The sequence below is a fragment of the Paenibacillus xylanexedens genome (assembly GCF_007676705.1).
Lineage (GTDB): Bacteria > Bacillota > Bacilli > Paenibacillales > Paenibacillaceae > Paenibacillus > Paenibacillus xylanexedens_C.
Genome location: NZ_VEBF01000008.1, coordinates 115,343 through 166,254 on the forward strand (window position 1 = coordinate 115,343; position 50,912 = coordinate 166,254).

Here is a 50,912-nt window from a genome sequence, read left to right on the forward strand (position 1 = left end):
TGATCAGATCGTGAATTCAATTGACCTTATTACAAAAAACAGTGCAAGAACGTTACACATCGAGGATGTATACGGTATTGAAGAGGGTAAGCCTGCCAACTTTATCGTTCTTGAAGCAGAGAATGAATATGAGGCCGTACGCAAACAATCCGGAGTGCTGTATTCCTACAGAGGCGGTCGTAAAATCGCGGAATCCAAGCCGCGGGACACATCCATCATTTTTGAGGGTGGTTCAGAGAAGGTTACTTTCAATAAATAATGAAGAAGAACTAATCCCATTAAAAGTCGCTATTTAAGCGGCTTTTTTTGCTTTTTCACCTTTTTCACCTTTTATACTGCCTGGCCTTTACGATGAATTTTATAAGGAACATGAAAGGTATCAACAGACAAATTGAAAAACCTCCCTATGTTAATAGAGGAGGTCTTTGTGTACTCATATTTTTGCCACAGAGAGTAGAGTACTGCTTCTTGTTTTTTTTACAACAATCCAGCCCATTTCAGACCATGCCAGATCCCATCCTGCTCTGCCCTTGCTGTAACATGAGACGCCAGTTGTTGTAGAGAATGCGGGGCGTTGCCCATGGCAATGCTGCAGCCTGCATAACGGAACATCTCCAGATCATTGAAGTTATCGCCAAAAGCATACACATCTTCAGGGGAAAACCCCGTTCGGTCTGCAAGTCGGGAAACACCTTCGGCTTTGGAACCTCCGGCGGGCAGAACGTCCATGGACAACGGATGCCAGCGTACAAAGTGGAGATCACGAAACCTTTCACGGTATACCGTTTCCTCATCTGAGGAGCAGAATAACATCGTCTGATAGATGAGTCTATTTGTACAAAAGCTTTTGCTAAACCCAGGATGCGTGACACCAAGCGAAGTTAGACAAAGGTCTACATGCGGATGATATTCCTGACTGCAGCTCATCTGTGAATGATCCAGATAAACGAGTGGATGTTCCGACAACTCAGCGAATGCAGACAATTGCTCCAAAGCTTCCGAACGGATGGGATTACTGTGAATGAGTTCTCCTTGATGCATCACATATTGTCCATTGAAACTAACATAAGACTCCAGCTCCAGTTCAAGCCGCACTTGTTCCAACATAAACGGAGATCGTCCTGAAGCTAAAGCGACCACATGTCCGGCTTCCTTTAATGCAAGAACAGCTTGCTTGGCGGAAGCGGGAATTCGATTATGGCGGTCCAGCAACGTACCATCAATGTCAAAGAAAATCAGTTTCTGGTTTTGAGTCATAACGTCACACTCCTTCACCGCTGACGGAAGAAAGACTCAGACTGACTTGTTCATTCAGGGCGAAAGGAAGAGGGGAGATGACTTCCCAACGTTTGGTATCACTGCGAATATCATAGTGAAATTCTTTCCCTTGAAACTGAACATTGGCGATCTCTCCCATTATTCCAGCTTCACTGGAAGGTTGCAAATGGAACTCATCAGGCCTAACGGGATACAACCCGTTGGATTTAAAATAGTTCGCAACATGTTTGCCAGGCCAAGCAATATTTGTACCGCCCTCAGGGATGAACATATCTGCATCCCAGTGACCTTTGACCAAATTCGACTTCGATACAAACCTCGCCACGAATTCGGTCTCTGGCCGCAAATAAATCTCCTGGGGCGTGCCAGCCTGTTCAATCCGACCATCCTTCATCACGATAATTCGATCAGCCATGGCAAGGGCTTCGCCCTGATCATGCGTAACATAAACTACGGCTGATTTCGTATTCCGATGTACTTGTTGAATCTCACGCCGCATATCCATGCGAAGCATGGCATCCAGACTGCTGAGGGGTTCATCCATCAGCAGTAATGAGGGCTGGGGAGCGATGGCGCGTGCAATAGCGACGCGTTGTTTTTGTCCTCCGGATAACTCATGCGGCATACGTTCGGCCAGATGAGACAGTCCCGACATATTCAGGACTTCCTGAATGCGGTTCTGCTCGTTATTTTTAATATGAGGAGGTGTTGATTTATGTGTTCGGATGGGAAAACGGACATGTTCGGAAACATTCATATGCGGCCAAAGTGCGAAGGACTGGAACACCATGCCGATTCTGCGTTTCTCCGGAGGTAGCAATGTCCCTGAACCTGCAACTACCTTGCCATCCATTAGAACATTACCGCTGCTTGGCTGCTCAAATCCGGCAAGAATGCGCAGCAATGTGGTTTTTCCACAGCCTGACGGTCCAAGGATCGCGACGAATTCGCCATCCTTAATCGTTAAATCAATGGAATGAAGTGCCTGGTAACTTCCGAAGGATTTGCTGACCTGTTGAATCTGGATACTCATGACTTCACTCCCTTACGAGTTGCCCAACGTTGAGCGATGAGCAAAATAACTCCGCCTGCCGCAATAAGTGCGACAATCAGACTGGACAATGCAGTTGAATAGAGGGTATCTCCTGCCTGTTCAAAACTAAATATGGTAACACCAATGGTCTGTGAACCTGATGAATATAACAATGCCGATACAGTAAGCTCTGTCAGGGCAGTCAGGAAGACCAACATACCTCCGGTCAGAATACCCGGCAGCAGTAAGGGCAGCAGAACAGCAGTCCATTTACGCCAGAAACCGGCTCCGGATATCCGCGCGGCTTCTTCCATGGATGCATCCAACTGCATGAATGAAGTGACACTTGAACGGATCTGAAGAATAAGGAATCGGCAGATGTAGGCAATAAACAAAATGGTCATGGTACCATAGATGCCAGGGTTCCAACCGGGAATCGGCTCCATCCATACCAGAATCATGGACAGTGCGAACACAATGCCGGGTAGTGTATAGGGAACAGCAGTGGCCAGTTCGGCCATTTTATTGAATTGATTAGGCTTTCGAACTCGTATATAAGCAAATCCTGAACCAATAATCAGACAAGCCAGCATTGTGACAAGAGAGAGGACCAAGCTGTTCTGGATCGCCTGCCATACACGCTCATTCTCGAAGAGAATATATCTATAATTGTCCAGGGTCATATTGGCACGAGTCAGCCCGAGACCATACGCTCTTTTTAAAGACATCGAGATCATTGAAGACAACGGAATAATTGTAATCAGTGCGAGACCTGCCCATATGGAGAAGGTCAGCGGCTTGCGCATGCGACCCAAATTATACCTTGGGGTAAGATCGGGTTGCATCGTATCCGAAGCATGACTTTTACGTAAAAGAATCCATTGCAACAGACTGCCGACTACCGCAGCAGCACCGAGTAGTACAGATAACGATGCACCACGGGCAAATGCCGAAGGCCCGAATCCGATAATCTCTTCATATATAAGTGTACTGAGAACGGAAATATTCACAGGTGTGCCCAGGAAGGCAGGTATTCCGAAATTGTCCAGCGAAGCCAGAAAAACCAGCAATCCGCCCGCCGTGAGACCCGGAAGAGCAAGAGGCAATGTAATACGACGGAAGACCTCGATCCTGCTGGCACCACCGGCTCTAGCCGCCCACTCCAGATCACGCGGGATTTTGCGGAGTACATCCAAAGTGAACATATACACCAACGGAAAATGATGAATACCCATCACAAACACGATGCCGCCCATACTGTACATGCTCCAAGGAGCCAGATCGGGATGAATCCATTGCAGCAGATGTGCGAGCCAGCTCTGTGACCCGGTAAATGAAGACCAAGATAATGTGAGAACATAAGAGGGAAGAATAAAACAAAGCATGATCCCCATATGAAGGGCCGATTTGTGTCGTATATCCGTATAGGCGACGACCCAGGCCAGTGCAGTTCCAATCACGAGCGAGAACACGGTTGAACCGATGACGATATATACAGTATTGCGTAATGTGGACCAGAAGCGCTCCTGCTGAAGCAATTCGTTATAATGTGATAACGTTAACCCTTGCTCACCCTGAAAGCTGAGAAGAACCAGCTTCAGGATGGGGTATACAAAGAATAATAGAACAGCTATAGCACCCAACAGGGCGATCAATCGATTCCAACGAAACAGGCCGGGGAGGGAGAAGATGGACTTGCGCCCGTTATCTTGCCCCCTAAGAATGATCATGTTTCTCTTCAATTTCTCCATTCAGACAGCTCCAATCCTTACTCGCCAAACACATTAATGAATTGCTGTTTATCTGTTTCACGATCCGCTGCAAGTTTGGCCGCATCGCCAGGCAAAATCTTCATTTCTGATACACCTTTCAATCCTTCAGGTGGGGCAATACCTTCACGAATAGGGGAGTAACCGATCTCGGCAGACAACTTCTGGCCCTCTTCAGAGAGAATGAAATCTACAAAGGCTTGAGAAGCCGGTACGTTGGCAGCTTCTTTCATAATCCCGATCGGTTCTGTAATGATGGGAACACCTTCTTCTGGATAGATCAGTTCAACTGGAGAACCTTTGGCTTTTTCGCGTGCTACGAGGTAATCAACAACGACGCCATATGATTTTTCACCGCTGGCTACAGCTTTCATAACGGCACCATTTCCTTTAATTACAGCCATGCCATTCATCTTGGTTTCCTGTAGAAAATCCCATCCAAACCCATCTGTTCGACTAAACACACCGATGTTATATGCTGCTGCACCCGAGTATAAGGGACTCGGCATAATACTTGCGTCCTTACTGTCCGGCAGGGTCAACACTTGCCAAGATGTCGGTTGAGTAGTGATTTTTTGGGTGTTGGTAGCGAGTACCGTTGCCATAACCTTCGTACCGGCGTACATACCGTCCGGATCAACCAGATCTGTCGGGATTTCACTTAGCTCTGGGGACTTGTACGATTGTAGAAGGTCATCTTTTTTCAGATTTTCAAAGGTAACTGCATCGGCCAGCAGGAGTACATCCGCCTGAGTTTTACCCGCTTGGCGTTCTGCCTGAAGCTTGGCAGTGACTTCTTCGGTCCCGGAACGGAAGATGCTGACTTGAACATCAGGATATTTATCGTTAAACGCCTTTACCAGTTTGCCTGCATCTTCTTCTGGTTGGGATGTATAGAATGCAAGCTTACCTGAGACTGTGCTCGAAGCTGCGCCTGAACTATCTTGATCTGTCGTGGCTTGTCCCTGTGAAGAACAACCGCTGAATACAATCATGCCTGCCAAAAGGGGCAGTAATAACGACTTTTTGAATGGAATCACAGATAATCTCTCCTTTGGTGTCTAGCTGATAGATTAGAGTAAGAACGTATGGATTGCCTGTGCAACACCATCTTCAGCGTTGCTGGCAGTGACAACATTAGCGATTTCCTTCACATGAAGCTCTGCATTTCCCATGGCGATTCCTAATCCTGCCCATTGCAGCATGTCCAGATCATTATCATAGTCTCCGGCTGCAGCTACCTGCTCGCGTTCGATCTGATGTGCATGACATAAACGTTCCAGTGCGCCTCGTTTACTGACTCCGGCTGAATTAACATCAAACCGCAAACTTCCTGTTCGTGTACATTGGAATAACCCTGATTCTTCAAGGGTACGAAATAGGTTTTCGCGTGAGTCGTGGTCTGTACAGATCACGGCTGCTTTGAACAGCATGCCTGGCATCTGGTTTACAAAGGTTCTGAAATCCTTTCCGACTTCAACGAAGCGAATAAGATCAGCCTCTATAGCATCAAGTTCATCACGTTCTTCGAAAGAATCCAATTCCGGTCTGTTGACCCTATTGTTGATGGCCCAGTTCCTATTGATATCATTAATCTCTTGAACATAGAGGACATTGTATCCATAGAAATGGATGTAGGCTCCTTCTTGCTGGATGACATCCAACATGAACAGCATATCTTCTATTTTCAACGCAACGCCATCAAGCAGTTGTCCAGTCAAGGGATCTACCGTCACGGCACCGTTTAGTGCAACCAGTGGAAAATTCATGGAGACTTCCCTAGCATGTGACCATACGGAAGCGGGAAATCGTCCAGATGCAATCGTGACATTTACTTCCGCTGAGATTAATTGTTGAATGGAACTTCGTGTCATAGGTGTTATCATTTTATCTGGATTGAGCATCGTACCGTCCAGATCAAGGGCTAACAATCTGTACATGAACATATTCCTCCCGGATCGATTAACTTACACAACATACATACGAAGTGGTTCCGGTATATCCACAGGCCCTTGGAAAGAGCGACTTGCTTCATCCCGCATGAACTCCAGATCGCCATCTCCGGGAAGATGGACAAGGACGAGCTGCTTGACGTTAGCCTGACCAGCAATCATGCCTGCCTGAAGTGCATTCATATGTCCTTGGCCAGTTGTGTGTACACTGCCTTCACAGATGGTAGCCTCACATAGAAAGATGTCTGCATCACGAGCAAGTTCGATAAGAGAATCACAGTACGAGGTATCACCGGAATACACCAGCACCTTGCCTTGATATGTGATCTTAACGGCATAGCATGTAATGGTATGCTGCACCTGTACAAATTCGATTTCTGCGCCAGCAAGCTGAATTTTGGATGAAGGATCAATCGAGATGACCTCGGTATGTTCACCATATAGACCATTCAGAATATCCACTGGATTATCCGGTGCATACAGCTTCAGTTTATTCAACATGCGACCATTGCGGATCGCACCCGCTGCAGCATATTGAAGAACTCCCAGATCGGCGATATGATCATGGTGCAAGTGAGACAAAATAACACCTGATAGATCTTCCACGCATGTCTCGCTGGGGAGTTTACTCATAACGCCGCTGCCACAGTCCAACAAAATCTGCCCTTCATCTGTGGTTACAAGGTATCCCGCAGTTGCTCCGCCAGCGGCGGGATAACCACCCCAGTAACCTAATATCTTCACATTCATCTTTGCACCTCTGTCTGTCTTGATCTGCATTCTTTACAAATGTTCCGTACAGTTACAATTGTAAAAAGGGTTTGTTTCTCTCGTGTCAACCGAAAGTCAATCTTTTGTAAAACTGCTTTTGGCAAAGTTATCCTGGCTTGACTCCGCCGCGAATCCCATTTTATAGTGGGAAATGTGTAAGAAGGGAAATTTAAACGTCAAAGGCGGACTTATATGTGAATATAGACGAACGCAAAAATATGATAAGAGTCTGTAAGATGTATTATTATGAATCCTGGACACAAGAGAAGATTGCGGAGAAGTTAGGTGTATCCAGGCCAGTCATCTCCAAGATGCTGCAACGTGCGAAGGAAGAGGGCATTATTGAGATTGTCATTCATGATGATGATTACGAAACGTCCAAGTTGGAGAAAAAACTGGAAGACTTATTTAACCTCAAACAGGTGTTGGTCGTTCCAACCAAGGATCTGAATAAAGAGTTGTTGTCGAGTGCTGTAGGCAAGGCTGCCGCTCAATTTGTCCAAAAATTGATTAAAAACGGTGACCGTGTGGGTGTCTCATGGGGCAATACGCTCTATCATATGGTGCGAGAGTTCCCTTTGGAGAAAAAAGAGAATGTCAAAATTATTCCACTGGTGGGTGGAACAGGGAATTCGCGCAATGAAATGCACTCTAATCAGATCGCCTATGAGTTATCCAAAAAAATGGGCGTAACCTGTGATACGTTATATGCTCCGGCCGTTGTGGAAACAGAAGAGTTAAGGGAGCAGATTGTTGGCATGCCTAATATTTCGGCCGTTCTTAAAGAGGGGGAGAATATCAATCTCGCTCTGGTGGGGATCGGAAATCCGTATTCCATGTCAACGATGGAACGATCAGGTTATCTGAATGAGCAAGTGTTAACTGAATTAGAAGCACTTCACACGGTAGCGGATATTAATTCTGTGTTTATTACTCGTGAAGGTACAATCACCGAGCATCCCATTAATCATAGAGTCATTGGCCTTGGACTGGAGCAGTTAAAGAAGACTAAAACGGTGGTAGGCATGGCCTTTGGTCTGCACAAAATAGACTGCATCCTGGCTGCTTTGCGGGGAGGATATATTAATATGCTCATTACGGATGAAGCCACGGCAAGTCAAATTACGAAAATTTGATGTTCGAGGATCATCCTTTTGTTTCGCTAATGAAACAAGTTGAAGCCGAGACTAATTGTATATTCATGAAGCCAGGAGAACGACAAGGTTCTCCTGTGCACCTACAAGAAGGACTAACCATTTAGCCTACCTTTAGTGCTTCACTAGAAGCCTGCTTCCCGCCTTTTTTATTAATAAAACTAATGATGAGCAGCAGCAGTGGCAACAGGCCAAATAAGAAAATGGACATATTTCCGAGAAAATCACCCAAAGCTAACGTTTCTTCTAGGTTTTTAGGCAAGTAAGCAATCAAATACAATATAAGCAACATCAATACGATGAACAGCGATTCATAACGCTCAAATAGAAAACCCTCAATTTCAAAACTTCGTACCATGTCAAACGTTGGCCACATCCGCGTCTCAATTCCCGGCAAAGATAAATTCCCTACCACTGTAACAATCGTGATTAAATAGATAATCGTGCAAATAAGGATGCTATATATTGCGGCTTTATTGCTCGCCTTCACGTCTGCCATGTAAGCTGTGATGATGAGCAAACTTTATATCCAGAATAGGAGAGACATGAGGGCTTGAGTCCCTTTATCACAGGCATAAATCCATCGCCCAGAAGGGGCCTGAGATTATCGATTTCAAACATCTTGGTGCTTAAAAGGAACACCAGCGCGAGCAACACCAACGTAACGGGCAACACAATTGAAAAGACTCGGATGATGATTTTAAGACCACCTGTTAACATATAGAAACCAATCCACAAACTAACCATGATGGTAACCCAACTAGGCGTGCGCTCAAGGATGTACATACTTGTTATTTCAGCCATGACTCTGACTTCGAATGAACAAAGAACAACAAAATATACGATAATTAAGAGTCTCAACAGATAAGAAATCCATTGACCTGTGAATCTCAGGTATAAATTCGAATACCGTTTTGCGGGGAATCTGCGACACAAGGTTACAAGAAGCAGGCTGATTGCGGTTACGATCAACCCTGATATAATACACATCTGGTGTTTCTACTGCTTTACTAATTGTCCGAGGGAGTGTTAGAATGCCAGCTCCAAGTATTGAATTGATAACACAATAATGACCTCGGAGGTATTGATATTAGATGTGGATTGCTTCATTGGCCTTCACTCCAAACCGGAGAATATATTTCTATGTAGTATCGCCCAATGAAGTTGTTTTATGTAAGAGTTAGTCAAAATCAAATTAGTCTATATGAAATTTATAAGATGTAATTTTTTACATAAGTTTTACGTCTAGGTAATGGACCCTTGATCTCCTCTTGTTATGCTAGTTCTGTTTGGAGTTATATAAGCCAATCTATCAAACAGATAAGGGAGAGAATTATGATTAGTCACTTCTACAAAAAGATGTTACCCTTCCTGTTATCGCTTTCTTTAGTATTCGGATGGTTCGCGGGATTTGGGGGAGCTAATTCAGCTCAAGCCGCATCGTTATCTGAGCCTGACATTCTGTTAGAACGCAACACCAATTGGAAATACTTCGATCAGGGACAGAATCTGGAATCGCAATGGCTTGTTTCATACGACGATTCATCATGGGAGTTCGGAACCGCACCGTTTGGCTACAAGGACAACGGCAATGGCATAAGCACTTCCTATTTCGGACCTCTCAAAACGGTAGTGAGCTATGGTCTGGACAAAAAATTAAAACACCGTACAACCTATCTAAGAACAAATCTGGCCGTCAACAAGGATGCAATAGATGGTTATGGACAAATTCTCGGCACTTTTGGCATTGATGATGGGGCAGTTATATACGTGAATGGTGTGGAAGTTCGTCGCTTTGGCATGCCTGAAGGAGAGATACAGTACTCAACCAAAGCAACATCAAGTCAGGACTTGCCTGTTATGTATGAGGATATAGATCTGACTGAGCCGCTGAAAGCCTACTTACACGATGGCAACAACGAAATTGCGGTCGAAGTTCACCAACAAAGCGACAGCAGCTCAGATTTGTATTTTGACATGGAACTTAAAGCATTAGCAGAAGCGCCACTACTGGATATCAGTAAAGTAACGGTTACCTTCTATGGTGATGCGACAACGAGCAAGGGCTTCACTTGGTATTCACCTCTTGCATCCACACAAAGCACTGTTCAAGTGGTACCGAACCAAGGAGCGGCTGCTGACTTCAGTCAGGCACAAAGCTTCAACGGACGCACGTCCGTGGCTTCTAATTCCCCGGGAGAAATGGTGCATAAGGCGGAAGCTACAGATCTTATTCCGGATACCTCCTATTATTTTCGCGTTGGCGATCAAGATCTGGATATATGGAGTGAGGTTGGCACATTCAAAACAGCTCCCACTAACGGAGCATTTACGTTTATTGACCTGACGGATACCCAAGCTAAGGAAGAGGATGAGGCTATTCTATCTGGCTCTACGCTCTCCAAAGCGTTAACCCAGGTCCCAGATGCTGCGTTTGTTGTTCATAATGGTGATGTTGTAGAAAATGGAACGTCAGAGCAGGAATGGAACTGGTTGCTTGGTCACTCCCAATCCAGTCTGATGAACACGACCATTGCGCCATCCGCGGGCAATCATGAGAACAAGAATTATGCGTTCTACGAGCACTTTAACCTGAAGCAGCCAGACAATGCCGCAACAGTAACAGGTGCTTACTATTCTTATGATTACAGCAAAGCTCATTTTATCGTACTGAACTCCAACGAAAATTCCTCGGAATACGCCAATTTCTCCAACGAGCAAGTGGCATGGATGAAGCAGGATGTTGAAGAGGCAAAAGCTGCCGGAGCAGAGTGGATCATCGTCAACATCCATAAAGGGCCGTATACGACATCCAATCACGCCACAGACAGCGACATTATCGGCGCAAACGGTGTACGAAATAAAATTGCTCCGTTGATGAATGAATTGGATATCGATTTGGTTCTTCAAGGACATGACCATATCTATGCACGGACAAAGCCAATAAAAAGCGATGGCATGGCTGAAGACGTGTCCAAAATTACGGAGACTCTGAACGGAAAGAGTATCGAATACGCAGTGAAGCCAGATGGAACGATCTATATGATTCCAGCTACCGCAGGGGCAAAAGTATATTTTAAGAACCAAAAACCAGAATTAGGTGAAACGTATTTCAGTTTGTTCGAGCGTGCTGAAGAGAACCACGCAAGACAGTATGGCGATACTACGAGTGCAGCCAGAGGTCAGGTTCAGAACTTCGTGTCATTTACAATCGATGGCAGCAAGCTTACTGCTGTAACGTATGAGATTGACCAACATACCAATAACGGAGAGCCATTCATTGTAGATCAATTCGGAATTCTCAAAGAAACAAATACAGTTCCCGTTCCAGAACAGATCAACAAAATAACGGTAACGTTCCATGGAGATCCGACCAAGAGCAAAGGGTTCACATGGTATACATCGGATAAACTATTGCAAAGCGACCTTCAAGTCGTGGAGAAAACATCAGCAACACCTGATTTCACACAAGCCAAATTATTTCAAGGACGTTCTGCCCAGCCTGCCAATGCTCCAACGGAGCGGATGCACAAAGCAGAAGCGACAGATCTGAAAGCAAATACGACCTATTTCTTCCGTGTAGGCGATGCTACCAAGCAAGTATGGAGTGCAACAGGTACGTTCCGTACAGCACCGGCAAAAGGCAAATTCACCTTCATTGATCTGGCGGATACACAAGCGAAAGAAGAAGATGAGGCTATTCTGTCCTCCGAGACGTTGGCCAAAGCACTGATTACAGTACCCGATGCACAGTTCGTTGTGCATAACGGTGATATTGTTGATAAAGGTGTCAAAGAAGAACAGTGGAACTGGCTGCTCGGACACTCACAGGAAAGCCTGCTGAATACGACCATAGTTCCATCCTCTGGGAACCATGAAGACGAAAATTATGCTTTCATTGATCATTTTAATGTGCAGCCTCCGGCGAATTCCGCAACAGAAACGGGAGCTTATTATTCTTACGACTATAGCAATGCACATTTTGTTGTATTGAATTCCAATGAGAATTCAACGGAGTATGACAACTTTTCGTTAGAACAAGTCAAGTGGCTGAAGGAAGATGTTCAGGCTGCCAAGAAAAAGGGAGCAGAATGGGTCATCGTCAACATTCACAAAGGCCCATACACAACATCGAACCATGCAACAGACTCTGACATTATGGGAGCGAATGGAGTGCGCTCCAAGATTGCTCCGATTATGGCGGAACTTGACATTGATTTTGTTCTTCAGGGGCATGACCATATCTATGCACGTACCAAACCGATTGATCAGAAGGGGAGCGCACGTCAACCAGAAATGATCACGGAAATGCAAAATGGACAGAAGATGGAGTACTCTGTGAATCCCGATGGCACAATCTATCTGATTCCAGCAACAGCAGGTCCAAAAGTATATTACAAAAATCAAAGCACGAGTCTGGGAGAGGCCTACTACAGCCTTTTTGAGCGCGCGGAAGAAAATCATGCGGCACAATACGGCCCGGACCCAAGTGACAACCGCCGTCCAAAACGTAGTCAGGTCCAAAACTTTGTGGGCATTACGATAGACGGCAGCAAACTGACGGCGATAACGTATGAAATTGATCAGAATGTGAGTGGGGCGACTCCATTCATTATCGATCAGTTTGGTATTGTGAAGAAGACAACGACAACGATTCCCGGACCTGGTACATCGAATCCGGGTTCGGATTCAGGCTCAGGTAACGGATTCAACAGCGGAAATGGATCCTCTGAAACCAGTGGAGGTACAGCAACTGATAACCGTCCAGACAATGGTATCGGCAACGGAAGTAATCCCGGGAATGAGACGGGTACAGGATCAAACAATAATGGAAATGGTGAAAATACACCACCAATGAAAGATACGGTCGGGCACTGGGCCAAGTCTGCCATTGATAAGGCGCTTGCAGCTGGATTCGTGAATGGATATGGCGACGATACATTCCGTCCAAATCAGAAGGTTACACGTGCTGAATTCATTACAATGCTGGGTCGTGCATTGAATCTGAATAACGTAACCGACAATGTTCAGTATACAGATGAAAACAAGATTCCCTCCTGGTCTAAGCCTTACATTACAGCAGCTGCATCCCTGGGAATTGTCAATGGGTACGCAAATGGTTCCTTCGGTCCAGGCAAAACATTAACCCGCTCCGAAATGGTCACCATGATCGTGCGCGCAGGCGGAATTCCTGCGGATTCTAATGCAAAACTAAACTTCAAAGATGCCAACGATGTTCCGGCATGGGCAGTTTCGTATGTAGCTTCTGCTGTAGAAGCCGGACTTGTAGGCGGTGTGGGCGGCAATCGTTTCGCACCGATGCAAACAGCTACGCGGGCGGAGGCGATCACACTTATTATCGGGCTTTTGGATAAGGGAGAATGATTTAGAGAAAATAAATAAGAGAAACCAATGGGAGACTTATCTTCTCTCATTGGTTTCTTTTTGAAAGTTTAATCTGTTCTGCATTATTGATACCTTAATCAGAAAAATCAATGCTTTTTATGCAAGTAGGCCCATTGAAACCGTGATAATGTAACAGTAAGTATTACTGCAATAAATGGTATACTGATCGCATTGTACTTGTTATGCTCGCTAAAGGATTCCGCAGCTTTCAGGTAGACCGTATTCTGCGAATGAAGCGTACTAGCTCGAATTTGAGCGTTCAGAAGCTTTTTCAGCCCGTGAATTTTTTATGCAAAATTTGTTACCAGATGTGGTGGGCAAAGAGGGGGTAATTTCTTTAGTTATTGAAGGCAGATCATAGGCATTGGACGACTTAGGGCTGCATTGATTTATGGGACACTATCTGAGAGAGCGGACGCCAAATCGAGCCATCTTTTTATTTGAGGAAAAAGCAATTCATACATATGTCCCCTATTTTCTCCTATCCTACGGGAAATCCATTCAAGTCATCGAACCACAGCGTTTGAAGGATAGACTTGTTGCTGTTGTGTCCGAGTTAATTGAATACTATCAAATTTAATAACTTCACTGACAGTAGATGTCAGTGAAGTTATTTTATAATGATGACAATCTTGGATAACCGATAAGAAGGGCTGAATAGACACATGAGTGAACAGACAAAACACAAGGCAGCATCAGGAAAATATACAAAGAATGGCACACCTAACGGCGTTACATCGATTACCCCATTTATAACAGTAAAGGACCCTTCTGAAGCAATCGATTTTTATAAAGGTGTTTTCAATGCAAGGGTAAAGGATATTACTGAGCATTCGGATGGAAATGGTAATACGATGATTGTTCATGCGGAATTAGATTTTGGAAATGGTTTTTTACAGCTGGGAGCAGCGAACCCGGCATATCAATTGGCTCTGCCGCCAGATCAAGATAATGCATGTTATTCTTTAGGGATTTATGTCGTTAATGTTGATGAAACCATTGAAAACGCTGTATCTAGAGGGGCGAAAGTAAGAGAAGCGATTATAAACTTTGCCTCTGGTGATCGATTCGGGAGTATATTGGACCCTTTTGGCGTGAGGTGGTCTATTCTAACTCGGATTGAAGATTTGTCGGAAGAAGAAAGTAGTCGGAGAGTTGCTGAGTGGGTCAAAAGTGTTAGTGGATGAATAGAGGAGTTTAGAATACCCCCTTGAAGGTAGAAGAAGTCAAATGCACCTTTGGAGGGGGTTTTAAGTCCTAAAGGAAACCCTCTAGGTTGGATGAAATTTTTCGAGATACCGAGATTAACAGCTCACGTTCTTGTTCCGAGAGATCTTGTGATGCAGCTTCCTCTATTTTTGTCCAAACGGCAACAGCCTCGTCAACGAGTTGTCGGCCATTTTCAGTTAGTGTAACTAGCGTAACGCGCCCATCTTTGGGCGATTTAGAGCGAGTGACCAGGCCAGATTCTTCTAATCGCCGAACGGATTTGGCAACCGTTGAATGGTCCAAGCGCATCGTCCGTCCGAGACTCTGCTGCGATTGTCCGTCTTGCTCTCCTAATTGCATTAACATAATTTCTTGACCAGTAAATAGTCCAACTTCACGCAACAAGTGCGCAGCTAAACCACGATGTGATCTCGCCATGGAAAAAATCGCAAAGTTAATGGGGAATTGTTGGATGACATGCATTTCTTTTTCTACATGAGATGTATTGGAGTCTGGTTTGTGTTCTTCTTCAAAGTTGTTCATCACTTTTCACCTTTCCGCTTGTACTTCTATAAGCGTAGTGAATAATTCAACACTTGTAAAGTGAGGGAGTTATGAATGGAAATGCCCTAAAACAGCTTCGCCATATACTTTAGGCCCGTCTGTACCTTCAAATATATCGCCTTAAAGAACCCCGGGAGAGAGTCGACTTGCTGTGCGACTTGCTCCAATTTCCTCAGCTACAGCTTTTACTACCTCGATGGCACAGTAATTTTAATGCCTGCAAATTATAACTTCTGCAATAACTCCAAGAAATCACTCTTGCATATGATAGATTGCATTCAAGATTCAAGTGGACAATATGTAAGAATGTAAATCAACTTTTTAATTGACACCCATATAGCCTAATGTTAGGATATGTTTATCCTAAAGTTAGGATAAATAATTCTAGGGTAAAGAGGAGATTAAATTTATGAGTATTCTATCCATTGTTTTGCAAGTCATATTGGGGTTAGGGTTCCTAATGTTTGGGTTTATGAAGTTTGGGTCCAAGCAGATGGTGGAGGGATTCAAGCATTATGGATATCCCGGAGCGTTTCGAGTGTTTACAGGACTGATCGAAGTCATTGCAGCAGGTTTAGTTATTGGAGGTATTTGGAGTGAGAATTTAGCTGCTTGGGGTGGTTTAGTCATCGTTGTAACGATGATCGGTGCCATTCTTACTCACATTAAAGTTAAGGATCAATTGAAACAAATGCTCATGCCGATCATTCTATTAGTGCTGGGATTAGTTGTATTGTTAATCAATTACGGGTCTTTGTTTGTGTGAGTAGTGAGTTAATCTAAGGAGAGATTATAATGGGAATCCAAATTATTAAACCTGGAGATCAAGCGAGTGGTCAGTTCGATGGCGGTAAAATACAAGAACAAAAACCTATTGGTTTTTCTGGAGAAGGATCCATCATTACTCGTCTAGGTCCCTTATTTTACTGGGCTTGGGCTCACTCTCAGGAGCCTGCAGAAATCGGTTTGCATCCACATAAAGGTTTCGAAATCATCACCTATGTCATTAAAGGTAAGGCATATCATCAGGATACACTGGGTACGGAAAGTGTTGTAGAAGAAGGGGGAACCCAACTGATGCAAACAGGCTCTGGGGTGTACCATGGCGAGGCTTTGAAGGAACCAACAGAGATATTTCAAATCTGGTTTGAACCTCATTTAAGTCAAGCGGTTAAACGTCCCCCTGTTTATGTACAATTCGATTCTAATCAGTTTTCGGTAGTAGATATAGACGATGTGAAGATCAAAAAAGTTTTAGGAAACGATTCTCCCATGCAAATCGTGACAGATGCCCAAATGTGGGATGTATCTATTCCACAAGGGAAGGTATACACGCATAACCTTTCCGTGAACCGTACGTTGGCAGGTTTAGCGATTAGAGGGGATGGAACTTTTGCTTTAGATACAGGGGAACCCACATATTTCTCACATAAGGACTTTATGATCACTCAATCAAAAGAAGAAGAGAGAATCATCATAAAAGCTGTAGATCAAGACCTTAGAATTGTACTCATTGAAGTTCCTACAGAAGTTGCGTATCCTTTATATAATAAACCAAGATAACCAATGGTGACTTTCCTTGCAGTCATCTAATTAGGAGGTTCGCTACATGTTTCAAGGAGATGAACAAAGTCAGATTGATTTAAGACTTTTCCGTGTGTGGATAAAAGCAAGTAAAACGGTCTTTGATGATGTTACAAAAGATATAGAAAGTTACGGCATTAGTAACGAGAACTTTATGGTTTTGGAACTCCTCTATAATAAGGGACCACACACGGTTCAAAATATAAGTGAAAAATTTTCTATCCCTAGTGGGAGTATCACATATGTAGTAGATAAGCTTGAAAAGAAAGAATTAGTAAAACGGGAACCAAGTCCAACAGACCGCCGATCATCAAATGTAGTCATTACGGAACAAGGTCAAGCCTTATTTAAAGAGATCTTTCCGCAACACGTTGAGGTAATTTCCAAGAATCTTTCCTATATTACCAATGAAGAAAAAATACAGTTAACTAATCTTCTCAAGAAAATCGGATTAGGCCCTAGTCATACCCAATCATGAATTGAGCTGAGACCGATTTTGATTTCTAGGCCTCAATGGAACTCATATGGAAGGACAGACAGAGATGGAACAATATCGTATTCAACAAGAAAAAGGTATGGAGATCGGTCTCTATTCCATTGGAGATCATTTAAGTAATCCTTTGACAGGCCGTCGGATCTCTGCCCAGCAGCGGATTAACGAATTAATTGAAACTGCCAAGCTGGCTGAAGAAGCAGGACTTGATATATTCGCAGTAGGGGAGAGTCATCAGCCGTTATTTGCAACCCAGGCACATACCGTGATTCTTGGGGCAATTGCCCAAGCAACCAAAACAATTAAAATTGCGAGTTCGGCAACAGTGCTGAGTACTTCCGACCCGGTCCGTGTATATGAAGATTTTGCAACGCTTGATCTGATATCCAATGGACGTGCAGAAATTGTAGCCGGGCGGGGATCGCGTCTAGGAGCATATGATTTATTAGGTTTTGATGTAAGTAACTATGAAGAATTATTCGAAGAGAAATTGGATTTACTGTTGAAAATTAATGAAGAAGAGCGTATTACATGGCAAGGGGAATTTCGAGCACCACTACATCATGCCGAAATCATTCCTCAACCATTACATGGAAAAATGCCGATATGGCGTGCAGTTGGAGGACCTCCGGCAAGTGCGATTAAAGCAGGTTTAGCAGGCGTACCCATGATGCTAACAACACTAGGTGGACCAGCAAAAGCATTTAAAACTGCTGTGGATCGTTACCGCGAAGCTGCTTCGAGTGCAGGCTATGATCCTGCAAGATTGCCCATTGCCACAACGAGTCTCATGTACGTAGCTGAAGATAGCCAAACAGCCTTACGTGAATACTATCCACATATCAATAACGCTACAATTCAATTAAGAGGTAGTGGTTACCCTGAGCAACAATTCTTGGCTGCTACGGATTATCGAGATGCACTCATGGTCGGTTCTCCTCAACAAATTATTGAAAAAATGTTGTACCAACACGAGTTGTATGGCCAACAACGATTCTTAGCCGAGATCGATGCAGGTGGCGTCAGTATGGAGCAGATTAAGAAGAATATTGAACTTCTGGCCACAACCATTGTACCTGCTATTAAGAAACACACCATGAATAACAAACTAATTTGACCTCATAGGTAGTAAAAAACGAAGGCAGTTACCTTCGTTTTTTCTGTTTCAATGGACCTGTCTAGTTGCCTACGCGCACATCCCCTGATTACCACAATAAATTCAAGGCAGAACTGGAAGATGACTTTAGCATATTAATCCATATGGAATGAGAAATCTCCCGAGGCACATACAACTTGAAAACCACATTTATCCATGTGAAAGGAAATCATTTTTATAAATGTATGAGTGGTTTCCTCACTTGGTTATCCATTTTCACTAAGCGTGAGCAATTGTTTGAGGTTGTCATCAATAAATGTATTATCCGCACTGTTGATTCCACGACCGGCAAAGTGGCCCCAGATCGATTCGATAGGTTTTAGCACCGCGTTAGGCATGTGCTTAACCTCGTATTCGTTATCTTCCGCCGTACAAAAGAGATCCGTACTTCCTGGCATAACGTAGGCAAGGGCTTGAATGCTTTTGAGTGCCTGATCAAAATCCCCGTTATAGGAGGAGTTGGCACTAATGTCTGCATGTTCGCCTGTCCATAACATGGTCAAGACATTGTGTGGATCCATCGTCATAAACACAGCCTCCCAGAAGTCGGCCACAAACGCTGCGACTGAATCAAATCCCAACTCACGATAGAGCTCCTTTCTATAAAATGCTTGCGAAAATCCCCATCCTGCATAAGTACGACCCACAGCGCGCAAGTCTGCAGAAGTCAAATCATTGAGTTTGCTTGGTTCGAACTGAGCGACAGCCATAAGCGGGGCGCTGACTCCATTCAGCACCACTAAGGTCTGAGGCCACGGCTTGGCAATTCCAGCGATCGGCGCAATGCGTTCTACCATGTCTGGATAGGTTGCTCCCCATTGGAATGCTTGAATGCCTCCCATGGACCAACCCACGACGAGAGCAATCTTTTGAATATCGTATTTTTCGGTCACCAGTCGATGTTGCAATGTTACGTTGTCATAGATGGTTACCTGAGGAAAATTAGCCCGATCAAATGGGGGAGGCGTGTTACTAGGGGACGAAGATAACCCGTTGCCTAATAGATTCGGCACGATAATGAAGTATTTCTCCGGATCGAGTGCCATGCCGTTTCCAATTAACCATTCATTCTGCACATGCTGGTCACCAAATGCCGTTGGATAGATGATGACATTATCTTTCTTTTCATTTAATTTTCCATACGTCTTATACGCAAGAAAAGCGTTCGGTAATGTCACTCCGGATTGCAAGGTCACGTCACCCAAATTAAAAATTTCATATTCCATCATTTTGTCTCTCCCTTCAAGATGAAACTACATAAGTAAAATGTAATTTCTTGTTGTCAGTATAAGCCTGTGGTACTCTCAATAAAAGTGAATAGAAATCAATGGAGTATTCAATATTATTGAAAGTAAAGGGGAATTGAATGATGGAATTGCGCCAACTAACGACGTTCCGCACAGTGGCATACACGTTGAATTTCACTCGGGCTGCGGAAGCGTTGAATTATGTCCCTTCAAACGTCACGATGCAAATTAAAGCATTGGAGAATGAGCTTGGCGCTCGTCTCTTTGACCGACTAGGTAAACAACTCGTGCTGACTACTGCGGGTAAACGTTTTCAAACGCATGTGAACAGCGTTCTGGATCAACTCGAGGAAGCTCGCAGTGAGGTTCATGACAATGAACAACTGAGCGGCACCATAACGATAAGTGCCAACGAGGTACTCTGCGCCTATCGCCTTCCAGTTGTCTTTCGTCTGTTTCGTTTGCGTCATCCGGGAGTTCGTCTCATATTCCGCTCCGTTCCCAATCAACAACTCAAGCAAACGCTCTTTGAGGGAACCGCGGATGTTGTCTTTATGTTGGATGAATCCATTCGCTCAACTGGACTTGCCGTGGAACCGCTGATCGAAGAAACATTCCGCTTTTTCGCGGCCCCAGACCATCCACTTGCGAATCAAACTGTACTACAGCTGGAGGATTTCCACGGTGAAGTGTTTCTGACGAATGAAAAGGGCTGTACTTATCGAACCATGTTTGATCGTTCATTTGAGCGAAAAGGCATGGATACTATTACATACTTGGAATTTCAAAATGCCGAAGCCATCAAACAATGTGCCATTGCAGGTATTGGTATTGCTTTTCTTCCTGAGATAACCACGGAAGAAGAAGTTAAACGGGGCGATCTGGTTGCCCTCCCATGGCAAATTCCAGACTTGCATGTGTACACACAGATGTTATGGCACAAAGACAAGTGGCTTTCGCCAATCCTACTATCTTTCATTGAGGCAGCAAGAGAGGTTATCGCGATTGATTAATAAATATCGATGCTGAATTTGCAAAAGGGTATTACCCGGATTTATCATATGTCTGGTCGCTCACGAATTTAGCCCATGGTTAAGTATAAAGAATACAGTCGAATAATTGCTGGATCTGCTCATTATGAATTTTGATGCGAAAAGAATGTTCGAAGGGAACGCAACCAAGCTGCAACGATCAATCGAGAGTGGTTTTTCTTCAGGAATAAGAGAGCAACTACAGTCACGAAGTTGATAAAAAAGTTGCGAAGCTTTGCTGCTTTGGATATGATTATCTAATGTTCAATCAACGTATACTATTTTACATTGCTTGAGTTATGCGAAAAGATAACACTTATGTAATCAATGGATGATAAAAGATAGTGAGGTAGAAAATATGATCGCAAGAACAGAAGAAGACTTTAATGGTTTGAAGGAAATTGGTAAAATCGTCGGCTCTATTCGAGATGAATTGGTACAAAAAACAGTTCCAGGTATAACAACTAAAGAACTTGACGATTTAGCCGGAGTGCTTTTTGAGAAAGCAGGTGCCATTTCTGCTCCAAAAAGTGAGTATGATTTTCCAGGCTATACTTGTATTAGTGTTAATGAAGAAGTGGCACATGGTATTCCGGGGGAGCGGGTTATTCAAGAAGGCGATATCGTGAATATTGATGTGTCTGGCTCCAAAAACAGTTATTTTGCAGATACCGGAATCTCTTTTGTCGTAGGCGAAGGCGAAGAAGTGTTAACGAAAATATGTGACGTTGTTAAACAAGCATTTGAAGCAGGTCTCAAAAAAGCAAAACCGGGTTCCAAAAAAAGCGGAATCGGAAAAGCCGTATTCCAAACAGCAAGACAGCATGAATTAACGGTTATTAAAAACCTTACAGGACACGGTGTTGGACGTGCGATACACGAAGCACCTGATCACATCTATAATTATAACGATCCATCGGATGATGAATTGTTAAAAGAAGGTATGGTTATCGCATTCGAGCCGTTTATCTCAACTTCAGAAGAAGAAGTCTACCAAAAAGGAGACGGCTGGACCTTTGCTACTAAAAATAGCTATGTAGCTCAAATCGAACATACGATTATCCTTACTAAAAATGGTCCAATCATTGTCACCCTTTAAGGTGTTCCGATTAAGAGTCGCTAAATTAGCGACTTTTTTACTATGTAGAACTGATCTTTATGTTATAGACAGAGGTGATGGATTGAGTACATCAACAAAGCGCATCCAATTAATTGATGGACTGCGCGGATTCAGTCTGGCCGGCATCGTGATGGCGAATATGCTGGCTTTTCAATATGGAATGTTCGGCCAGAGTAAACCCCAACTGTTCGGGATCGGCGGTGCAGACCAGGCTTTCCTCTCGTTCCTGCTAATCACTGTGGTGGGTAGTTTTATGCCGATCTTTGGATTTATGTTTGGCTTCGGAATGATTAAACTGTCAGAAAGTCTTAAATCAAGAGATTTGCGACCAAAGTGTCATCTGGCTCGACGTTTTCTATTACTGTTTGGTATCGGAATGCTGCATATAATCTATCTTTGGGAAGGGGACATCCTGTCGTTTTACGGCGTACTCGGTTTCTTCCTGCTGATGTTCCTGAATCGGAAACCCAAGACGCTGCTCATATGGGCGGTACTGCTACTTGTCGGAGCAGGGCTACTTGGTCTCCCGGCATCCAATCCGATGAACCCGCTATCTATTGAGTCCACTCATATGAATAACTATATCATTCAAAGTCAGGATGTATACGGTAGTGGCACCTATGCGGAGATCAGGGATTTCAGCAATAACGGCGATCCATTTGGTGGGGAATTGGAGGTATCATACGCCCTAATAGCCCTAATATTGGCCCCACTTATGACGATATCGATGTTCCTGCTCGGCATGCATGCCGCCAGAATGGGTACGTTTAACGATCCCCAGGCCATGAGACATGCGTATCTTCGTCGTGCCTCGTTTTTGATTCCAATTGGTTTGCTTCTCAAAGCATATAGTGAATTGGCACCCAAATTAGGTGCGGGAGGATGGCTCGGAATCGGAATTGGCGGGACGCTTGGGGGAACTCTGCTTGCACTCGGATACATATATGCATTTGCGCTGTTGTACGCGGGAAGCCGCCATTCTAGCCTGATGAGCAGGTTCGAGGCGGTCGGCCGTCTTTCGCTGACCAATTACCTGATGCAGAGCGTCATCTGTACGACCGTTTTTTATGGTTACGGTCTGGGACTATTTGGCCGTGCTGGCGTGTTCATCGGAGCGATTGTTGCGCTTGCTGTCTACGGCATTCAGTTGTGGCTCAGCCCACTATATCTCAAGAAATTTAGCAATGGGCCGGTTGAGTATGTCCTACGGATTTGGACGTACCTATCCTGGAAAGGACAGCCAAGAAAGAAGAAAAAGCAGAGCCCAACTTTGCCTGAGAACGCTTCAGGTGTCCAGTAAGTAAGCATAAAGCGCTATCGCGAAACGCAAATGAGCCCGCTCTGATAAAAGAAAGGGCTTATTTTGCTGTAGCCATCTTCGTCACGAACTTAAAGCAAGACACGAATTTTTCACTTAACTTTAACGTTGGTTACCAGCGAGTTGTTTCCTTTAGGATGGCGTCTTTCATGATTAATTTTGTGTGCGTATATTACCTTTATTTGTTATACTCACTGAAGAATAAGAAATCCCCTAATGTTTACTAGTATAATTAGATTTATAGATTCAACATAGCAACTCTAATACATAAGCTAACTAATATTGTACGGGCAGGAGTAAGGTATACGAAAAAAAGATGCAACGTATATCTCCGATTGTTTCCACTCGGACTTGAAAGGATCGTTATTGTGCTGAAAATCATTAATTTTCTTCTTTTCTTGCTGATCATTTGGGTAGCACTCCTGTATCCTTTTCGTTCTGCTTGGTTTGAAGGCTTAAAGCAGATTCCTGCAGATCTTCATGGTGTTTATTTACTTTTTTTGTTCTTTGGCTATCTGATATGTTCATCTGGTATGGGACTTATTGTTGGAAAGATGTTTTTTAAACGAAAAGAACAGTAGAACAAACGAAAATTGGTCTGCAGATGATACTATATTAAGTGAAATAGTAGATAGGAGGCTGGAGAATGGATAGTGACATTTTAATCAATCAGTTCCTAAGACTTTTCCCTGAATTCCACGATTATTACATAGAACATCTGGATTTAAATCAAGAGTTTCTAGGACATGTGTTTTTTGGTGATGAAGTGGCTACTTACGTTGAAAGATTGCTTCGTGAAAATGATGACACAGAACTAATTGAGAAGTTTTTTGATTTTTTTGAATGGATGGCAACTCAATCGAGCCTTTATATTGTACAAGTGTTATCTACTACAATATTGTATGATCAAGGTGGGCATACAGATATTTTGCAAAAAGCTCAAAATTATATGAAGCCACGTACTAAAAGACTTTCTCAAGAAATAGAAGATTTGCACTCAGGGAAATATTTTTTTATAGATTAATGTGTTGGAGATCAGGTTGAAGTGTGTGTAAAGATAAGGGGGATTTTGCATGTCTGTTTCAGCATCTATTGAAATCAGCTTATCAAAGCAAATCTCAAGAATGACGATTCTTCGTAAACTAGAAGAATTCGGCTGGTCATATAACGATCAAGGAAAAGTAACTTTTTTACCCATTGGGGACGAGGATGACTTTAACTGGCAGCGCAAATGTATTCCTACAGATGAGTTACTAAAAATTTTAGCTATAAAGGATAATCAAGGAGAATTAATTGGAGTCGCTATGACTTGGAAGGACACAAATATAGGGGGCACTTTTTTAATTAAAAAGAACGGTACCATACTGATGAGTCCTGATATCAATCGAAAAGTCCTTGATGTAGAAAGTTATAACAAAGTAACTGATATAAATTGGTATACAACTAAACTAGTACCTGTATTTGGTCAATTATTTGAGTCGATTTCATATGGAGAACATGTGTAATTTTCTAAAAAAGTGTTTAAGGAATGAGTTGAACTAAGAAGGATTTCTCACTGGGAGTCATGTTTGATCTAAAGTGAAGAAGGAGAAGCACTTTCCATGGAAGGTCTATCTAGCATGAATCCCGACTATATTATTATCCAGCATCGTATGGACGTCGCGGAGACTGCGGTCAATTGACTGAACAATAATTAGGAATACGCGAAGGCAATCTAATAAAAAGATACAAGACAAGTCGCCAAAGTTGGCGGCTTTTTTATTTCGCTTAAAATTTACTAAATATTAGGAAACGAATGATTCCTATGCATTGCTCACTAACAACCGCCTCAGGTTGTCTTCCATAAATGGATATCGGCACTGTCTGCGAGATGATTTGACATTCATATCAATACATCGTATTATTACGATATAACGATTTAGGAGGAATACTTTTGACGACTCCCGCTTTTGATATCAATACTCTCAAACAGTTCGATGAACCAGCCAATCTGCTGAAAGCTTTAGCTCATCCAATTCGTTTATGCATTGTGCGTGGACTGATGTTAAAAAAGAAATGTAATGTCTCATACATGCAAGAATGTCTGGACCTGCCCCAATCAACCGTATCACAGCACTTGCAGAAGCTTCGCAGTGCAGGTATTGTCGCTACTGAACGGAATGGTCTAGAAGTGAATTATGTGCTTGCCGATCAACGGATTGAACAGATTATTATTACTTTGTTTGGAAAGGAAGAATGTGAATCATGAGCAAAAAAGTACTGATTGTTGGAGGTGTAGCTGGTGGTGCATCTGCCGCTGCACGTCTGCGCCGTCTGGATGAACATGCCGAAATTATAATTTTTGAGAAAGGCCCCTATATATCATTTGCCAATTGCGGCTTACCTTACTATATTGGTGGCTCAATTGAAGATCGAGAGCGTCTGCTGGTACAGACTCCAAAAGGGATGGCGGATCGCTTTCACATAGATGTGCGCACAAGAAGCGAGGTCGTTGCAATTGATCCGCAGAAACGTTCCGTTCGGATAAACAGCCAAGAACGGGGTGAATATGACGAAAGCTACGACGAGTTAATTTTGTCTCCTGGTGCCAAACCGATCATTCCTGATTTGCCAGGTATAGATCATTCACTTATATACACCGTTCGCAACATTCCTGATATTGACCGGATCAAAGCACAAGTAAATTCATCTAACAACCAAACAGCAATTGTTATAGGCGGTGGATTTATTGGTGTTGAAATGGCAGAAAACTTAAAGGAAGCCGGATTGGATGTAACGTTAATCGAGGGTAATGGACAACTGCTCACCCCATTTGATCCTGAATTGGCAGCATCTTTGGCACAGGAAATGGAGCAGAATGGTGTGAAGTTGCTATTCTCCAAGCGTGTTCAGGCATTTCATTCTCTAGAGAAGGGCATTGGAGTAAAGCTTGCTGATGATCATGTTCTGACAGCCGACCTGGTTATTCTTGCGATCGGGGTAACGCCGGATACATCTTTCCTGCATGACAGCGGTGTTGCCCTGGGTACACGTGGGCATATCATTGTTAATGAAGCTCTGGAAAGCAATGTGCCACACATCTATGCTGTTGGTGACGCCATCGAAGTAACTGAAACCATTCACGGTACGAAGACAGCTATTCCGCTTGCTGGACCAGCCAACAAACAAGGAAGAATTGTTGCTGACCGAATTGCCGGATTAAGTTCCACCTATAAAGGAACACAAGGGACATCCATTATTAAAGTATTTGGAATAACAGGTGCTACGACAGGCAGTAATGAAAAAACACTGCAGCGTCTGGGTGTTGAATATCGCACTGTAATTGTGCATCCTGCCTCACATGCATCGTATTATCCCGGTTCCACCGCGATTACTCTGAAACTGCTGTTTACTCCGGAAGGTAAAATATTAGGTGCACAGGCCGTTGGATATGACGGAGTGGATAAACGGATTGATGACATTGCAGTAGCCATTCATTTTGGAGGCCACATTGGAGATTTGGCAGAGCTTGAATTGAGTTACGCACCACCTTATTCATCTGCAAAAGATCCGGTCAATATGGCCGGCTATGCAGCAGAGAACATCCTGGCTGGTCGTGTTGAGACATTCACCTATGATCAGCTGTCCGAACGTGAGCCGGAGCAGTCAATCCTGCTGGATGTGCGCAGTGAATTGGAGCATCAGAATGGAAATATTCCAGGTTCAATCCATATCTCAGTGGATGAACTTCGCCACCGGTTAAATGAATTAGACATCTCCAAAGACATTTGGGTATACTGTCAGGTTGGTCTGCGTGGATACACGGCTTCACAAATTTTGCGGCAACATGGCTTCAGCGTAAAAAACTTGAGTGGGGGTTACAAAACATATCGTCAAGCCCAGTTTAAGCCTGCGCCGATTTCTTCTGTCAATCATGGTCCGGTCCAATCGACTTCTGAACAGCCACAACGCATCGATCATGAGTTGAACGTATGCGGTTTAAGTTGTCCGGGCCCATTAATACAAGTGAAGCAAAAGATGGATCAACTGTCCGATGGAGAGAACTTGAGGGTAAAAGCTTCCGATCCGGGATTCTACGAAGATGTGAAAGCATGGGCAACCATGTCTGGTTCGACGCTCTTACAGCTGGAACGCTCCAAAAGTGGTACGATTGAGGCTGTTATGACCAAGAATGCTGCACATTCCGTTATGGATTCTCCTAACATCGATACTTCAAGCACAATGGTGGTCTTCAGCGGCGATCTGGATAAAGCCATTGCGTCTCTAATTATTGCGAATGGGGCTGCAGCCAGCGGACGTAAAGTGACCATGTTTTTCACATTTTGGGGATTGAATGTGATTCGGAAGCATCAGACACAAGCTGTATCCAAAAATATGATCGGCCGGATGTTTGATATCATGTTACCCCGCAGTAGCCAAAAACTTGGCATGTCCAAAATGAACATGCTTGGTGTTGGTCCAAAGATTATTCGTGGTCTGATGAAAAATAATAATGTTCCTTCATTAGAAGAATTGCTACAGTCCGTTATCGCACAAGGGGCTGAGTTAGTAGCCTGCCAGATGTCCATGGATTTAATGGGCATTCAGCGGGAAGAGTTAATAGACGAAGTTACCATTGGTGGGGTCGGTTACTATTTAGGACAAGCATCCCAAGCGAATCATAATCTATTTATCTGAACTCGCTTGGTAGTTTAACCCAATTCAATTCATACGAATTCATTGATGGATCATATTTCTGCGGTACTGGTAAGGCGTAACCCCGTATTCCACTTTGAACAACTGGATAAAATATTGGTTTTTTCTGTAACCAACCATTTGCGCTATATCGTTTACACGAAGTTCAGAGTCTTGTAACAGTCGGGATGCTTTCTCCAACCTTTTCCTTGAAATGTAGTTTGACACATTTTCTCCTGTCTCCTGTTTAAACAGTTTGGACAGGTAGACAGGATGGAGATGTGCAACTTTTCCCAGTTCATCCAGACTGAGGGCGTGTGAAAGATGATCTTCAATATACGTTTGCACTTTGTCGACGATGGTTTGAATAGACATCTGTTTATTGTTTCTAATCTGGTTGACCCGATCGAAGAGGGTTGACCATAGTTCATCAGGATCTTGTATACGATTAAATATCCAATCTGCGGTTTCAGATGCATTCCGATTCTTATCCGCTAGATATACATAAGAGATGGTCTCCACAAGAAAGATGATCTTTTGCTTTCGGAGATGGATTCGATCATAGGTTTTAATAATGTTTCTGGCTGACTCCCAATCATTGCATGAAGAAAAGGGGGGAATCGTACTCATGAAGTCGTCAGCGTGTACGTCCTCACGGAGAAAGAACCCATAGAATATGTGTCGGGTCATGTTTCGATCGGTCAACGAAAAAGGAGAGGATACGACTGAGTGTTCCAATGTGGTTTGTAGTTTCCCAGCAATCTCTTCTGGAACAAAAGCAATTAATCGGGTTCCCGCTGTCCATACGAGACGATCCAATTTGTCTCCGACAGCACGTTTTATATCATCCTCATGCTCTTGTGTGAATCCGTCCATTTTAAAACAGCACAAACGATAATCTTCTAAAAATTCAGTATAGGCTTCATACTCCTTCTTTAAGGTTTCATTTGCTCCAAGAAGCGAAAGCAGGTACGCCAAACCATCAAAGTTCTCCCATGTGACAGGTTGAACAGGGCGTGTTTTTATGATATTTTTGATGGCTTTAGACATGGCTTTCTCCACATCATCTTTGTCTACAGGTTTAAGCAGATAGTCGAGTGCACCTAGACGGATTCCCTGCTGCGCATATTCGAATTCGGAGTAGCCGGAAAGGATGATGACTTTGGTTGGCAAGCTATGTTGGTGGATATGTTGAAGCAGATCAATGCCCGAGACCTCAGGCATTCGAATGTCCGTAATCAGAATATCGATGTGGCGTTGATTCAACATGTCTCTGGCTTCAAGCGAATTGGTTGTTGTCTCAATCTGATCGATACCGTAGGTTTTCCAATCAAGCAAGTGCTTCATATACTCAACAACGTAATGTCCGTCATCCACGATTAATAATCGCATTCGTTTTCTCCTCTCTCTTCGGGAAAGTAGATGAGCAGCAAGACAGACAAGCCACCCCAATCATTGGTAGAAAAATGTAAACCACTACGTTCACCATACGTATTTTTCAGACGTAGATTCACATTCCAGAGCCCTACGCCGCTCGTTCCTTCAGGCGGGGTATCGCTCTCAAGCAGAGCCTCCAGGCTACGGATATCGCCCAGCGAAAGACCTTTTCCATCATCGGATACCTTGATCGTTATCGCAGAATCTGCCTGTTGTACAACAATTGACACCCGATGTGCACCTTGTTGTCCTTCAATTCCATGTTGGATGGCATTCTCAACCACTGGCTGGATCATAAGCGGCATGAGAGGAAGGGAGGCCAGTTCTGAGGGTAGGTCAATGCTGTACTTCATTTTTTTACTGAGAGCCATAATAATCAGGAAATGTTCCGCAAATTGGAGTTCGCCTTCCAGCGTAACCTCATGCCGGTCCAATTTGGTTAGATAACGATAATATTCAGCTAGATGCTTACTCATGCGCATAACAGAATCAGGTGAAAACTGGGCCACCGACATGATGAAAAACAAACTGTTGTACAGGAAATGAGGATTAATCTGAGCTTGGAGTTGTTGAAGTTCCGCACTTCGTCTTAGTTCCGTTTCAGTCTTCAATGACATGAACAGATCCTGGATTTCGGTAACCATATGGTTAAAACTTCTGAACAGACTGTAAAATTCTTTTCCCGTATTTTCGGTAATGCGCGTATTGTGATTGCCTTGCTCAACCTGTGAGAACTTTCTCTCGAGCAAACGGATATTACGATAATAGTTCCGGTAAAACGTAAATATCACAACCAGACCAAGCGTGAAGACGGCTAAGATGCTGGCAAAGAAAACTTTACGATTGCGATCAAGCGGTTGCAGAAAATCATTCGTCCTTGTATATGTAATCAGGTAGGCGTCAATCGATTCAATATATCGGGAAAGAACATAGTAATCGTCCGAATTGGTATGATAATCATATTTGGAAGTTACTTCTGGCTGGGGTGAAACCATTCCAGTAACCGCTTTCAACAGATCATTCTCGACTTCTTTCTCACTCCATAACTGCTGTGGATTAAACAGAAAAAAAGCATTTGAGCTATCGTTGTTCACGGCCTTTTTCAACAGGCTTTTCAAATAATCCGTATTCAGCTTTACACCAACGACGTACTGAGTCGGTTCATTTTCCCCAGATTTTTGAATGTAAGGATAGAGGGCGAAGTAATACAAACTGTTACCGACGATTTGCCATCCCCGTTGATGAACATCCTTGAACGGAAGTCTCGCTTCCGGTGTATTGTTCGTGGATAGAAATGTTTCTTCAGCCTTCCAGTAAATGCCGATGGATTCAATGGATCGACTGGAAAGGAGTGTTTGCCGCAAACGATCAACGATATCATTTTTCTTCATTTGGGAATCGTAATTGCTCAGTTCAATAACGTGCCTCTGATAAAACCGGACATCACTGTCAGCCGCATACTGAACCCCGTACATATTTGCCTCGTAGATAATCCCGTCCAGAATACCTTTCACATAATCAAGCTGATTTTTGGAGGCACCGATCAGATTCTCCTCAAGTGTCTTGGAGCTCAATCGGTTCATCACGAAAAACAAACTCAACGTCAGCAGCAGAAAAAAAACAAAAAAATAGAAGAATCGCTTCATATACATTTTTCGGATCATATGCGTTTCCTTTCATATCGCAAGACGTAGAAGTTTAAACTCCCTATCGGATTAACTTTAATATAAGCCAAACCTTCGAAAAGCGGAAGGGCAGCATCCGCTATAAATGAAAGCGGTTTAAAAATTGATTCAGGATGAGGTGATGATCTTGAAATTTTGGCATTTTGGAGTGAAAGCGCTTTTGTTAAGCTTAATTGCGAGGATTACATTCGAAGAGCCAACATAGAGGAGGTATGCAACATTAACGAGACTGTGCCCGTCGGATCTGCAAAAAAAACACAACCAAAGATTCCCCGGCGAACTTCATTCAAAAAGGAAATCAAGAAAAGCTGGCCTTTGTATGTACTGTGTATTCCCGCTTTTGTGTTTGTCTGCATCTTTTCTTATGGCCCGATGGTAGGTTTGCTCATGGCATTTCAGGACTACAAACCATGGCTGGGCATCGGAGGTTCAAGGTGGATCGGGTTAGATAATTTCGAACGAATTTTCCAGTACAAAGAAGCAACGCAAGCCATAATCAACACACTGATCATTGCCGTTTCCAAAATAATCGTCGGTATTATCGTTCCAATCGTCATGGCTATTCTGCTGAGTGAAGTCCGAAATATGGGCATTAAGAAAAGTGTACAGACTCTGGTGTATCTGCCGCATTTCTTGTCCTGGGTCACGGTCGCGGGGTTAATGATCGACATTCTCGGTTTAGACGGGGGAATCAACCACATCTTAACAAGGGTTTTCGGCAACGATCCCATTTACTTCTTGGGTGATCCTGATCTGTTTCGGTTCACGGTTGTGGTCAGTGATGTGTGGAAGAGCTTCGGCTTTGGCATGATTGTCTATCTGGCGACCATTGCGGGAATTAATCCTTCCTATTACGAAGCGGCTGAGATCGATGGTGCCACACGCCGGCAGCAAATTCGATACGTCACCTTGCCTAGCATGCTGCCCATGATCATCGTCATTTCTACACTGAGTCTGGGGAATATTCTGGATGCGGGTTTTGATCAAGTCTTCAATCTGTATAATCCGCTAGTCTACAGTACGGGAGATATCATTGACACCTATGTCTACCGTTCATCCTTGTTAAACGGACAATATGGATTCGGGACCGCTGTAGGACTATTTAAATCGGGGATCAGTCTGATCTTGATCGTCGTCTCTTACAGGCTGGCCTACAAATACGCCAATTACAAAATATTCTAACAAGGAGGGAGATGAATCATGTACCATAAGACGACAGGCTATAGAGTATTCTCATATTTTAATTACGCGTTTATGATACTGGCTGGTCTGGCGTGTTTTCTTCCACTACTTCATCTGTTGGCACAATCACTAAGCAGTAAAGCCGCCATAAGCGGTAATATGGTGTCATTTTGGCCGGTCGGGTTCAATGTGGATGCCTATATCAAAACGTTCAACAATTCCAATTTCAACGGCGCCATGCTGACATCCATCATTCGAACGGTTCTGGGTACGTGCATCAGCATGTTCATCCTGATCTGTGCAGGTTATGCCCTGTCCAAGGAATTCCGGGGCCGCAACATGCTCATGTGGTTTTTTATATTTACCATGCTCTTCTCAGGGGGATTGATCCCTTCTTACATTTTGATAACAGCCCTTGGATTGAAGGACACCATCTGGGCACTTGTGCTTCCCGGTGCTTTCGGTGCGTATAATCTGATTCTTCTCGTTAATTTCTTCAAAACAATTCCAAAAGCCTTGGAAGAAGCAGCATTCATTGACGGAGCGTCCTTTTTCGTGATCCTCAGCAAAATATATTTGCCGTTATCTCTGCCTGGCATAGCGACCGTATCCTTGTTCATTATGGTGGGGCACTGGAATTCCTGGTTTGACGGGATTTTGTACATGTCGGATGCGAGTAAGTATCCGCTGGCTTCGTTCTTACAGACTGTTGTCGTGCAGAGCAATATGCAAAATATGGCGATGAGCCAGTCCGAGGTGGCGGCAATGTCGGAGCAAAGTATCAAAGCAGCTCAAATTTTTGTCAGTACGCTGCCGATCATTTTGGTCTATCCTTTTTTACAACGATATTTCGTGAAGGGTATCGTTCTAGGAGCCGTAAAAGAATAGTTAGGATGACGAAATTGGATTACTATAAGTTCAACTAAAATTTACACGATAACGGAGAGGACAGAAATAACCTGAAGAAGCGGAGCGTTCGCCTTTATTACCAGAATTTCACCTTTGTAAAAGTGAATAAAAAAATTCTGGGAATAACAGCGATCGGAAGGTTGTTCTGTCATCGAAGTGCCAGTGTAAATATTCAATTAGTTGACTTATATAGAAAACAAATTGAGCTTGAGTGAAGGGGGCATGTTTCCATGAAGAAAAGAACTGATTTATGGAAAATGGTAAGTATGGTTATGATATCGGCTGTTCTTGTGGTTGGCTGCAGCAAAGGGGAGAGTGCTTCCGAGACCGCACCGGCATCGGTGCTCAAGGATGGAAAATATGATCCGCCGTTTACGATCACGATCGCCAAACAACAGGATGAGAATGCTGGAAAATACATCAATGGTGAGACGTTGAATGACAATGTATTGACCCGTTGGGGCGAACAAAACCTGGGTATCAAAATCCAAACCACCCTGCTGGGAGGTGATGCTTCACAATATAATACCAAGCTGCGGCTGGCACTGACGGGTTCAGAGAAACTACCAGACGTTCTGCCCGTCTATGACACCATGCTGGTCAATGATCTGATCGATTCGGGACAGGTCAAAGAAATTACGGAAGACATCTCAACCTACATGCCTGATCGGATTAAAGACATATACAAACAATACCCAACAACCTTCAATCCAGTGGTTAGAGAAGGCAAGGTTTACGGGATGGCAATCGCGCCCAATCTGACGGAAGGCGAAGTCATGCTGATCCGCCAGGACTGGTTGGACAAATTGAATTTGAAAGCGCCAACAACGATTGAAGAGTTTGAGCAAGTCATCGCGGCGTTCACCAATGAGGACCCGGACGGGAACGGCAAGAAAGACACATATGGTTTTACATTTTCGGGTAAAGATTCCTACAATACGGGCTGGGTTAGCGATCCGGTTATGATTTTCAGCGCATACACAGGCAAGCACCTTCCAAGACAATGGCATAACGACAACGGCAAACTCACCTATGGATCTGTGGCTGATGGCAACAAAGAGGCACTGGCCAAGTTGCGCGATTGGTATGCAAAAGGGTATTTGAACAAAGAATTGGCCACTCAAGGGGCCTGGGATGCACTATCCGATTTCACGGAGGGGAAAGCAGGCATCATCATTGGTCGTCCTTGGCTTTACGACAGTGTGAAAGACGTGGAGAAAAATGTGAATGGTGCGAAAATTAGTGCTTATCCGACCATTCAAGGCGTGAACGGTGATAAGACCTATCAGTCCGCACAGTTGAACGATGGCGTGTTCATGTTTAACAAGGACTTTCAGAACATGGAAGCCTTCTTCCTGTACTACGATAAAATGTACGATGCTGCGTTCAGCACGGGAGATTTCAAATACGGCTACGCTCAGGGATACGATTACGATATCGTCAATGAGGAAGTCACTTTCGATCCAACGAAATTCAATACGCCATTAGAGGCTGTGCAAGGCGTTGGGAAAATGGCATTTACCAAAAATACACCGAGTGTTGACGGTCCCGGCAAATCGTACTTCGATCTGGCGAACGGTGTCGAAGCCGACACAGGCGTCCTCATTCAGAGCGCTTCAAAGGATCAAACGACACAGGACGGATACCGGATTTCGTATGAAAACAGGGATGTTTTACTGCCAAATGAGTTTAACGGTCCACCAACGCCGACGATGCAAAATGTGTGGGAACAGTTGACCACCATGGAACAAGAGACTTTCACCAAAATCATATATGGCAATGAGCCACTTGAAGCATTTGATACCTTTGTCAAACAGTGGCATGAAAAAGGCGGAGACACCGTTATCGAAGAAGTTAACGAATGGTACAACCAAGCCAGCGAGACAGATGTAATGACACTGATGAATCTGAAATAAAGTCAAGTTTCAACCAGGATCAGCCTTCCGGCAACAGGAAGGTTGGTCTTCTAAAAAAGGAGATGATGAGACATGATCAAAGGTAAATCGTGGATTGCTATCGCCATTGTATTGATGTTGTTAACACTTCAATTAACGTCCTCAGCTCAGACCGTTCACGCTGCCGCTGGCGAAGAGACCCATATTGCTGCAACACTGTTTGTGTTGAAGAACGAATCCGAAGTATCCAACGCCAAAATCCATTGGGCACCTGTAACGGGAGCCACAGCATACGAGTTGTACAGATCCGAGAACAATGCGCCCTATACTTTATTACAGACCTTAACCGGTATAACGACGGACGATTATGACCTCAACATAGGTAGCACGTACAAATACCAAGTGAAGGCATATGGCGGAACTTCCTTCATTGCCTCCGCTGTCTCACCAGAATATACCCCTTACAGCCTTCCAGAAAACCTCACAACTTTTGATAATACAACGCAATCAACGCTCATGCTTCCGAATGAACTAAAAGTGGGGGATACCTACTACAGATTCAATTTCGTACAAAAATCATCAGGTGGTTTTGGTGAAATGATTCAACAGACATCAACGGATGATATCACTTACGGTAACGACAAAGTGGTTCTTTCCTACACGGATCATCCCGATCTGGCGAATTCTAAATTTGAGGGGATTAATATCCTATACCATGCGCCCACGAACAAATTCGTTTTTTGGGCTCACTATGAAAACAGTACAGACTACACACTTGCCAGGGTATCTGTAGCTTCGGCTACGCCTGGAGAAAACTTTACATTTCACAAAAGCTTTCGACCGGAAGGAAACGAGTCCAGAGATATCTCCATTTTCAAAGATGACGATGATTCGGCGTATCTGATCTCTACGGCCAATAATAATTCGGACACGATTTTGTATAAATTGACCTCCGATTGGCTGGATGTGGATCATCAAGTTTCAGTTATTTACCAAAATCAACACAGGGAACTGCCCAAAATGATCAAAAAAGATGGCATTTATTACTTGTTCTCTTCCCAAGCGGCAGGTTGGTATCCGAGCATACCCTTGTATTCTTCAGCAACAAGCATAGACGGCGATTGGTCTGAATTACGAACGATTGGCAACACGTCAACCTTCTCGGCGCAGTCGGGTTCCGTCATGCGTGTGAAGCCAAACACGGGCAACAACGTGGTTATGGTTGCATATCGCTGGATGTTCGGCTGGGCAGGTACGCAAAATGGAACAACGGAGGAACGACTGCTTCCCGTTTGGTTCTCCGATGGTTACGCATTTTATGATTATTTTGATCAAGTCCTGTACAACACAAGTGATGATGTTGTCGTTCCCGTTCAGAATGGAAAACTGCTGTCGCAAGGTAAACCTGCAACAGCGCAAACGGCTACCGGAACGAACCCGGCAAGTTATGCTAATGATGGTAACTATCAAACCGAATGGATCGGCACAGGCAGTTCCTGGCCACATTGGTGGAAGGTAGACCTCGGCTCCGTTCAACAATTGAATAATGTGCAAATCTCCTGGTGGATGCAAAAAGGCTCCGAAGGTTTTTATAAATACAAAATCGAGACCAGTACGGATAATGTGAACTGGACCGTGGCATTGGATCGAACCAATAATACATCTTACGGTTTCACATCAGATACGCTATCGAGCACTGCTGCCAGATACGTACGAATTAATATGCAAAATGCGGCACTTCATAACAACCCCAACAATTGGTACACGCCAAGACTATGGGAGGTGAAGATATTTGGAACAAGTGCAGAATAATCAATTAACCAATGGTACCATCTGGAAGGATCTCAGTGGTCAACCGATTCATGCCCATGGTGGACATATGTTATTCCATGACGATTATTATTACTGGTATGGTGAAGATCGGAGAGACGATATTTATGTTAGTTGTTACCGTTCCAGGGATCTATTCAACTGGGAGTTTCGGAACCATATCCTGATGACCTCTACGCCAGCTGCACCCATTCGAGTTCGGACGAATCTGAGATTAATGAATGACAAAGGCGGAAAGGTAAATCTCGAACGACCTAAAGTACTTTTCAACGCAGTGACAAAAAAGTTCGTCCTCTGGGTCCACTATGAGAATGGTGACAATTACAATGATGCCGCGTGCGCCATAGCCACTTCTGATTTTCCAGATAGCCATTTCGTTTATCATGGCAGCTTTAATCCGTATGGTTATATGTCACGTGACTGCACACTCTTTCAGGATGATGACGGTACGGCATATTTTATTTCAGCTGCCCGAGACAATGCGGATCTTCACATCTATCGCCTTCAAGAAGATTACCTTAATGTCGAAAGTCTTGTTGGGAAGTTGTGGCAGGGGGAATATCGAGAGGCGCCAGCCGTCTTTAAACGAAAAGGGAAGTACTATATGATAAGCTCCTTTTGCACGGGTTGGGAACCCAATCAAGGAAAGTACGCGATGGCTGATACGATGGATGGACCATGGGGGATGCTCAGCGATTTTGGCGATGAAACGACGTACCGAACGCAACCAGCATTTGTGCTGAAGCGATCAGAAGAGGAGTACCTATACTTTTCAGATCGCTGGAACGGATCGGATTATTTTCAGTCCAGCTATGTGGTACTGCCCATTGAGTTTAATGGGGACATTCCGATTCTGAATCATTATTCCACGTTGTCTTTGATAGAGGATGCACTTCTGATTCATTTTGATCGATAAATGGGCTGATGAGAAAAGACTTTGATCCTACAGAAAATGAAGGTTCAAAGTCTTTCTTCTAGCAAAATGGGGATGCAATTCAAAACGGCAGTCGAGTGAATTTTATAATTGCACATCCAGCGAATAGTGATCGCGAAGTACTGATAAATGGTGGAGCTCATGTCCAGCCATAACAAATGCAATCGATCGAGCTGAAGCAGGATTCTCACTGACGATCCCTCTACAGAGCCAAGCTTCCGGCGTGAGGCGACGAAGCATAAGAATGGTTGAGCGGCGTGTGACGGCATATTCTTCGCTCAAATCGGCGAGGGTATACATATTAAAAGGGTGGGTCTGCATAAGCACGTCCTGATCGTAGCCGGGATGATTCGCTTGGTCACCTCTGGCAATGCGAAGCAATCGGCTGCTCATGATGCGTTCGTTATCCAAAAGGTGGCCGATGACCTCTTTCACGCTCCATTTGCCTTCGGCGTAACGATAATTTCCTTGATCCTCTGTTAATGAAGAAAGTAAAGTCTGTACGATGTTGGCCTGCTGCTCCAACTTTTCAATGATGTTTCCTTCAGGAACAAGCCGGATATAACCTCCATAATAAGCTGCATATTCATCTGTAGTTGGTCTTTCAACCATGTAAATGCCTCCTTTGGGATTCGTAGCTCTGGAATATATTGTAGCATATATCTTACTTCCAGCATTGAAATGGGTCCTTCCGCTTGATGGGCGGAAGGGCTTTTTCATGTGATTTGATTTGAGCAGTTACCATGATTTGGTTGTACCACTTCTAATCCGTACGTCGTATCCCCTTATTTTGCACAAATTTCTCCACAACCGAAAGATCCTCCGTCACTTTTTTGAACGGCAACGTTTCCAGCACCTTTTCCCGGTAACTCTTCTTTGCAGCAGCGCTAAGACGGGAGTCAAGTATGCTGAGTATGCCAAGGTCCGTTTCACTGCGGATCAAGCGTCCAGTTCCTTGGCGTAACCGCAGAAGCATATCCGGTACAAACACCTCTATAAACGAATTCTCCGTTACAGATGCCTTATATTCATAAACAGGATCCGAAGGAACAGGGAAGGGTAGACGGAAAATAATGACCTGTGACAGGTCAGAACCCTCGATATTCACGCCTTCCCAGAATACACCTGTACCCAAGAGTACACCTTTGCTTTTCCTGAATTCAGCGATAACACTGTCCTGGGAAGAACCCTCTTTTTGAACATGGAGTGCCCACGTATATTCATTAGCCCTTGAACTCAACTTCTTATGAATGTACTTCATATCCTCCTTTGCTGAAAAAAGGACGATTGTTCTTCCCTGAGTTAGATTACAGAGTTGAACCACTTCGTTGTAAGCTGCTTCAAGATAGTTTTCGCGCTGGTCATGGTCGTAATAGGGAACTTTGTTCGAAATGTACATCATGGCATGGTTGGTGTAGTCAAAAGGGGAGGGTTGGCGCTCTAGGAAATCTCCCTTATAACCAAGGGAGTGCGTCATATAAGAATATTGTTCCTCCAGCGTATCCCCGCCTTGGCACAGCGTTGCTGATGTTAGGATTACAGGTACCTTGCCATTAAATAAAGTGTATTTCAGAAATTGGCTTATATCTTTGGGACAGATGCTGACCGTGGCTACTCCTTGGGGATTGCTCGCCCATAGGAGGTAGTTATCCTTTATTTTAGCCAAGACATTGATGAGGGTAATAAGCCCATTTATGGCTTCAAAAGCGTCATCTATTTCCCGTTCGTGGCGGGAGGTCAAAATGGAAAGGCGCAGACTGAGATCTTTTAAATCGTTTAAGACTTGGTTTAACGGTATTCCTTTGATTTCCGACACTTTGATTCGGTCGTTATCCTGCTTGGCATGGTGGAGCAGATCCGCATTTACCTGTTGGAATATACGCTGGGCACATTTTTTTATGAAATTGGATTGTGAAAAAAGCCCCTTATCCCCGGACTGCTTCGTGAGAAGCTGCACAGTGGTATCCAGAATGCGGCAGATTCCCCGATAAGTGAACTCAAGCGTTCTGGCATCCCGAACTTTTGCTTCCAGATTATGCGCTTCATCAATGACGATTAGAGCAGGCTGTTCCGAGATGATGCTTTTGGTTCCTTCTTTTTTCTTCATCAAATCCCGTATGAGCAGGTCCTGGTTCACGATAATAAAATCAATCTCGTGAGCTTTTGCATTCAATTTTGCTCTCATATCGTAAAACAAACATGCATTTTTATGATGACAACGTTCAAATTTGCAATCATTCACGGAAACGTTGGACCATTCGGCATCGCTAATTCCAGCTTTAATATCGGCTCTTTCATCAATTTCATAATCTAAAATGCGCTGGGCAAGGGTAGATACGGAGGAGTTTGCATCATCAAGACTGATCAATTCCGCTGCCCTGCTTCGGCAGGCATACTGACCCATGCCTTTCCCAACAACGGAGCGAACCGTTGAGAACCCCAACCGGCTGCCAATGATCCTTAAATCTTTATGTATCTGTTCCGAAAGCTGAATGGAAGATGTCGCTATAATGACGGGTTTTTGAGACATTTGATTCGTGAGCAGGCTCGGAATCAGGTACCCAAAAGACTTGCCGATTCCGACACCAGCTTCAATCATGGCGTTATGTCCATGGATATAAGCATCAGCTATATCGAGAGACATTTCTTGCTGTCCGATCCGCTCTCTAAGGCCGATTCGGGGGAACCGGTCGTAAATTCGGAAGATGGCGTTAACCAAAGAACGTTCGATTTCCTTTTTCGGTTCCCGTTTATTTATTTTATAGAGTTCATTTAACCAATTCATAACGATCGCCCCTCTTCCGAATGATGACCTTCTTGTACTGAATTTTGGAGACGCGTTACCTCACAATGAAGCTGTGACGGCATTTTTTAATCTGGATACGCCTTCTTGTAATTGAATATCTGACAAATGTGCAAAGGATAAATATATACCATACTTCGTACCGTCAGATGTTGAACTGCTGACTTCTGAGTATACCACACCTTCTGACCTAGCCGATGCTCGAAAGACCTCATAAGTGGAAGCGTTACCTCGCCACCAGCCAAACACGTGAAGACCCGCTTCATTCTCCACCCAATCAAACCATGAAGAGAGTTGCTTGTTCAAAAGTTTGAGTAAGAGATGGAATTTACGACTGTATAGACGATTCATCCTGCGCAGATGACGCTCATATTGACCGCTTGTCATAAATGCCGCTAACGCCCGTTGTTCGATCAGGTTGACGGGTCTTGGCTCGTATAATGCCTGTGCCTTTCTAAAGGTGTCTGCCAAGGTAGGGGGAAGAACCACATAACCAAGTCGTACTTCTAAAGGCAAGGTTTTCGTGAAGCTGCCCAGATAGATTACACGTCCTGCTTTATCAAGTGTTTTCAGAGGTTCAACATGCATTCCGCGATATCGGAATTCACTATCATAATCATCTTCGACAATCATGGCATCATGCCGTTGTGCCCAGTCCAGCAAGGTTTGTCTGCGTTCAAGGCTGAGCATTTCGCCAGTAGGAAATTGTCGTGACGGCGTGACAAACATCATTCGTGCTTCCCAGTCTTGGGGCACAACTCCCTGTCCATCGAGATTGGCTTCAATCAACCTTGCCCCCGCAGCCAATATGGCTTTAGAAATCCCGACATAACAAGGACTTTCTGTCACTACATAATCCCCAGGATCTGCAAGTAATTGAGTGAGTAGAGCTATAGCTTGCATGGAGCCTGCAGTTACTGCAATATGATCCGGATCGACTTGAATGCCCCGCATCCTCCGAAGATAGGCAGCAATGGCTTCTCTCAATTTTGGATCCCCGGTTGAACTAACCATGGCAGAGGTTGTTTTCAGGTGATGCTCACGCTGTCTTATCTCTGCATACAATCGATTATTCCATTCATCGTAAGGAAACTTGGAGAAATCAGGTTGGTATTTGCTAAAGTCGATCACTTGGTCGCTATCCATTCTGGAATCATCTATTGGAGCGTTGGTTTGTGCATTTCTTTGAATCGTCTGCTGTTCAAACTGCTGAATACGATTTCCCCAGGCTGATAAGTGATGCGTACAAGCTTTCACGGTGGACGCATTATTGTTCAAATCCAATTGATAAGCAACAAAGGTTCCTCTTCCATGCTCTGAATGAATGTAACCTTGAGCAGTCAACGTATCATAGACCTGATTCACGGTTCCTCTGGAAATGTGATACGTCGCAGCCAACTCTCTAGTCGAGGGTAACTTCTCGCCATGCATAAGATTACCTTCATGAATTGCATCACGAATGGCATGATAGAGAGCTTTCATCTTGGTATATTTTCGGTTCAAATATGAACTGTAAGCTACATGAAATTGCATATGCCCTCCAGAGTTATAATTGAAGTGGTACAATAAAAATCAAAATTATTGGATCTTTTTATATGACCATTCTCATTCTATACTAAATCATAGATTAGAGCGATGCCTTTATTGAAAACCACCCAAAAGTTAATAGGAGGAATACAATCATGCAAACAGGTACAGATCGTGTAAAAAGAGGAATGGCTGAGATGCAAAAAGGTGGCGTCATCATGGACGTTATGAATGCAGAGCAAGCTAAAATCGCTGAGGCGGCAGGGGCAACAGCTGTTATGGCTCTTGAGCGGGTACCCTCCGATATTCGCGCAGCCGGCGGTGTAGCTCGCATGGCAGATCCAACCATCGTTGAAGAGGTTATGAAGGTTGTATCTATCCCGGTTATGGCCAAAGCACGTATCGGTCATTACATAGAAGCCAAAGTGCTTGAATCCCTAGGTGTGGACTATCTTGATGAAAGTGAAGTTCTTACACCAGCAGATGAAGTGTTCCATATCGATAAACATGAGTTCACTGTACCATTTGTATGTGGAGCCAAAGATTTGGGAGAGGCTCTTCGCCGTATTGGTGAGGGTGCATCGATGATTCGTACAAAAGGTGAGCCTGGAACGGGCAACATTGTTGAGGCAGTTCGTCATATGCGTCTAATTAACAGCCAACTCCGTAAAGTGCAAAACATGTCCAAAGATGAGCTGTACGCTGAAGCAAAAAATCTGGGTGTAGCTTATGAGCTGCTGCGCGAAGTTCATGAAAATGGAAAACTTCCTGTCGTTAACTTTGCAGCAGGCGGTGTAGCTACTCCGGCGGACGCAGCATTAATGATGCACCTGGGAGCAGACGGTGTGTTTGTAGGATCAGGTATTTTCAAATCCGATAGCCCTGAGAAATTCGCTCGTGCAATCGTTGAAGCTACAACACATTACACGGATTACAAACTGATTGCCGAAGTATCCAAAAACTTGGGTGCCCCGATGAAAGGGATCGAAATTTCTAAATTAGCTCCAGAAGAGCGCATGTCCAACCGCGGTTGGTAAGATAGCAGGGCATCTAGTTGAATAGGTAGTTTGAACATTTATATAGAAGAGCCGATCAATTGAACTTAATTGATCGGCTTTTTAGTTCTTACTGTTTAGCTTGTTGATATCTTCAAAATGCTGTGGCTATAATAATCGGTATGAAGGAAGGTGCAGACAATTCGCTATCTATATGAGTTTATTCAACATCAGGACGATCTGCCTATGAAACTCTTCGTGAACTCGGTAAAACATATTGATTTCCATTGGCACAAGGAAGTGGAAGTTGTATATGTTCTCCAGGGTTCAATCATCATGTATCTGGACCAGCAGCAATATACACTGCATGAAGATGATGTGATCGTGGTTAACAGCATGTCCGTCCACAAGATCGAACGAACCAATCAGGACAATGTGTTATTAACATTGCAGTTCGGTCCCGAGTTGATGAACAATAATGCGTTTATCTCCTGTAACTCTGCTATGAACGTGGAACAAAACGCTCCTCGCCTGCAAAGTATTAAACAATATCTTGCGCAGATGGTATGGGAGATCAACAAAAAAACGCCGGGTTATCAAAATTTCACAATGGGCAGATTACAGATGTTATGCGGATGCCTGCAGAGGTATTTTTCCAGTGGAACGAATTCCGCATTGGAAGACGGTAGCAGGGATTATGACTATAAAAGACTGAACAGAGTCCTCACATATATTGATTTACACTACAATGAGAAGATTACGCTGCAGGATATGGCGCATTCCGAACATTTAAGTTTGCATTATTTCTCTCACTTCTTCACCGACAAAATCGGGATACCTTTCCAAAAGTATTTGACGCTCATTCGCTTGGAGAAGGCTCAGGCTCAGCTGGCAGCAAACGATAAAAATATTTCGGAGATCGCGCTGGATTGCGGATTTGCCAATGTGAAGCTGTTTAACAAATACTTCAAGGAAAAGTACGGCTGTACGCCCGGTTCCTATCGGGAAGCTTCTCGTACACCGGAACTCCATCAGTTGAATGTGAACCGCAAACCCAAAACATATGAGGAATCTTCAAGCGGAGATTATTACGAGATGGAAACGTTGAATGCGATTGGCTCACTGTATCGATATCTGGATGCTAAGGTTGACGCCGATCAGGACACGCTCTCTGTACCGTCTGCACATCTGTCAGATCAAACTTATATTGAAATTCGTGCAGATCAGACGTCGTCTGTCTATGAAAAGCACTGGAATATGACCATGACGGCGGGGAGAGCCATTGAAGGTTTGCGTGAAGATTGGCGGAAGCAGTTCTCCGTGCTGAAGGGAAAAGTACCTTTTCAATATATTCGATTTCACGGCATCTTCAATGACGAGATGATGGTGTACAGCGAGAACGAGCAGGGCACTCCTCTCTATAATTGGTCTTATGTGGACAAGTTGTATGATTTCCTGCTGGATCAGGGCGTTCGGCCATTTGTGGAATTAAGCTTTATGCCGAGCCAGCTGGCGAGATCCAAAGAAACGCTGTTTTGGTGGAGGGGGAATATTAGCCCGCCATCCGACCCTGCCAAGTGGCAGGCGCTTGTTGGCGAATTCGTTCGCCATTGTTTGAATCGTTATGGGGCGGAAGAGGTAAGACGGTGGTATTTCGAAGTATGGAACGAGCCTGACCTGGCTGGTGTTTGTTGGGCAGGAAGCAAGGAAGAATACTTTGCTTTTTACGAATCGACCGTTCATGCCATCAAATCGATTTTGCCGGAACTGAAGGTGGGGGGGCCAGCTATGGGTTACGGATCTCTCTGGAATGATACCTGGGCTGAGGAATTTTTGTCCTATTGCCGCAAGCGGGAAGTGGCTCTCGACTTTTTCTCGTTTCACATCTATTCGGAGTATCCCAAGCTAAAAGTTGAAGATGATCGTTTAACGCAGATCATGCCCCCTGCTTTTTATAAAGAGAGTATTGAGCTTATGCGGCAAAAAATGAATGCGTCATCGTACGGTCATGTTGAACTTCATGTCACCGAGTGGAACTTTTCGCTGTATGACCGGAACTTACTTCACGATACCATGTTCATGGCTCCGTTTGTCATTTACCACACAATGAACACGATCGGTGACGTGAAAGCGATGGCTTTCTGGTCCTTTACCGATGTATTCGAAGAAAGTATCGTCCCCGCTTCTCCTTTCTACGGAGGTTTTGGCCTGATTAACCGCGATGGGCTGAAGAAACCCAGCTATTATGCATTTGAGCTTATGCAAAAGCTTGGGGATGAGCTGCTGATCAAGGGAGACGGTTATGTCGGAACACGAAAAAGGGATGGCAGCATGCAATTTTTGTTCTATCACTATGTGCATGTAGACCGGCTGTTTGCGAGTGGAGATTGGTCGGAATTATCCAGCTCAACCCGCTATGACGTATTTGAGGAAAAAGGCAACAAAGCTTATGAACTTACCCTGAGCAAGCTCGAGGGACCTTATAAATGCACCAGTTATCGACTGGATCGGGAGCATGGATCGGTATTTGATGAGTGGACCCGCATGGGATCGCCCTATTCATTGACGGAAGAAGAAATTCTCTATTTAAACGGGAGGAGCGGCCCCGTCATGGGGACAGAGATGGTAAGTGATGTATGTTGGCGCAAGGAATTGGTGCTCCCGCCTCATGGCGTGATGCTACTCATTTTGGACAGGCAATATTAAAAAAAGTGCTCTTAAGACATCCTTTCAGTATTGAAGGGATGTTTTTTGTTGTTTATTTCTTGTTCAGGCAGGCAAGCTAGAACTATAGCGATGGATTGGGCAAAAAACGAACCATGATGCGGCAAGTTCCAACAAGAAAGCGTTAACACAAATCGATATACTATGGTTGTGGCAGCTTAGAGGAAGACAGGGGGAGTTTTGGATGAAGCGTTTCATGAAATGGATGACAGATTCGTTTGCGCCAAGATTGGAGGCGTTTACGAACAATATTTGGGTTTCTTCAATTCAAGAAGCCATCATGGTCGCCATTCCGATGATTTTCATCGGTTCGATTATTACATTGATTTCGATTTTGCAGGATTTCATCCCGGGGATGCCGGACCTGACACCCATCACGACATTCAGTTTCGGTTTGCTGGGGTTGTTTATTGCTTTTCTGACGCCCTATGTGGTGATGGAGAAAAAGGAGCGGCACAAAATCAAGCTGCTTGCGGGAATGACAGGGGTATCTCTGTTCGTTATGCTGCTTAACCCGAAGGTAAACGAAGACGGTACCATTCAGTTCATCCTTGAACGATTTGGACCTTCGGGGATGATTACAGCACTCCTGGTAGGTGTATTTGTCGCTCTTGTAATGATCATGTGCAACAAATTTTCGTTTTTCAAAAAGGGGTCTTCACTTCCCGAATTCATTATGGACTGGTTCGATTTTCTCGTCCCGATCGCCCTGGTATTAACAACAGGATGGGTGCTTGTATATCAGCTTCATTTTGATATTTTTGGACTGATCGTGAACGTATTTGAGCCGATCAATGCCGTAGGGCAAAGTTTAACCGGATTTTTATTGTTCAATTTCATTGGTGTTGTACTGTATTCTTTCGGCGTAAGCCCGTGGGTCATGACACCGATCTGGTACGCGATCTGGATACCTGCAATCGAAGAAAATGCAGCTCTTGTGGCAGCGGGACAAGATCCCGTCAATATCAACACGTTTGAAACCTTTTTCTCCGGATGGCTGGGTATTGGAGGAATGGGAGCGACCTTGCCGTTAGTTGTTTGGTTCCTGATGGCACGTTCGAAAAAACTGAAATCTGTCGGCAAGGCGACTATTATCCCGTCCTTGTTTAACATTAATGAACCTGTCGTGTACGGAGCACCGATTGCCTTTAATCCATTACTCATGGTGCCGATGTGGATTAACGCACTTATCACGCCGGTGATTGTGTACTTGGCTCTCGACTGGGGTTGGGTACGGATCCCGAGCCAGATCTTCCAGCTATGGTACACGCCAATCGGCTTGTCCACCTACATTATGTCCGGATTCAATGGGCTTATCTTGCTGGCGGTTGTCCTGGTGATTGTATTTATTGTCTGGTTTCCGTTTTTCAAACTGTATGATGCACAGGAACTGAAGAAAGAACAGGAACAAAATTGATATCAGAAGGGTGAGTACTATGGATAAATCAATCAATGAATTGTTGTCGGCATTGACTCTGGCCGAGAAAGCTTCACTCTGCGCAGGATTGAATATGTGGATGACGAAAGGAATCGAGCGGTTAAACATTCCGCCAGTTCATATGTACGATGGGACTAATGGCATTCGTAAAACGAACAGTGACGAAGAAATGGGTATTACAACAGAAAATGTACCTGCAACGTGTTATCCTACGGGCTCAGCCATCGGTTCTTCGTGGAATACGGAATTGTTGCATGAGGTTGGTGTGGCCCTAGGACAGGAATCGAAAACGATGGACGTCGAGCTGCTGCTTGGACCTGGTGTCAATATGAAAAGAACGCCGCTCGGCGGAAGAAACTTCGAATACTATTCGGAAGACCCATACTTGACGGGGGAACTTGGTGCGGCGTTTATAAACGGGATCCAAAGCGAAGGAGTGGGCGCTTCTGTCAAACACTTTGCAGGCAACAACCAGGAGTTCGAGAAAATGGTGACCAGTTCGGAAATCGACGAGCGGACGCTTCGCGAAATTTACCTGAGCGCCTTTGAACGGATTATTAAGAAATCCGACCCTTGGACGGTCATGTGTTCCTATAATTTATTGAATGGAACATATACGAGCGAGAACGAACATTTGCTACATGACATTTTGAGAGAAGAGTGGGGTTATGAAGGTGTTGTTCTATCCGACTGGACAGCTGTCAATGATCGCATACGCGGTCTGAAGGCTGGGCTTGATCTGGAGATGCCGGGTCCCGCCAATTACAATGCTAAAGCAATCATTGAAGCGGTTCAGAACGGAAGCCTTTCCGAAGAACAGTTGGATCGCAGCGTGGGTCGTATTTTGAAGCTGGTTGAGCGGGTAACGGGCAAGAAAGACATGGATTCTTCTCCAGATTCGGACTATCATGCACTTGCACGTAAAGCGGCGGCCGAGAGTATTGTGCTTCTGAAAAATGAGAACGCGATTCTCCCGCTAGGGCAGGAGTCCATTTCGTCGATTGCCGTGATCGGACGGTTTGCCAAAAAACCGAGAATTCAGGGAGCGGGCAGTGCGAAGGTAACGCCTACAAATGTCGATATTCCATGGGACGAGATAAAGAATCTGGCTGGCGATGCCATGACCATGAATTATGCAGAAGGGTACCCGGAGGATGACTCCATCAATGATGAGCTAATCAAGGAAAGCGTGTCATTAGCCATGAATTCCGATGTTGCTGTATTGTTTGTTGGTCAACCGGAATATGCGGAATCGGAGATGCATGATTTGCAAGGCATTGATCTTCCCGAGCATCAAGTGAAATTGATTCTCGCGGTAGCCGCAGTTCAACCCAAGTGTATTGTCGTAACGAGCAGCGGCTCCGCACTGGCGATGCGCCCATGGGTGCAGCATGTACCTGGTGTGATTCATTCTTGGTTGTCGGGTCAGGGCATGGGTAAAGTGATTGCAGATGTATTATTCGGACAGACGAATCCTTCGGGCAAACTGTCTGAGACATTCCCTGTCAAACTGTCGGACAACCCTTCACATATGCGAATTCGCGGAGAGAACGGCAAGCTGTATTATCGCGAAGGCCTGTTCGTGGGTTATCGATATTATGACCGGAAAGAACTGGCACCTCAATTCCCGTTTGGACACGGATTGTCTTACACATCGTTCTCCTATACGGATCTGGAAGTGGCTCAGACCCATACTGGTGTTACTGTGTCCTTCCAATTGGAAAATACCGGAAAGCGCAAGGGGAAAGAAGTTGTTCAATTGTATGTTCACGATGAAGAGTGCACATGGACCCGTCCAGAGAAAGAATTGAAAGCTTTTGCCAAAGTTGAACTGGAGCCGGGTGAAAAACGCAAGATTACTTTTGAACTGGAAGAGAGAGATTTTGCATATTACAACACCAAGTATAACCGTTGGGTGGCAGAGACCGGGTTTTTCCAAATTTCACTCGGCAGCTCGTCCAAAGATCTCCGAATTACGGAACGTCTGCATTGTGACTTTGGTAAGGAAGAAATCACGTTCCACAAGTTCAGTCTGCTTAGTGAGTGGATGAGTGATCCTGAAGCGAAAAAGGAATTGGAGCATTGCCTGAATGAAATGAACGAGCACGTTACGGACAAGGTGTATCTTAACGAGGAGTTTGTGGGATTCTGGGCAGATTTCCCGATGATCAAAGTATTCCAAATGTTCGGTCAACAATGGATGAACGAACGTTCACCTGATGAAGTTATTAATGAACTTATCGCCAAGGTTAACCAGGCACGAAATGAATAGTTAAGTAAAAGAAAAACCAAGTTCGATCCTAAACAAAGGACATGAACTTGGTTTTTCTAACGTTTCGGGATATATCGTTAGGGAACGTAACCTTCGAACCAGGATGCAGCAACAACTGGCATATTCACCGTGACGGATTTCAGCTATTGTTAGTCACAAGATTCCATGAACTAAAATTTATGGCCGTAGCAAAGAGGCACCCATATGGGGGTTTATTTTTATTTATCAGCTGAATGATATTGATTATTGTTCTCATTTACACGCTTCGACATTTACTGTATACTGACAATAGTTATTTTACATATGGGTCAAAAAGACAAGAGAGAATTCAAAAGGGAGAGATTATTTACATGTTGGTATCCGTTAAAAAAGGGATGTTTCTTTGTTTGATTACTGCAATGATTCTGGTGCTCGCAGCGTGTTCAAGCAACAATGGTGGCAGCGAAGATGCAAATGGCAGCTCACAGCAAGCTGCGGAGAGCAGCGCCACGAATGCAGCAACAAATGGGGAACAAACCGACGCAGGCGCATCAGCACCTGCTGAAACAACTTACCCGGTAACCGTTTCAAATTATACAACAGAGAACGGCACATGGGTGAAGAAGGATCAAACGTTTGACAAGGCACCTGAACGAGTAGTTGCCAATACACAAGGTGCAGCCGAGCTGATGATTCGCCTTGGTTTGACAGACAAGCTTGTAGGTGTAGCTGCGTTGTTTGGTAGTGTACCTGACGATATTGCTGATGAGTTCAAAAAAATCCCTGTGCTGGCTGAAGGTTATGTAGGTAAGGAAGTGACAATAGGCGCTACGCCTGACCTGGTTGTAGGGCGTGGTGGATTGTTTGAGGATGCGGATTGGGGTGTTGGTACAGTAAGCAGCTTGAATGATATGGGGATTAAAACGTACGTACAAAGCACCAGTGTTCCTGATGCATCGTTAGATAGTCTGTATCAGGACATTACTGAATTAGGTGAGATATTTAACGTACAAGCGAATGCAGCGGCATATATTGAGACGCTTAAAGCACGCGAAAATGCCTTGTCGGCCCGAGCTAGCGCTGAAACAATCAACTATGCATCTTTTTCGGATAATGGTGATGGAACCATTGGAATTTACAACGGAAATGGTGATACGTTTATTGAAAGTGCAATGTCATTAATCAATATGCATAATATGCTGATTAATGAAACCGGCACACTCAGTCTGGAGAAGCTAATCGAGATTAATCCGGATGCGATGATTATTTCGAGGTATGCAGGTGGTATTGATCCTGAGCAAACGATTGAAAAGCTACTAGCCAACAAGCAGGTGCAAAACATTAACGCAGTTAAAAACAAGAAAATCTACATTATTGATTTCAACAATTTCTGGGGCTACGGGGACTCCATCTTCACAGGTGTTGAAGGACTCGCTGATGATCTCGGGTTGTAAATGAGTACCATTAAAAGTCGCTATTTTGGTATTATCCCCTTTTAGTAGACAAGAGAAAAAAGACATCTGTTAAGATGGACTTAATCTTG

The 50,912-nt window shown here is 44.1% G+C and carries 39 protein-coding genes and 2 pseudogenes (1 of these 41 cut by a window edge); 27 read left to right on the top strand and 14 right to left on the bottom strand.

Annotated elements, in window-relative coordinates; genetic code table 11:
- A protein-coding gene (locus tag FS628_RS26935; RefSeq protein ID WP_145326073.1) for a cytosine deaminase crosses the window boundary here: on the top strand, positions 1 to 259 show its final stretch. The gene continues 1,010 nt to the left of window position 1, outside the view; the window shows 259 of its 1,269 coding nt (coding positions 1,011-1,269); its start codon lies off the left edge, out of view; its stop codon occupies positions 257 to 259.
- A gap of 218 nt (positions 260 to 477) precedes the next feature.
- Here the strand turns inward: FS628_RS26935 and FS628_RS26940 are convergent, their stop codons facing one another.
- The 6 genes from FS628_RS26940 to FS628_RS26965 all read right to left on the bottom strand — a co-directional run bounded on the left by FS628_RS26940 (position 478) and on the right by FS628_RS26965 (position 6,782).
- Positions 478 to 1,257, bottom strand: a complete 780-nt coding sequence (locus FS628_RS26940; RefSeq protein ID WP_145326075.1) for a Cof-type HAD-IIB family hydrolase — start codon at positions 1,255 to 1,257, stop codon at positions 478 to 480.
- 4 nt (positions 1,258 to 1,261) lie between these two features.
- Positions 1,262 to 2,311: an ABC transporter ATP-binding protein gene (locus FS628_RS26945; protein ID WP_145326077.1), complete on the bottom strand. Its 1,050-nt coding sequence runs from the start codon at positions 2,309 to 2,311 to the stop codon at positions 1,262 to 1,264.
- The gene (locus FS628_RS26950) at positions 2,308 to 4,062 is read right to left on the bottom strand and encodes an ABC transporter permease (protein WP_145326079.1); all 1,755 of its coding nucleotides are present in this window, start codon (positions 4,060 to 4,062) and stop codon (positions 2,308 to 2,310) included. The genes FS628_RS26945 and FS628_RS26950 overlap by 4 nt, the downstream gene beginning before the upstream one ends.
- A 17-nt stretch (positions 4,063 to 4,079) precedes the next feature.
- Positions 4,080 to 5,075 carry an ABC transporter substrate-binding protein gene (locus tag FS628_RS26955; RefSeq protein WP_145326143.1) on the bottom strand — a complete coding sequence of 332 codons (996 nt, stop codon included), beginning with the start codon at positions 5,073 to 5,075 and terminating at the stop codon, positions 4,080 to 4,082.
- A gap of 78 nt (positions 5,076 to 5,153) precedes the next feature.
- Positions 5,154 to 6,020 carry a Cof-type HAD-IIB family hydrolase gene (locus tag FS628_RS26960; RefSeq protein WP_186327988.1) on the bottom strand — a complete coding sequence of 289 codons (867 nt, stop codon included), beginning with the start codon at positions 6,018 to 6,020 and terminating at the stop codon, positions 5,154 to 5,156.
- A 27-nt stretch (positions 6,021 to 6,047) separates the two neighbouring features.
- Positions 6,048 to 6,782, bottom strand: a complete 735-nt coding sequence (locus FS628_RS26965) for an MBL fold metallo-hydrolase (protein WP_145326083.1) — start codon at positions 6,780 to 6,782, stop codon at positions 6,048 to 6,050.
- A gap of 257 nt (positions 6,783 to 7,039) precedes the next feature.
- Here FS628_RS26965 and FS628_RS26970 point away from each other — a divergent pair, with 257 nt between their 5' ends.
- Positions 7,040 to 7,939 (top strand): sugar-binding transcriptional regulator, encoded by a 900-nt coding sequence (locus FS628_RS26970; RefSeq protein ID WP_260871211.1) that lies wholly within the window; start codon positions 7,040 to 7,042, stop codon positions 7,937 to 7,939.
- A gap of 121 nt (positions 7,940 to 8,060) precedes the next feature.
- Here the strand turns inward: FS628_RS26970 and FS628_RS26975 are convergent.
- Positions 8,061 to 8,947, bottom strand: a pseudogene (locus FS628_RS26975) (GerAB/ArcD/ProY family transporter).
- Positions 8,948 to 9,292: 345 nt separating this feature from the next.
- Here FS628_RS26975 and FS628_RS26980 point away from each other — a divergent pair.
- Both FS628_RS26980 and FS628_RS26990 read left to right on the top strand, forming a co-directional pair.
- Positions 9,293 to 13,342, top strand: coding sequence for an S-layer homology domain-containing protein (locus tag FS628_RS26980; RefSeq protein WP_145326085.1), 4,050 nt, complete (start codon positions 9,293 to 9,295; stop codon positions 13,340 to 13,342).
- Between the two features lie 686 nt (positions 13,343 to 14,028).
- A complete protein-coding gene (locus FS628_RS26990; protein ID WP_145326087.1) occupies positions 14,029 to 14,550 on the top strand; it encodes a VOC family protein in 522 nt (173 codons plus the stop codon).
- A 70-nt stretch (positions 14,551 to 14,620) separates the two neighbouring features.
- On the opposite strand, the gene FS628_RS26995 is transcribed toward FS628_RS26990, so the two are convergent.
- Positions 14,621 to 15,115: a MarR family winged helix-turn-helix transcriptional regulator gene (locus tag FS628_RS26995; protein WP_260871212.1), complete on the bottom strand. Its 495-nt coding sequence runs from the start codon at positions 15,113 to 15,115 to the stop codon at positions 14,621 to 14,623.
- A 430-nt stretch (positions 15,116 to 15,545) separates the two neighbouring features.
- Here FS628_RS26995 and FS628_RS27000 point away from each other — a divergent pair, with 430 nt between their 5' ends.
- The 4 genes from FS628_RS27000 (at position 15,546) to FS628_RS27015 (ending at position 18,330) form a co-directional block, all read left to right on the top strand.
- A complete protein-coding gene (locus tag FS628_RS27000) occupies positions 15,546 to 15,902 on the top strand; it encodes a DoxX family protein (RefSeq protein WP_145326089.1) in 357 nt (118 codons plus the stop codon).
- 29 nt (positions 15,903 to 15,931) lie between these two features.
- Positions 15,932 to 16,699 carry a pirin family protein gene (locus tag FS628_RS27005; protein WP_145326091.1) on the top strand — a complete coding sequence of 256 codons (768 nt, stop codon included), beginning with the start codon at positions 15,932 to 15,934 and terminating at the stop codon, positions 16,697 to 16,699.
- Positions 16,700 to 16,745: 46 nt separating this feature from the next.
- Entirely contained in the window at positions 16,746 to 17,198 is a 453-nt protein-coding gene (locus FS628_RS27010; protein ID WP_145326093.1) for a MarR family winged helix-turn-helix transcriptional regulator, read from the top strand.
- 64 nt (positions 17,199 to 17,262) lie between these two features.
- A complete protein-coding gene (locus tag FS628_RS27015; RefSeq protein WP_145326095.1) occupies positions 17,263 to 18,330 on the top strand; it encodes an LLM class flavin-dependent oxidoreductase in 1,068 nt (355 codons plus the stop codon).
- Between the two features lie 245 nt (positions 18,331 to 18,575).
- On the opposite strand, the gene FS628_RS27020 is transcribed toward FS628_RS27015, so the two are convergent.
- Positions 18,576 to 19,595, bottom strand: a complete 1,020-nt coding sequence (locus FS628_RS27020) for an alpha/beta fold hydrolase (RefSeq protein WP_145326097.1) — start codon at positions 19,593 to 19,595, stop codon at positions 18,576 to 18,578.
- Between the two features lie 143 nt (positions 19,596 to 19,738).
- Between FS628_RS27020 and FS628_RS27025 the strand changes: the two genes are divergently transcribed.
- From FS628_RS27025 to FS628_RS27060, 8 genes are all read left to right on the top strand, one after another.
- Positions 19,739 to 20,629 (top strand): LysR family transcriptional regulator, encoded by an 891-nt coding sequence (locus FS628_RS27025; RefSeq protein ID WP_145326100.1) that lies wholly within the window; start codon positions 19,739 to 19,741, stop codon positions 20,627 to 20,629.
- 376 nt (positions 20,630 to 21,005) lie between these two features.
- On the top strand, positions 21,006 to 21,746 hold the full coding sequence (gene map, locus FS628_RS27030; RefSeq protein WP_145326102.1) for a type I methionyl aminopeptidase: 741 nt from the start codon (positions 21,006 to 21,008) through the stop codon (positions 21,744 to 21,746).
- A gap of 82 nt (positions 21,747 to 21,828) precedes the next feature.
- Positions 21,829 to 23,067 carry a DUF418 domain-containing protein gene (locus tag FS628_RS27035; RefSeq protein ID WP_145326104.1) on the top strand — a complete coding sequence of 413 codons (1,239 nt, stop codon included), beginning with the start codon at positions 21,829 to 21,831 and terminating at the stop codon, positions 23,065 to 23,067.
- 386 nt (positions 23,068 to 23,453) lie between these two features.
- Entirely contained in the window at positions 23,454 to 23,666 is a 213-nt protein-coding gene (locus FS628_RS27040) for a hypothetical protein (protein WP_145326106.1), read from the top strand.
- A gap of 65 nt (positions 23,667 to 23,731) precedes the next feature.
- On the top strand, positions 23,732 to 24,109 hold the full coding sequence (locus tag FS628_RS27045; protein WP_145326108.1) for a DUF7674 family protein: 378 nt from the start codon (positions 23,732 to 23,734) through the stop codon (positions 24,107 to 24,109).
- A gap of 49 nt (positions 24,110 to 24,158) precedes the next feature.
- Positions 24,159 to 24,590, top strand: a complete 432-nt coding sequence (locus tag FS628_RS27050; protein WP_145326110.1) for a hypothetical protein — start codon at positions 24,159 to 24,161, stop codon at positions 24,588 to 24,590.
- Positions 24,591 to 25,018: 428 nt separating this feature from the next.
- Positions 25,019 to 25,333 carry an ArsR/SmtB family transcription factor gene (locus FS628_RS27055; protein WP_145326111.1) on the top strand — a complete coding sequence of 105 codons (315 nt, stop codon included), beginning with the start codon at positions 25,019 to 25,021 and terminating at the stop codon, positions 25,331 to 25,333.
- Positions 25,330 to 27,762 (top strand): FAD-dependent oxidoreductase, encoded by a 2,433-nt coding sequence (locus tag FS628_RS27060; RefSeq protein WP_145326113.1) that lies wholly within the window; start codon positions 25,330 to 25,332, stop codon positions 27,760 to 27,762. Before FS628_RS27055 ends, FS628_RS27060 begins: the two co-directional genes overlap by 4 nt.
- A gap of 39 nt (positions 27,763 to 27,801) precedes the next feature.
- Here the strand turns inward: FS628_RS27060 and FS628_RS27065 are convergent, their stop codons facing one another.
- Positions 27,802 to 29,151: a response regulator transcription factor gene (locus FS628_RS27065; protein WP_145326115.1), complete on the bottom strand. Its 1,350-nt coding sequence runs from the start codon at positions 29,149 to 29,151 to the stop codon at positions 27,802 to 27,804.
- Complete coding sequence (locus FS628_RS27070; RefSeq protein WP_145326117.1) at positions 29,139 to 30,860, bottom strand: sensor histidine kinase; 1,722 nt, start codon at positions 30,858 to 30,860, stop codon at positions 29,139 to 29,141. Before FS628_RS27070 ends, FS628_RS27065 begins: the two co-directional genes overlap by 13 nt.
- A gap of 156 nt (positions 30,861 to 31,016) precedes the next feature.
- Here FS628_RS27070 and FS628_RS27075 point away from each other — a divergent pair, with 156 nt between their 5' ends.
- The 5 genes from FS628_RS27075 (at position 31,017) to FS628_RS27095 (ending at position 37,613) form a co-directional block, all read left to right on the top strand.
- Positions 31,017 to 32,063, top strand: coding sequence for an ABC transporter permease (locus FS628_RS27075; RefSeq protein ID WP_260871213.1), 1,047 nt, complete (start codon positions 31,017 to 31,019; stop codon positions 32,061 to 32,063).
- Between the two features lie 18 nt (positions 32,064 to 32,081).
- Entirely contained in the window at positions 32,082 to 32,951 is an 870-nt protein-coding gene (locus tag FS628_RS27080; RefSeq protein ID WP_062325227.1) for a carbohydrate ABC transporter permease, read from the top strand.
- Between the two features lie 251 nt (positions 32,952 to 33,202).
- Positions 33,203 to 34,888, top strand: coding sequence for a hypothetical protein (locus tag FS628_RS27085; RefSeq protein ID WP_145326119.1), 1,686 nt, complete (start codon positions 33,203 to 33,205; stop codon positions 34,886 to 34,888).
- 72 nt (positions 34,889 to 34,960) lie between these two features.
- Positions 34,961 to 36,679 carry a discoidin domain-containing protein gene (locus FS628_RS27090; protein WP_145326121.1) on the top strand — a complete coding sequence of 573 codons (1,719 nt, stop codon included), beginning with the start codon at positions 34,961 to 34,963 and terminating at the stop codon, positions 36,677 to 36,679.
- A complete protein-coding gene (locus FS628_RS27095; RefSeq protein ID WP_260871215.1) occupies positions 36,669 to 37,613 on the top strand; it encodes a family 43 glycosylhydrolase in 945 nt (314 codons plus the stop codon). Before FS628_RS27090 ends, FS628_RS27095 begins: the two co-directional genes overlap by 11 nt.
- Positions 37,614 to 37,715: 102 nt before the next feature.
- Here FS628_RS27095 and FS628_RS27100 read toward each other — a convergent pair whose 3' ends face one another.
- The 3 genes from FS628_RS27100 to pdxR all read right to left on the bottom strand — a co-directional run bounded on the left by FS628_RS27100 (position 37,716) and on the right by pdxR (position 41,967).
- Positions 37,716 to 38,243: a DinB family protein gene (locus FS628_RS27100; RefSeq protein WP_145326125.1), complete on the bottom strand. Its 528-nt coding sequence runs from the start codon at positions 38,241 to 38,243 to the stop codon at positions 37,716 to 37,718.
- A gap of 151 nt (positions 38,244 to 38,394) precedes the next feature.
- Positions 38,395 to 40,416: an ATP-dependent DNA helicase gene (locus FS628_RS27105; protein ID WP_145326127.1), complete on the bottom strand. Its 2,022-nt coding sequence runs from the start codon at positions 40,414 to 40,416 to the stop codon at positions 38,395 to 38,397.
- 60 nt (positions 40,417 to 40,476) lie between these two features.
- Positions 40,477 to 41,967 carry a MocR-like pyridoxine biosynthesis transcription factor PdxR gene (gene pdxR / locus FS628_RS27110; protein WP_145326129.1) on the bottom strand — a complete coding sequence of 497 codons (1,491 nt, stop codon included), beginning with the start codon at positions 41,965 to 41,967 and terminating at the stop codon, positions 40,477 to 40,479.
- Between the two features lie 146 nt (positions 41,968 to 42,113).
- Here pdxR and pdxS point away from each other — a divergent pair, with 146 nt between their 5' ends.
- The 6 genes and pseudogenes from pdxS (at position 42,114) to FS628_RS27140 (ending at position 50,823) form a co-directional block, all read left to right on the top strand.
- Positions 42,114 to 42,998 carry a pyridoxal 5'-phosphate synthase lyase subunit PdxS gene (pdxS, locus tag FS628_RS27115; protein WP_200869424.1) on the top strand — a complete coding sequence of 295 codons (885 nt, stop codon included), beginning with the start codon at positions 42,114 to 42,116 and terminating at the stop codon, positions 42,996 to 42,998.
- Between the two features lie 150 nt (positions 42,999 to 43,148).
- Positions 43,149 to 45,662 (top strand): GH39 family glycosyl hydrolase, encoded by a 2,514-nt coding sequence (locus FS628_RS27120; protein ID WP_313958634.1) that lies wholly within the window; start codon positions 43,149 to 43,151, stop codon positions 45,660 to 45,662.
- A 202-nt stretch (positions 45,663 to 45,864) separates the two neighbouring features.
- Positions 45,865 to 47,097, top strand: coding sequence for a PTS sugar transporter subunit IIC (locus tag FS628_RS27125; protein ID WP_145326130.1), 1,233 nt, complete (start codon positions 45,865 to 45,867; stop codon positions 47,095 to 47,097).
- Positions 47,098 to 47,116: 19 nt separating this feature from the next.
- Positions 47,117 to 49,390: a beta-glucosidase gene (locus FS628_RS27130; RefSeq protein ID WP_145326132.1), complete on the top strand. Its 2,274-nt coding sequence runs from the start codon at positions 47,117 to 47,119 to the stop codon at positions 49,388 to 49,390.
- A gap of 68 nt (positions 49,391 to 49,458) precedes the next feature.
- A pseudogene (locus FS628_RS32830) lies at positions 49,459 to 49,548 on the top strand (cupin domain-containing protein); the annotation flags it as partial.
- A 192-nt stretch (positions 49,549 to 49,740) separates the two neighbouring features.
- The gene (locus FS628_RS27140) at positions 49,741 to 50,823 is read left to right on the top strand and encodes an ABC transporter substrate-binding protein (RefSeq protein WP_145326133.1); all 1,083 of its coding nucleotides are present in this window, start codon (positions 49,741 to 49,743) and stop codon (positions 50,821 to 50,823) included.
- The last annotated feature ends 89 nt before the right edge of the window (positions 50,824 to 50,912 follow it).

Coding starts and splice junctions, on each gene's coding strand:
- FS628_RS27020 (WP_145326097.1), bottom strand. CDS start 19,595: ATGGAATATGAAATTTTTAATTTGGGTGACGTGACCTTGCAATCCGGA.
- FS628_RS27025 (WP_145326100.1), top strand. CDS start 19,739: ATGGAATTGCGCCAACTAACGACGTTCCGCACAGTGGCATACACGTTG.
- FS628_RS27085 (WP_145326119.1), top strand. CDS start 33,203: ATGAAGAAAAGAACTGATTTATGGAAAATGGTAAGTATGGTTATGATA.
- FS628_RS27050 (WP_145326110.1), top strand. CDS start 24,159: ATGTCTGTTTCAGCATCTATTGAAATCAGCTTATCAAAGCAAATCTCA.
- FS628_RS27005 (WP_145326091.1), top strand. CDS start 15,932: ATGGGAATCCAAATTATTAAACCTGGAGATCAAGCGAGTGGTCAGTTC.
- FS628_RS26980 (WP_145326085.1), top strand. CDS start 9,293: ATGATTAGTCACTTCTACAAAAAGATGTTACCCTTCCTGTTATCGCTT.
- FS628_RS26940 (WP_145326075.1), bottom strand. CDS start 1,257: ATGACTCAAAACCAGAAACTGATTTTCTTTGACATTGATGGTACGTTG.
- FS628_RS26950 (WP_145326079.1), bottom strand. CDS start 4,062: ATGGAGAAATTGAAGAGAAACATGATCATTCTTAGGGGGCAAGATAAC.
- FS628_RS27125 (WP_145326130.1), top strand. CDS start 45,865: ATGAAGCGTTTCATGAAATGGATGACAGATTCGTTTGCGCCAAGATTG.
- FS628_RS27015 (WP_145326095.1), top strand. CDS start 17,263: ATGGAACAATATCGTATTCAACAAGAAAAAGGTATGGAGATCGGTCTC.
- FS628_RS26960 (WP_186327988.1), bottom strand. CDS start 6,020: ATGTACAGATTGTTAGCCCTTGATCTGGACGGTACGATGCTCAATCCA.
- FS628_RS26965 (WP_145326083.1), bottom strand. CDS start 6,782: ATGAATGTGAAGATATTAGGTTACTGGGGTGGTTATCCCGCCGCTGGC.
- FS628_RS27060 (WP_145326113.1), top strand. CDS start 25,330: ATGAGCAAAAAAGTACTGATTGTTGGAGGTGTAGCTGGTGGTGCATCT.
- FS628_RS26990 (WP_145326087.1), top strand. CDS start 14,029: ATGAGTGAACAGACAAAACACAAGGCAGCATCAGGAAAATATACAAAG.
- pdxR (WP_145326129.1), bottom strand. CDS start 41,967: ATGCAATTTCATGTAGCTTACAGTTCATATTTGAACCGAAAATATACC.
- FS628_RS27000 (WP_145326089.1), top strand. CDS start 15,546: ATGAGTATTCTATCCATTGTTTTGCAAGTCATATTGGGGTTAGGGTTC.
- FS628_RS27105 (WP_145326127.1), bottom strand. CDS start 40,416: ATGAATTGGTTAAATGAACTCTATAAAATAAATAAACGGGAACCGAAA.
- FS628_RS26995 (WP_260871212.1), bottom strand. CDS start 15,115: ATGAACAACTTTGAAGAAGAACACAAACCAGACTCCAATACATCTCAT.
- FS628_RS26970 (WP_260871211.1), top strand. CDS start 7,040: ATGTATTATTATGAATCCTGGACACAAGAGAAGATTGCGGAGAAGTTA.
- FS628_RS27100 (WP_145326125.1), bottom strand. CDS start 38,243: ATGGTTGAAAGACCAACTACAGATGAATATGCAGCTTATTATGGAGGT.
- FS628_RS27070 (WP_145326117.1), bottom strand. CDS start 30,860: ATGATCCGAAAAATGTATATGAAGCGATTCTTCTATTTTTTTGTTTTT.
- FS628_RS26955 (WP_145326143.1), bottom strand. CDS start 5,075: ATGATTGTATTCAGCGGTTGTTCTTCACAGGGACAAGCCACGACAGAT.
- FS628_RS26945 (WP_145326077.1), bottom strand. CDS start 2,311: ATGAGTATCCAGATTCAACAGGTCAGCAAATCCTTCGGAAGTTACCAG.
- FS628_RS27080 (WP_062325227.1), top strand. CDS start 32,082: ATGTACCATAAGACGACAGGCTATAGAGTATTCTCATATTTTAATTAC.
- FS628_RS27045 (WP_145326108.1), top strand. CDS start 23,732: ATGGATAGTGACATTTTAATCAATCAGTTCCTAAGACTTTTCCCTGAA.
- FS628_RS27065 (WP_145326115.1), bottom strand. CDS start 29,151: ATGCGATTATTAATCGTGGATGACGGACATTACGTTGTTGAGTATATG.
- map (WP_145326102.1), top strand. CDS start 21,006: ATGATCGCAAGAACAGAAGAAGACTTTAATGGTTTGAAGGAAATTGGT.
- FS628_RS27130 (WP_145326132.1), top strand. CDS start 47,117: ATGGATAAATCAATCAATGAATTGTTGTCGGCATTGACTCTGGCCGAG.
- FS628_RS27010 (WP_145326093.1), top strand. CDS start 16,746: ATGTTTCAAGGAGATGAACAAAGTCAGATTGATTTAAGACTTTTCCGT.
- FS628_RS27140 (WP_145326133.1), top strand. CDS start 49,741: ATGTTGGTATCCGTTAAAAAAGGGATGTTTCTTTGTTTGATTACTGCA.
- FS628_RS27090 (WP_145326121.1), top strand. CDS start 34,961: ATGATCAAAGGTAAATCGTGGATTGCTATCGCCATTGTATTGATGTTG.